The sequence below is a fragment of the Streptomyces sp. NPDC050509 genome (genome assembly GCF_044457965.1).
In the GTDB taxonomy this organism is placed as follows: Bacteria; Actinomycetota; Actinomycetes; order Streptomycetales; family Streptomycetaceae; genus Streptomyces.
The window spans coordinates 114,773-172,443 of sequence record NZ_JBITHL010000017.1; the positions used below are offsets into that span (position 1 = coordinate 114,773).

45 protein-coding genes and 1 other RNA gene (2 of these 46 running past the window's edge) are annotated in these 57,671 nt (G+C 71.3%); 21 read left to right on the plus strand and 25 right to left on the minus strand.

What is annotated here, in order from left to right; genetic code table 11:
* The 3 genes in view from ACIBJC_RS35330 to ACIBJC_RS35340 are tightly spaced (at most 35 nt apart) and all read left to right on the plus strand, a layout consistent with a single transcriptional unit that may run on beyond the window.
* Nucleotides 1–353 carry the 3' end of a ParB N-terminal domain-containing protein gene (locus tag ACIBJC_RS35330; protein ID WP_399299879.1) on the plus strand. It extends 640 nt beyond the left edge of the window, so the window shows 353 of its 993 coding nt (coding positions 641–993); its start codon lies off the left edge, out of view; it ends in the stop codon at nt 351–353.
* 35 nt (nt 354–388) lie between these two features.
* Nucleotides 389–1,489, plus strand: a complete 1,101-nt coding sequence (locus ACIBJC_RS35335) for a phenazine antibiotic biosynthesis protein (RefSeq protein ID WP_399299761.1) — start codon at nt 389–391, stop codon at nt 1,487–1,489.
* Nucleotides 1,489–2,904 (plus strand): aldehyde dehydrogenase family protein, encoded by a 1,416-nt coding sequence (locus ACIBJC_RS35340; protein WP_399299763.1) that lies wholly within the window; start codon nt 1,489–1,491, stop codon nt 2,902–2,904. The genes ACIBJC_RS35335 and ACIBJC_RS35340 overlap by 1 nt, the downstream gene beginning before the upstream one ends.
* Before the next feature lie 104 nt (nt 2,905–3,008).
* On the opposite strand, the gene phzG is transcribed toward ACIBJC_RS35340, so the two are convergent.
* From phzG to ftsE, 8 genes are all read right to left on the minus strand, one after another.
* A complete protein-coding gene (gene phzG, locus ACIBJC_RS35345; protein WP_399299766.1) occupies nt 3,009–3,647 on the minus strand; it encodes a phenazine biosynthesis FMN-dependent oxidase PhzG in 639 nt (212 codons plus the stop codon).
* A gap of 40 nt (nt 3,648–3,687) precedes the next feature.
* Nucleotides 3,688–4,011 carry a hypothetical protein gene (locus ACIBJC_RS35350; RefSeq protein ID WP_399299881.1) on the minus strand — a complete coding sequence of 108 codons (324 nt, stop codon included), beginning with the start codon at nt 4,009–4,011 and terminating at the stop codon, nt 3,688–3,690.
* A gap of 85 nt (nt 4,012–4,096) precedes the next feature.
* Nucleotides 4,097–4,585 carry a PhzA/PhzB family protein gene (locus ACIBJC_RS35355; RefSeq protein WP_399299768.1) on the minus strand — a complete coding sequence of 163 codons (489 nt, stop codon included), beginning with the start codon at nt 4,583–4,585 and terminating at the stop codon, nt 4,097–4,099.
* A gap of 215 nt (nt 4,586–4,800) precedes the next feature.
* Nucleotides 4,801–5,187, minus strand: a transfer-messenger RNA (tmRNA) gene (gene ssrA / locus ACIBJC_RS35360).
* A gap of 138 nt (nt 5,188–5,325) precedes the next feature.
* Nucleotides 5,326–5,805 carry an SsrA-binding protein SmpB gene (gene smpB, locus ACIBJC_RS35365; RefSeq protein WP_399299771.1) on the minus strand — a complete coding sequence of 160 codons (480 nt, stop codon included), beginning with the start codon at nt 5,803–5,805 and terminating at the stop codon, nt 5,326–5,328.
* 83 nt (nt 5,806–5,888) lie between these two features.
* Nucleotides 5,889–7,079 carry a S41 family peptidase gene (locus ACIBJC_RS35370; RefSeq protein WP_399299774.1) on the minus strand — a complete coding sequence of 397 codons (1,191 nt, stop codon included), beginning with the start codon at nt 7,077–7,079 and terminating at the stop codon, nt 5,889–5,891.
* 67 nt (nt 7,080–7,146) lie between these two features.
* Nucleotides 7,147–8,067 (minus strand): permease-like cell division protein FtsX, encoded by a 921-nt coding sequence (ftsX, locus tag ACIBJC_RS35375; protein WP_329826806.1) that lies wholly within the window; start codon nt 8,065–8,067, stop codon nt 7,147–7,149.
* A gap of 110 nt (nt 8,068–8,177) precedes the next feature.
* The gene (ftsE, locus tag ACIBJC_RS35380; RefSeq protein ID WP_329826805.1) at nt 8,178–8,867 is read right to left on the minus strand and encodes a cell division ATP-binding protein FtsE; all 690 of its coding nucleotides are present in this window, start codon (nt 8,865–8,867) and stop codon (nt 8,178–8,180) included.
* Nucleotides 8,868–9,182: 315 nt separating this feature from the next.
* Here ftsE and ACIBJC_RS35385 point away from each other — a divergent pair, with 315 nt between their 5' ends.
* Nucleotides 9,183–9,377 (plus strand): hypothetical protein, encoded by a 195-nt coding sequence (locus ACIBJC_RS35385; protein ID WP_384925586.1) that lies wholly within the window; start codon nt 9,183–9,185, stop codon nt 9,375–9,377.
* A gap of 121 nt (nt 9,378–9,498) precedes the next feature.
* Here ACIBJC_RS35385 and ACIBJC_RS35390 read toward each other — a convergent pair whose 3' ends face one another.
* The 4 genes from ACIBJC_RS35390 to ACIBJC_RS35405 form a co-directional block, all read right to left on the minus strand.
* Nucleotides 9,499–10,383: a hypothetical protein gene (locus tag ACIBJC_RS35390; RefSeq protein ID WP_399299779.1), complete on the minus strand. Its 885-nt coding sequence runs from the start codon at nt 10,381–10,383 to the stop codon at nt 9,499–9,501.
* A 270-nt stretch (nt 10,384–10,653) separates the two neighbouring features.
* Nucleotides 10,654–11,760, minus strand: a complete 1,107-nt coding sequence (gene prfB / locus ACIBJC_RS35395) for a peptide chain release factor 2 (RefSeq protein ID WP_384849298.1) — start codon at nt 11,758–11,760, stop codon at nt 10,654–10,656.
* 146 nt (nt 11,761–11,906) lie between these two features.
* A complete protein-coding gene (locus ACIBJC_RS35400) occupies nt 11,907–13,136 on the minus strand; it encodes a serine/threonine-protein kinase (RefSeq protein WP_399299782.1) in 1,230 nt (409 codons plus the stop codon).
* Between the two features lie 171 nt (nt 13,137–13,307).
* Nucleotides 13,308–14,948: a serine/threonine-protein kinase gene (locus tag ACIBJC_RS35405; RefSeq protein WP_399299784.1), complete on the minus strand. Its 1,641-nt coding sequence runs from the start codon at nt 14,946–14,948 to the stop codon at nt 13,308–13,310.
* Nucleotides 14,949–15,468: 520 nt separating this feature from the next.
* Here ACIBJC_RS35405 and ACIBJC_RS35410 point away from each other — a divergent pair.
* From ACIBJC_RS35410 to ACIBJC_RS35430, 5 genes are all read left to right on the plus strand, one after another.
* Nucleotides 15,469–19,206 carry an FHA domain-containing protein gene (locus tag ACIBJC_RS35410; RefSeq protein ID WP_399299787.1) on the plus strand — a complete coding sequence of 1,246 codons (3,738 nt, stop codon included), beginning with the start codon at nt 15,469–15,471 and terminating at the stop codon, nt 19,204–19,206.
* 344 nt (nt 19,207–19,550) lie between these two features.
* Nucleotides 19,551–20,858, plus strand: a complete 1,308-nt coding sequence (locus ACIBJC_RS35415; RefSeq protein WP_399299884.1) for an ABC transporter substrate-binding protein — start codon at nt 19,551–19,553, stop codon at nt 20,856–20,858.
* A 4-nt stretch (nt 20,859–20,862) separates the two neighbouring features.
* The gene (locus tag ACIBJC_RS35420) at nt 20,863–22,248 is read left to right on the plus strand and encodes a carbohydrate ABC transporter permease (protein ID WP_399299789.1); all 1,386 of its coding nucleotides are present in this window, start codon (nt 20,863–20,865) and stop codon (nt 22,246–22,248) included.
* Nucleotides 22,245–23,195 carry a carbohydrate ABC transporter permease gene (locus ACIBJC_RS35425; RefSeq protein WP_399299791.1) on the plus strand — a complete coding sequence of 317 codons (951 nt, stop codon included), beginning with the start codon at nt 22,245–22,247 and terminating at the stop codon, nt 23,193–23,195. Before ACIBJC_RS35420 ends, ACIBJC_RS35425 begins: the two co-directional genes overlap by 4 nt.
* A gap of 216 nt (nt 23,196–23,411) precedes the next feature.
* On the plus strand, nt 23,412–25,754 hold the full coding sequence (locus tag ACIBJC_RS35430; protein ID WP_399299794.1) for a CDP-glycerol glycerophosphotransferase family protein: 2,343 nt from the start codon (nt 23,412–23,414) through the stop codon (nt 25,752–25,754).
* Here ACIBJC_RS35430 and ACIBJC_RS35435 read toward each other — a convergent pair.
* On the minus strand, nt 25,744–26,379 hold the full coding sequence (locus ACIBJC_RS35435) for a TetR/AcrR family transcriptional regulator (RefSeq protein ID WP_399299797.1): 636 nt from the start codon (nt 26,377–26,379) through the stop codon (nt 25,744–25,746). The two genes, ACIBJC_RS35430 and ACIBJC_RS35435, sit on opposite strands and share 11 nt — an antisense overlap.
* A gap of 178 nt (nt 26,380–26,557) precedes the next feature.
* Here ACIBJC_RS35435 and ACIBJC_RS35440 point away from each other — a divergent pair, with 178 nt between their 5' ends.
* From ACIBJC_RS35440 to ACIBJC_RS35450, 3 genes are all read left to right on the plus strand, one after another.
* The gene (locus ACIBJC_RS35440) at nt 26,558–27,505 is read left to right on the plus strand and encodes an ABC transporter permease (protein WP_399299887.1); all 948 of its coding nucleotides are present in this window, start codon (nt 26,558–26,560) and stop codon (nt 27,503–27,505) included.
* The gene (locus tag ACIBJC_RS35445) at nt 27,498–28,310 is read left to right on the plus strand and encodes an ABC transporter ATP-binding protein (protein ID WP_399299800.1); all 813 of its coding nucleotides are present in this window, start codon (nt 27,498–27,500) and stop codon (nt 28,308–28,310) included. The genes ACIBJC_RS35440 and ACIBJC_RS35445 overlap by 8 nt, the downstream gene beginning before the upstream one ends.
* A 166-nt stretch (nt 28,311–28,476) precedes the next feature.
* Nucleotides 28,477–29,067: a TetR/AcrR family transcriptional regulator gene (locus ACIBJC_RS35450; protein WP_399299804.1), complete on the plus strand. Its 591-nt coding sequence runs from the start codon at nt 28,477–28,479 to the stop codon at nt 29,065–29,067.
* 58 nt (nt 29,068–29,125) lie between these two features.
* Here ACIBJC_RS35450 and rox read toward each other — a convergent pair whose 3' ends face one another.
* Both rox and ACIBJC_RS35460 read right to left on the minus strand, forming a co-directional pair.
* On the minus strand, nt 29,126–30,553 hold the full coding sequence (gene rox / locus ACIBJC_RS35455; protein WP_399299807.1) for a rifampin monooxygenase: 1,428 nt from the start codon (nt 30,551–30,553) through the stop codon (nt 29,126–29,128).
* A gap of 250 nt (nt 30,554–30,803) precedes the next feature.
* Nucleotides 30,804–35,822, minus strand: coding sequence for an NAD-glutamate dehydrogenase (locus ACIBJC_RS35460; protein WP_399299809.1), 5,019 nt, complete (start codon nt 35,820–35,822; stop codon nt 30,804–30,806).
* Between the two features lie 490 nt (nt 35,823–36,312).
* On the opposite strand from ACIBJC_RS35460, the gene ACIBJC_RS35465 reads away from it, so the two are divergent.
* Complete coding sequence (locus ACIBJC_RS35465; protein ID WP_399299812.1) at nt 36,313–36,906, plus strand: DJ-1/PfpI family protein; 594 nt, start codon at nt 36,313–36,315, stop codon at nt 36,904–36,906.
* 54 nt (nt 36,907–36,960) lie between these two features.
* Here the strand turns inward: ACIBJC_RS35465 and ACIBJC_RS35470 are convergent, their stop codons facing one another.
* Together ACIBJC_RS35470 and ACIBJC_RS35475 are read right to left on the minus strand one after the other, a co-directional pair.
* Entirely contained in the window at nt 36,961–37,632 is a 672-nt protein-coding gene (locus tag ACIBJC_RS35470) for an HAD family hydrolase (RefSeq protein ID WP_399299815.1), read from the minus strand.
* A 101-nt stretch (nt 37,633–37,733) separates the two neighbouring features.
* Nucleotides 37,734–38,240: a DUF6912 family protein gene (locus tag ACIBJC_RS35475; protein WP_399299818.1), complete on the minus strand. Its 507-nt coding sequence runs from the start codon at nt 38,238–38,240 to the stop codon at nt 37,734–37,736.
* Between the two features lie 278 nt (nt 38,241–38,518).
* On the opposite strand from ACIBJC_RS35475, the gene ACIBJC_RS35480 reads away from it, so the two are divergent.
* Nucleotides 38,519–38,965 (plus strand): Rv3235 family protein, encoded by a 447-nt coding sequence (locus tag ACIBJC_RS35480; protein ID WP_399299820.1) that lies wholly within the window; start codon nt 38,519–38,521, stop codon nt 38,963–38,965.
* Nucleotides 38,966–39,081: 116 nt separating this feature from the next.
* Here ACIBJC_RS35480 and secA read toward each other — a convergent pair whose 3' ends face one another.
* Nucleotides 39,082–41,910 carry a preprotein translocase subunit SecA gene (gene secA / locus ACIBJC_RS35485; protein WP_399299823.1) on the minus strand — a complete coding sequence of 943 codons (2,829 nt, stop codon included), beginning with the start codon at nt 41,908–41,910 and terminating at the stop codon, nt 39,082–39,084.
* 241 nt (nt 41,911–42,151) lie between these two features.
* On the opposite strand from secA, the gene ACIBJC_RS35490 reads away from it, so the two are divergent.
* Nucleotides 42,152–42,721, plus strand: a complete 570-nt coding sequence (locus tag ACIBJC_RS35490; RefSeq protein ID WP_399299826.1) for a GNAT family N-acetyltransferase — start codon at nt 42,152–42,154, stop codon at nt 42,719–42,721.
* Nucleotides 42,722–42,771: 50 nt separating this feature from the next.
* A complete protein-coding gene (locus tag ACIBJC_RS35495) occupies nt 42,772–43,971 on the plus strand; it encodes a winged helix-turn-helix domain-containing protein (RefSeq protein WP_399299829.1) in 1,200 nt (399 codons plus the stop codon).
* Between the two features lie 85 nt (nt 43,972–44,056).
* On the opposite strand, the gene ACIBJC_RS35500 is transcribed toward ACIBJC_RS35495, so the two are convergent.
* From ACIBJC_RS35500 to mtnA, 7 genes are all read right to left on the minus strand, one after another.
* Nucleotides 44,057–44,830, minus strand: coding sequence for a response regulator (locus ACIBJC_RS35500; protein WP_399299832.1), 774 nt, complete (start codon nt 44,828–44,830; stop codon nt 44,057–44,059).
* 266 nt (nt 44,831–45,096) lie between these two features.
* The gene (gene hpf / locus ACIBJC_RS35505; protein ID WP_399299834.1) at nt 45,097–45,789 is read right to left on the minus strand and encodes a ribosome hibernation-promoting factor, HPF/YfiA family; all 693 of its coding nucleotides are present in this window, start codon (nt 45,787–45,789) and stop codon (nt 45,097–45,099) included.
* 315 nt (nt 45,790–46,104) lie between these two features.
* On the minus strand, nt 46,105–46,827 hold the full coding sequence (locus ACIBJC_RS35510; protein ID WP_399299836.1) for a ComF family protein: 723 nt from the start codon (nt 46,825–46,827) through the stop codon (nt 46,105–46,107).
* 180 nt (nt 46,828–47,007) lie between these two features.
* A complete protein-coding gene (locus ACIBJC_RS35515) occupies nt 47,008–48,855 on the minus strand; it encodes an LpqB family beta-propeller domain-containing protein (RefSeq protein WP_399299839.1) in 1,848 nt (615 codons plus the stop codon).
* Nucleotides 48,845–50,896 carry an MtrAB system histidine kinase MtrB gene (mtrB, locus tag ACIBJC_RS35520; protein WP_399299841.1) on the minus strand — a complete coding sequence of 684 codons (2,052 nt, stop codon included), beginning with the start codon at nt 50,894–50,896 and terminating at the stop codon, nt 48,845–48,847. Before mtrB ends, ACIBJC_RS35515 begins: the two co-directional genes overlap by 11 nt.
* 1 nt (nt 50,897) lies before the next feature.
* Nucleotides 50,898–51,575, minus strand: coding sequence for a two-component system response regulator MtrA (gene mtrA, locus ACIBJC_RS35525; protein ID WP_329826349.1), 678 nt, complete (start codon nt 51,573–51,575; stop codon nt 50,898–50,900).
* Nucleotides 51,576–51,855: 280 nt separating this feature from the next.
* Nucleotides 51,856–53,004, minus strand: coding sequence for an S-methyl-5-thioribose-1-phosphate isomerase (gene mtnA / locus ACIBJC_RS35530; RefSeq protein ID WP_399299845.1), 1,149 nt, complete (start codon nt 53,002–53,004; stop codon nt 51,856–51,858).
* A 476-nt stretch (nt 53,005–53,480) separates the two neighbouring features.
* On the opposite strand from mtnA, the gene ACIBJC_RS35535 reads away from it, so the two are divergent.
* The 5 genes in view from ACIBJC_RS35535 to ACIBJC_RS35555 are tightly spaced (at most 12 nt apart) and all read left to right on the plus strand, a layout consistent with a single transcriptional unit that may run on beyond the window.
* On the plus strand, nt 53,481–54,683 hold the full coding sequence (locus ACIBJC_RS35535; protein ID WP_399299848.1) for a hypothetical protein: 1,203 nt from the start codon (nt 53,481–53,483) through the stop codon (nt 54,681–54,683).
* 4 nt (nt 54,684–54,687) lie between these two features.
* A complete protein-coding gene (locus ACIBJC_RS35540) occupies nt 54,688–55,374 on the plus strand; it encodes a DUF4129 domain-containing protein (protein WP_399299849.1) in 687 nt (228 codons plus the stop codon).
* Entirely contained in the window at nt 55,371–56,606 is a 1,236-nt protein-coding gene (locus ACIBJC_RS35545; protein ID WP_399299851.1) for a DUF4350 domain-containing protein, read from the plus strand. Before ACIBJC_RS35540 ends, ACIBJC_RS35545 begins: the two co-directional genes overlap by 4 nt.
* Nucleotides 56,603–57,604, plus strand: coding sequence for an AAA family ATPase (locus tag ACIBJC_RS35550; protein WP_399299853.1), 1,002 nt, complete (start codon nt 56,603–56,605; stop codon nt 57,602–57,604). The genes ACIBJC_RS35545 and ACIBJC_RS35550 overlap by 4 nt, the downstream gene beginning before the upstream one ends.
* 12 nt (nt 57,605–57,616) lie before the next feature.
* A protein-coding gene (locus ACIBJC_RS35555) for a DUF58 domain-containing protein (protein ID WP_399299856.1) crosses the window boundary here: on the plus strand, nt 57,617–57,671 show its 5' end (the start). The gene runs 1,256 nt beyond the window's last position; only the first 55 of its 1,311 coding nucleotides appear in the window; its start codon is at nt 57,617–57,619; the stop codon falls past the right edge of the window.

The following is a 57,671-nucleotide window of genomic DNA, read 5'->3' on the forward strand; positions in this document are numbered from 1 at the left end:
TACCGCGGGTCGCCCGTCGCGAGGCGAAGGAAACCGGCGGAAAGAAGGACAGGAAAAGCCGGAACACCCCGTCCGGCACCCTCCATCACCTGCCTCCCCAAGCGGGACGGCACGCATTGGCCATTCTGCGCAAGGACCCCTCCCTGCGGTTCACCGAGGCAGGACGTTTCATGCTCCGTCTGCTCGACGCCCAGTCGCTGTACGCCAATCGGCACGAGCAGTTGATCGACACCCTTCCGGAACACGCGTTGACCGCTCTGTCCGAAGCGGCCCGTGAATGCGCCGCCACCTGGAACGAACTCGCGGGACGACTTGAGGAGCGATCCCAGCGGCTCTCCCCCACCCCCAGGTGAGCGAAGAAATCCGCATCAGATGACAAGGAGTTACTGTGTCGCGAGTGGTCAACCCGGTTCTGGATCTACCGTTCGACGCGCGGCCCGACCCCGACGAGTTCATCCGTGCCGCGATGGAATGGCACTTCGGCCCGGACACGGGATCGCCCTATTGGCTGGAGCGCGCCAAAACCCTGGATTTCGATCCCCGCAGCGACGTCAAGAGCCACGACGACCTCAAGCTTTTCCCGAACGTCGTGAACGAGCTGCGTGAGGTACGGGTCCAGGACCTCGTCCCGCGCGGCTACGGCGGCGCCCCCGGGATCGTGGGCGTCTTCGAGAGCGGCGGCACCACGGGCGCGCCGAAACGCGTCGTGTGCCTGCGCGACTGGCTGGACCGGATGGTCGCCTGGAGCAACGCCAACCTCGACGCGCACGGATTTCCACGCGGCGCGAACTGGCTGGGGATCACCCCCACCGGACCGCACATCGTCGGCCAGTTGTTCGCCCGCTCGGCGGCCACGCACGGATCCGTGGGCCACACCGTCGATCTCGACCCGCGCTGGGTGAAGCGGCTCATCGCCGAGGGCGCGTACGAGCAGGCGGACGCCTACGCCGAACACGTCATCGACCAGGCCGCGTTCGTGCTGCGGACGCAGGACATCGGCGTCATGGCGATCACTCCCCCGCTGCTGGAGCGGCTGGCGCGCCGCGACGAACTCGTCGATCTGGTCAACCGGAAGGTACGGGCGATCAGATGGGGCGGCACCCAGATGGACGCCGACTCCCGCCATCTCTACCGCACCGAGGTCTTCCCCGAGGTCACGCTCTACGGCCACTACGGGAGCACCATGATCCTCGGCATAGCCGGCCAGCGGCTCGGGCTGACCGACGACGACCCCTGCGTCTTCGACACGTTCTCCCCGTACATCACGTTCTCGGTCGTCAACCCGGAGACCAAGCGGCTCGTCCCCTACGGGGAGCGCGGTCAGGTCGTCATGAACCATGTCAGCAAGGCGCTCTTCCTGCCCAACAACCTGGAACGCGATCTGGCCGTCCGGGTCGAACCGCTGCCGGGCCAGGTCGGTGACGCGGTCGCCGACATCGCCCCCGTCGCGCGCTTCGAGGACGAGGCCGTCATCGAAGGGGTCTACTGATGGCCGAGCCACGTACCGACACCCCCGCAGACCCGCGCACCGACGCCCCCGCAGAGCCGGTACGGCTGGACGCGCTGGGCCCGGGGGGCGCCTACCGTTCCCGTAAGCACCAGGACATCCGGGATGTGGCCGGCCGTCCGACCGCCGAACTGGGCCTGGTCCCCACGCTGTTCGTCTCCCGGGCCATGAGCGCGCTGCACAAGGCGGACCCGCTGCCCGCGGACGCCCGCATCGCGGCGATCGCCCGCGCCGGCGCCCTGTTCGCGACGGCCACCCTGGGCGGCCTGTCCGTGGCCGACTACGAGTACCGCACGAGCCGGGTCTCCGGGCTGCCGATCTCGGTGATCCGGGCGGCCACCCGCAACGCCGCGCACCGCGCCGCGCACGTGTACGACAGCGTGCAGTACGCCCGGCCCGCCGGGGCCGTCGGCGGCTGGCGCGATCCGCTCACCCGCACCGGACGGGCCGTGTGGGCCCGGCGCGGCGACGTCCTCGCCGTCCATGCCTCCGGTGTGCACCCCGGCGCCCACAGCCTGTGGCTGGAGGCGCTCGCCCTGGGCTTCCGGGTCGCCGTACGCCCCTCCCGCCGGGAGCCCTTCACCCCGCACCGGCTCATCACGGCGCTGCGGGAGGCCGGGTTCGGTCCTGACCAGGTCGTCCTGCTCCCCACCGAGCAGGAGGCCGGCGAGGCCGTACTGCGCGGCGCCGATCTGGCGTACGGGGGCGACGACATCATCCGCAGGTTCGACGACGACCCCACGATCCTGCGCCAGCAACCGGGCCGCTCCAAGATCCTGCTGACCGCCGGGGCCGACTGGCGTCGACACCTGGACATGATCGTCGACTCGGTCGCCCACCACGGCGGCACGGGCTGTGTGAACACCACGGCGGTACTGGTCGAGGGCGACCCCGCGCCCGTGGCCGAGGCCCTCGCCGAACGGCTCGCCGCGATCCCCAGCCTGCCGCCGGAGGACGACAAGGCCGTGCTCCCCGTCCAGGCACTGGCCCCCGCCCGCGCCCTGGAGCGGTACGTGCTCGCCAACGCCTCGGGGACACGCGCCTGGCTGGGGGGCTCCGGCTTCGTCGACGAACTCGGCGACGGCGGTGCGGTGCTGCGCCCCACCGTCCATCAGGTCGACCGGTCCGACGCGCCGCAGGTCTCCATCGAACTGCCCTACCCCTGTGTGTGGGTGGCGCCCTGGACCCGCGCGGAGGGCATCGCGCCGCTGGTGGACACGCTGGTCCTGACCGCGGTCACCGAGGACGAGCGGCTCATCGACGAGCTGGTGGACGAGCCGACGATCGGCAATCTCCACCTCGGCGGCCACCCCACCCACTGGACGGACATCGGTATGCCGCACGACGGGTACCTCTCCGATTTCCTCATGCGGACGAAGACCGTCATCCGGGGCTGAGAGCCGGTCGGGTGACCTCTGACGCCGACACGGCCCCGGACACGGGAAGGGGCGCCCGGCCACCTGGTGGCCGGGCGCCCCTTCCCGTTCAGCGGTACGGCGCCTCAGGGCTGGAGCCGGGAGGTCTCCCAGCCGCCGTCGACGCGCCGGTAGTGCAGCCGCCCGTGCAGACGGTCCCCGCTGCCCTGCCAGAACTCCACCTGGTCCGGCGCGAGGTGGTATCCGGCGAACGTCCCGGGCCGGGGCAGCGGCCCGCCGAGAGCGGTCAGCCGGCGGACCTCGGCGTGGAGTGTCCCGACATCGCCGAGCGGCTCGCTCTGACGCGAGGCGGAGGTCATCACCTGCGCCTCGACCGGACGGGCGCTCCACAGCGCGTCGGACTCGGCGTCGGGCAGCCGGGTGACCGGCCCGCTGAGCACGATCTGCCGGTTGAGCTCGCGCCAGTACAGCACGGCCGATCCCCAGGCGGTCACCTCCAGGTCGCGGCCCTTCCGGCTGCCCGTGTGCGTGGTGAACACGAAGCCGTCGGAGGTCACCCGGCCCAGCTGGACGATCCGGTTCGACGCGCGGCCCTGTGCGTCGGCCGTGGCCAGCGCCAGCGCACCCGGCTCCCGTACCGCGCTCTCGGCGGCGGCCGACAGCCACGCGCGGAAGAGCGGGATCGGGTCGGCCGGCGGTGTCCCGAACTCCGGCGGCAGCGGTTCGGTGGACTGCGGAAGGGTCTCCTGCGGGGTCCCGCTCATACGCGTCTCCATGGAGTGGTGCCGTTCGGAGTGGTGCCGTTCAGTTCTCAAGGGCCAGTCCCAACCCGGCCAGGGCGGGCAGGGAGTGGATGCCCTCGGTCACCGCCTCGATGTCGAACCAGGTCCGGTGGGTGGGGGGATAGCCGATCAGCTCGGCGGCGCTACGGGGGTGGGGCGGGGCCGCGGCCTCCGCCGACTCCCACAGGAGCACCGCTCCCCAGCGGTCGTTCTCCCGGTCCGCGATCCACAACTTGAGCGGCAGCCCGTGCACACCGGCCCAGGCCTCCACCGCCTCGTCCCGGAGAAAATCCCGCATCGAATCGATGGTCTGGTCGGACTGCTGGAGATCCCACCAGGCGATCATGGCTTTCACAGCGCACAAACCTCCTTCACGAACGAGCAACGGAGCACTCGCGTCACCGGTACGTCCTCAGGTAAGCGGTACGTCCTCAGGTGGGGATCCCCTCCCGCTTGATCTCCGGTACGGGGATGCTCAGGGCCCGCAACTGCTCGAACGGGTTCATGAACTCGCGGTTCTGCTTGATCTTCCCGTTCTCCAGCACGAACGAGTGAAGGAAGTGGTTCTTGTAGTGCCCCGCGGGATACCCGGGGAAAAGGATCTTCCCTTCCCCGTCGCACTCGACCCAGAACCGGTTCGGGTCCTGCGTCTCGAATATCTCGATGTTGAACCACACCCAGTCGGGAAAGCACCTCAGCGACCACACCGCGTGTTCACCCAGCCGGTCCCGGCCCCGGATGACGATGGGCTCCCCGGTGTCGGTGGTCCACAGCCCACCGCTGCCGTCCTCGGTGAAGAGCAGATGCCTGCGCAGACGGTCCTCTCCCGTGGTGTGCATGTACGTCTCGACCGTTTCCCGATTGAGCCGTCGCAGTTCGCCATCGCGGTCGAATCCCTGGTCGTTCCTGACGTCAGCCATGGATGATTCCCCTTCTGATAGCCACCGGCCGCCATCATGGCGGCGTCGGCTATACCCGCCGGGGCCCGATCCATATTTTCTCTATACCGCCGGCCAGTGATCACCCCTGGCCGGCGTGACCGCTCGCGCGGTCCGGGGCGTATGTCCGGGGCGTATGTCCGGGAACGACGAAGGCCCCACTGCCGGGGCAGTGGGGCCTTCGTCTCACATGGGAATTGTGGAGATGGCGGGAATCGAACCCGCGTCCAACGGTGCGGAACCAGGGCTTCTCCGAGTGCAGTCCGCTATGATTTTCTCGGCCCCGGAGATCACACGGACAAGTCTCCGACGGGCTCAGTCACTGTTTGATTTCCTTCTCAACCCCGTGACCGGATTCAGAAGTTTAGTTCCCTAGTTGATGCCAGGATCCGGGTCGGGAACAGCCCCGGGCTGACACTCCGCAGAGTCTTCGCTAGCTGCTAATTAGGCAGCGAGGGCGAAGGCGGAGGAATCGCGCTTGGAAGTGGCGATTATTGTTTGCGACATATGGTTAACGAGATCATTGCCGCTTCCTCGACTCGCTTCCCCTGCTTCGACATCCGCTGTCGAAACCGATCATCCCCATGTTTATTTTTCAAACGTGCGCCCTCTGTGGGGTGCACGGTCCATCGTACGTGACCAACGCGTCCGGGGGCCAGTCCATTCCCCGGCGGGGCACGGCCCGGGCACGGCCCGCAGGGCCCCGCGTGCCGACCGCCAGGTCAGGCGCGCTCGCGCCGCTTGACCGCCGAGATCGCCCGGTCCGTCTCGCGCCGGTCCTGCTTCTCGCGGAGCGTCTGGCGCTTGTCGTACTCCTTCTTGCCCTTCGCGAGCGCGATCTCGACCTTGGCCCGGCCGTCCTTGAAGTACAGGGCGAGCGGCACGATCGTGTGCCCCGTCTCCTGCGACTTCGACTCCAGCTTGTCGATCTCGGCCCGGTGCATCAGCAGCTTCCGCTTGCGGCGGGCGCTGTGGTTGGTCCAGGTCCCCTGGGTGTACTCGGGGACGTGCACATGGTGCAGCCATGCCTCGTGCCCGTCGATCTGCACGAAGCCGTCCACCAGTGAGGCACGTCCCTGGCGCAGGGACTTCACCTCGGTGCCGGTGAGCACGAGACCGCACTCATAGGTGTCGAGAATGAGGTAGTCGTGCCGCGCCTTCTTGTTCTGCGCAATGATTTTGCGCCCTTTTTCCTTAGCCATGGTCCCCCCATTTTCGCACCCCCGCGCAACTCCTTTACGCGGCGCGGATCCCGTACCCGGCGGAGTCCTCCGGCGTCCGGGTCCTACTCCGTACCGCCGAGGCCGGTCAGCACCGTCCTGGCCCGTTCCTGGGCTCCGTCGCCGACCTGGAGGTCGGGGGTGACGCCCTGACCGTCCACGCCGTGGCCGGCCGGGGTGCGGTAGTGGCCCACGGTCAGCTCGGCCACCGAGCCGTCGGGGAGCTTGCTCGGCATCTGGACGGAGCCCTTGCCGAAGGTCCGCGAGCCGACCGTGACGGACCGGCCGCGGTCCTGGAGGGCGCCCGTGACCAGCTCGGCCGCGCTCATCGTGCCGCCGTCGACCACCACGACCACGGGCCGCTCGGTGTCGCCGCCGGGGTCCGCGTACAGCGCGCGCTGCTCGCCCCGTATGTCGTACGTGGCGACCAGGCCGCCGTCGAGGAAGGCGGAGGTGGCCCGGACGGCCTCGCTGACCAGCCCGCCCGCGTTGCCCCGCAGGTCCAGCAGGACACCGGCGCCCTTCGGCGCGTCCAGGACCGCGTCCCGTACGCGCTCGCCCGTGCCCTTGGTGAACGCGCCGACCTTGATCCGCAGGGCGCCGCCCTCGATCGTGTCGACGGTCACGGACTCGGTGGTGAGCCGGGCGCGGCGCAGGCTCTCCGTCCACCGCCGGCCGTCGCGCTCCAGCCCGAGCGCCACGGGGGTGCCCACGGCGCTCTCGCCGGAGGCGCCGGCCGTGCCGGCCCCGTCGCCGCGGAGCAGCGCCATGACCTCCGTGACGGGGCGCTTGGAGACGCTGCGGCCGTCGATCTCCCGGATGAGGTCACCGGCGCCGATCCCGGCCTTCCCGGCGGGTCCGCCGGGCTGGACCCGGGTGACCTCGACCAGGCCGCCCGCCGTACGTCGGGCCCAGAGCCCCACCCCCGTGTACGCGCCGTCGAGGGACTGTCGGAACTCCTCGTACTCCCGCTTGTCGTAGACGGCGCCCCAGCGGTCCCCGCTGCGGCTGACGACCTCCTCCGCGGCGTCCGTGGCCGACTTTCCGTTGGCCATGGCGTCGGCGGCGGCCCGTGCGACCTCGTCCCGGTCGGCCGTCGAGGTGACGGGCCGGGCCGGGTCGGACGGGGCCTCACCGCTGGTGCGCGGCAGGGAGTTCGTGGCGGCGGCCGTGGCGAGCACGGTCGCGAAAACCAATGTCAGGGCCGCCCCGCGGCGTAAACCGCGGGCTCTCAGAAGCGACTCGGAACCCGACATGGCGTTGAGTCTAGGACAACGCGACCCGGCCGGACGGTGCTTGTCGTCACCACGCCAAGGGCGCTTGTCACACCCTGAGGTACTTGCGCAGCGCGATGAAAGCGGCCACGGCGGGCATCAGCAGACCGATCGCTACCACCAGCGGAAGCTTGGCGAGCACCGCGTCCCAGCCGATGAAGTTGACCAACTGCATCTTGTCGGCGAGGGCGAGGCCGTGATCGATCAGGAAGTACCGGCCGAGGAGCAGCATCACGCAGGCGACCCCGCCACCGATCAGCCCGGCGAACGCGGCCTCCATGATGAACGGCATCTGGATGTAGAAACTGGAGGCGCCGACGAGCCGCATGATCCCGGTCTCCCTGCGCCGGCTGAACGCCGATACGCGCACGGTGTTGACGATCAGCATCAACGCGATGACCAGCATCAACGCCATCACACAGAGTGCGGCGATATTCATGCCGTTCATCAGGTCGAAGAGATTCTGCAGGATGTTCCGCTGGTCCTGGACGGACTCCACCCCGTCCCGGCCGGCGAACGCGGTCGCGACCACCTGGTACTTCTCCGGGTCCTTCAGCTTCACCCGGAAGGATTCCGGCATCTGGTCCGGTGTGATGGTCGCGGCGATGGGGGTGTCGCCGTACCGCTCCTTGTAGTGCTTGTACGCCTCGTCCGACGTCTCGTAGTGAACGGTCTCGACGATGTTGTCCATCTTGGACAGATCGGCCTTGATCTGGTCCTTCTGCTGACCCGTGGCCGCGCCCTTGGCGCACTTGGGCGCGGTCGCCGCGTCGTTCTTGTTGCAGAGGAAGATGGAGACGTTGACCTTGTCGTACCAGTAGTCCTTCATCACGCTGACCTGCTCGCGCATGAGCAGCGCGCCGCCGAACAGGGCGAGCGAGAGGGCTACGGAGACGATGACCGCGAAGGTCATCGTGAGATTGCGACGGAGACCGACGCCGATCTCCGACAGGACGAACTGGGCGCGCATGGCGTCCTTTCAGCTTTCGATACTCAGTGCTCGGTGACTCGGTGAATCGGTGACCCGACGGCGCGGTGACTCGACGGTCCAGCGCCGCTCGGCGAGCGGAACGGCGGTGGTCAGTGCTGGTATCCGTAGACGCCGCGTGCCTGGTCACGCACGAGGCGGCCCTTCTCCAGCTCGATCACGCGCTTGCGCATCTGGTCGACGATGTTCTGGTCGTGGGTCGCCATCACGACAGTCGTACCGGTGCGGTTGATGCGGTCCAGCAGCTTCATGATGCCGACCGACGTCTGCGGGTCGAGGTTGCCCGTGGGCTCGTCCGCGATCAGCAGCATGGGGCGGTTGACGAAGGCGCGCGCGATCGCCACGCGCTGCTGCTCACCACCGGACAGCTCGCCGGGCATCCGGTCCTCCTTGCCGCCGAGACCGACGAGGTCGAGGACCTGGGGGACGGCCTTGCGGATCTCACCGCGCGGCTTGCCGATGACTTCCTGCGCGAACGCCACGTTCTGGGCGACGGTCTTGTTCGGCAGCAGCCGGAAGTCCTGGAAGACGGTGCCGAGTTGACGGCGCATCTGCGGCACTTTCCAGTTGGACAGGCGCGCGAGGTCCTTGCCGAGGACATGCACCATGCCGTGGCTGGTGCGCTCCTCACGCAGGAGCAGTCGGAGAAAGGTCGACTTTCCGGAGCCGGAGGAGCCGACGAGGAAGACGAACTCGCCCTTCTCGATTTCGAGGGAGACATCACGAAGGGCAGGGCGGTTCTGCTTCGGATAGGTCTTGGAGACGTTGTCGAATCGGATCACGGGTGCACCACGGTCGGCCGGGAGTAGGTGAGCGAGACCTTACGCGAACCCGACTGGCACGCGCAGTCCGCATCCGAAGTCGGACCGTCACGAGGGTCCGGGCATGACCGGTCCGGGGGTGGACGGGTACCGGCTTGGGCGATTTATCACGGATACGCAGCCGCCGCCACCGGTACGGGTCCGGCCTGAATCCGTCCGGCCGCGCCGAACCGGCCGGAAACTGGCACAGTGGGGGTGGGGAACGGTCGTGTTCCCCCGAGCGTTGAGCGGACAGACGCTGTCAGCGGCTCCGCCGCGCGGTGAGGAGGAATGCGCATGACCTACGACCGATTGGTGTGCGCCAACTGCGCGGGTCCGGTCACCGAGGGCAGATGCCGGGTGTGCCGTGCTCACCGGGAGCGCCTGGAGCAGCAGGGCCCCCTGGGGGGACTCAGCCCCGTAGCGCTGCTGACACTGGTGGTGCTGCTGCTCGCGGCGATGGCGCTCGTCGCGACCTATCAGCCCGCGTGACATCACGCACACACGCGCAGGACGAAGGGCCCGGGCTTGATGCCCGGGCCCTTCTGCCGTGATCGAGCGCTCACACCGTCAGGCGGTCACGCCGTGCCGCGGTCGGACGACCGCGTGATGATCAGACGGCGGTACGGCCACCGCCGACCAGACGCGGCAGCATCCGGAAGCCGATGCCACCCGCGATCATGGTCGCGGCGCCGATCAGCAGGAACGAGGTCTCGGCGGCGCCGGTCTCCGCCAGCTCCTCCTTGGCCTCACCCTGCTGCACCGGCTTCGAGCCGGCGTTGTCGGTCTCGGTGTTGTCCGCGCACGCGGCGCCGTCGAGGTCGACGGTGCAGGTGCCGGCGCCGTTGTCGCCGCCGGTGGCCGAGCCGCCCGTGGCGGTCGAACCGCCTGCGGTGGAGCCGCCGGTCGTCCCACCATCGGTGGAGCCGCCGTCCGTGGTGCCGCCGTCGGTGGTGCCACCATCGGTGGTCCCGCCGTCCGTGGTGCCACCGTCGGTCGTCCCACCATCGGTGGTGCCACCGTCCGTGGTGCCGCCATCGGTGGTCCCGCCGTCCGTCGTACCACCGTCGGTTGTCCCACCATCGGTGGTGCCACCGTCCGTGGTGCCGCCATCGGTGGTCCCGCCGTCCGTCGTACCACCGTCGGTCGTCCCACCATCGGTGGTGCCACCGTCGGTCGTCCCACCGTCCGTGGTGCCGCCGTCGGTCGTCCCACCATCGGTGGTCCCGCCGTCCGTCGTACCACCGTCGGTCGTGCCACCGTCCGTGGTGCCACCGTCGGTCGTGCCGCCACTGTCGACGCCACCCGGGTCGCCGCCACCGTCGGTCGCGCCCTCGGTGTCGTTGCCGATACCGAGGCCGACATCGACAATGCCCGTCTCGACGGAAACGCCGATACCGGCGGCCTGAGCGGCGCCCGCGATGGTCAGCGAGGCGCCCGCGGCGATTACCGCGCCGGCCGCCACACGCGCCACGCGGATCCGCGTCTTTTTGGTCATCTGCTTGCTACCCCCAGTAGCTCATTCGTCAGTGGTGCAGCGTCCGGGGCCGCGGCCGCTGGGGGTTCGTGATCGCCGCCCCCGGTCTCACGCGCCCCGGATATACGCGTGCCACGCGTCAGAGTTCCCGGTTTTCATATACGCGTCAAGGTCGTTGCGCGTGCGATGCCCGATATCACGGGAGTTGTCCGGCGTGCGGGGATGCAACTGTGACGTAAAAGGGAACTGCCGCCCATCAGGCGGCAGTTCCCTTGTCGACAAAGCGTGAATTTACTTGTCCTGCTGCTTGCGCCAGCGAATTCCCGCCTCCAGGAATCCGTCGATCTCCCCGTCCAGCACACCCTGCGGATTGCCGACCTCGAACTCCGTCCGCAGGTCCTTGACCATCTGGTACGGGTGCAGGACGTACGAACGCATCTGGTTGCCCCAGGAGTTGCCGCCGTCGCCCTTCAGGGCGTCCATCCTGGCCTGCTCCTCCTGGCGGCGGCGTTCCAGCAGCTTCGCCTGGAGGACATTCATCGCGCTCGCCTTGTTCTGGATCTGCGAGCGCTCGTTCTGGCAGGAGACCACGATGCCGGTCGGGATATGCGTGATCCGGACCGCGGAGTCCGTGGTGTTGACGCCCTGACCACCGGGGCCCGAAGCGCGGTACACGTCCACGCGCAGCTCGGACTCGTCGATCTCGACATGGTCGCTCGACTCCACGACCGGCAGCACCTCGACGCCCGCGAAGGACGTCTGGCGGCGGCCCTGGTTGTCGAACGGCGAGATACGGACCAGCCGGTGCGTGCCCTGCTCCACGGAGAGCGTGCCGTACGCGTACGGCGTCTTCACGACGAAGGTGGTCGACTTGATGCCGGCCTCCTCCGCGTACGACGTCTCGTAGACCTCGGTGCCGTAGCCGTGCCGCTCCGCCCAGCGCAGATACATGCGCTGAAGCTGCTCGGCGAAGTCGGCGGCATCCACGCCACCCGCCTCGGCGCGGATGTTGACCAGCGCCTCGCGCTCGTCGTACTCGCCGGACAGGAGCGTACGGACCTCCATCTCGTCCAGCGCCTTGCGCACCGACTCCAGCTCGGCCTCGGCCTCGGCACGCGCCTCCGCGTCGTCCTCGGACTCGGCCAGCTCGAACATCACTTCCAGGTCGTCGATACGCCCGCGCAGCGCCTCCGTCTTGCGGACCTCGGCCTGGAGGTGCGACAGCTTGCTGGTGATCTTCTGCGCCGCCTCGGGGTCGTCCCAGAGGGACGGGACCGCGGCCTGCTCCTCCAGCACGGCGATGTCGGCCCTCAGCCTGTCGAGGTCCAGGACGGCCTCGATCGACCCCATGGTCGAGGAGAGGGACTTCAGCTCTTCGGATACATCGACGACTGCCACGGCACCAGCCTAACGCGTAATTTTTGGGGGCTCGGTTCGCCTCCGGGGCGCCTTATGCCTGTCCGGCGGTTGAGGACGGTACGAGGACGATATCGGGAGGGGTGGGCCCGGTCACTCCGTACCCCGTGGGACTACGGGACCGGGGACTACGGGACCGGGGAGGTCGTCTGCTTCGAGTCCTGGGGGGTGTCGTCGGCGTCGCCGCCCGTGGCCAGCCAACCGCCCACGCCCAGCCCGGCGATCAACAGGACCGCCGCCGCGCCCAGGGTGATGCGGCGCTTGCGGACCGCCTCCGCCTTGTGCCGGGCGCTCCCCGGGCGGCGCTGGCCGGCGGAGCGGGGTGCGCGGGCCGTGCCGCGGGCGCCGCCCGCCAGCTCGTCGGGGGCCGGGACGCGCATGCTCGTATGGGTGTCCCGGTTGGAGTCCGGGGCCGCGCCCGGCACCAGCGGGACCGCGCCCCTGCGGCGCGGCTCCTCGGTGGCGGTGCCCGGCTCCTCGTACGGCTGCTCCGTGGGCTCCGTGTCCGGCTCGTCCACGTCCAGCGGCGGGATGCCGGCGAGGAGCGGAAGCTGCTCGCGCAGCCGCGCGGCCAGCTCCGAGGCGCGCAGCCGGGACGCCGGGGCCTTCGCCAGGCACTGGACCAGGAGCTGCCACAGCTCCTCGGGGATGCCGGGCAGCGGGACGACGGTCTCGGTGACATGACGGCGCAGTACGGCCCCGGGGTGGCCGCCGCCGAACGGTGTGAACCCGGCGAGCAGCTCGTACAGGACCGTGGCCAGGGCGTAGATGTCGACGGCGGCGCGCGGCGGCAGGCCCTCGACGATCTCGGGCGCCAGGTAGTCGGGCGTACCGATGATCTTGCTGGCCTTGGTGCGCCGGGGCGTGTCGATCAGCTTGGCGACGCCGAAGTCGGTGAGCAGCGCGGGGTGCGCGCCGCCGGGGCCGAGCGGGCCCTCCATGTCGAGCAGGATGTTCTCCGGCTTGACGTCACGGTGGACGACCCCGGCGGCGTGCGCGGCGGCGAGTCCGTCCGCGACGTCCGCGACGATCGCGACGGCCGCCTCGGGAGCGAGCCTGCGCTCGCGGTCGAGCCGGGTGCGCAGATCGGTGCCGCGGATGAGGTCCATCACGAGGGCCAGGTCGTTGCCGTCCACGACGAGGTCGTGGACGCCGACCACCCGGGGGTGGTCGAGCCCGAGCAGGGCGGTGCGCTCCTGGACGAAGCGTCCGACCAGCTCCTGGTCGGAGGCCAGGTCCTCGCGCAGCAGCTTGATGGCGACCGGGCCGTCGGGCCCCTCGCCGAGCCACACCGTGCCGGCGCTGCCCCGCCCCAGGATCTGATGGGCGGTGTACCGGCTGCCGATATTCCGTGCCAAGACTGCTCCCTCAGCGGCTGGCGTTGCCCATCAAAGTACGCGGAAGTCGGGTCGTTCCGTGCGCCGGTCGGCATCAACTCCCGCACCGAGGGAGGAAATGGGATGTTCCGAGGGGGTACGTCCCCTCGGAACACCCTCGGCTTCACCCTCGGGCTAGTGCCCCTCCCGGCACTAGCCGCTGATCCGGGAGAACCAGTCGGACACCGCGGAGATCCCGTCGCCGATCGCCGTCCAGTAGCTCTTGCCCTCGTCGATCCAGCTCTGGAGCGGGGTCAGCTCCCAGATGAGCCAGCCGGCGACGACGAGCAGGATGATCGTGAAGAGACAGCCCTTGAGGCAGCCGAGGCCCGGGATGCGCATGGGGTTCGCGCTGCGCTGCCGGGGCGGGCGCGGTTCGCGCGGCTGACGGGGCGCGGGTCGCTGGGGTTCCTGCTGGGGCGGCGGCTGCGGCGGCGCGTACCGCTGCTGCTGGGGCTGGTGTTGCTGCGGGGGCGGGGGCGGCGGCGCGTACCGCTGCTGCGGCTGCTGCTGCGGTGGGCGCTGCTGCTGGGGCGGCGGGGGCTGCTGCCGGGAGCCCTGCGGGCCCGGCGCGCCCTGAGGGCGCTGCGGGCGGCGGCGCAGCGGGTCCTGGCTGGGGTCGAGGTACTGGACCTGGGTCTGCTCGTTGCGGTCGCGGGCGGCCTGCAACTGGCCCTGCCAGGGGTGCGGGCCTTCGGGCTCCTGCGGTACGGGCGGCATCATCGCGGTCGGATCGGCGCCGCCGCCGGGGCCGCGCCCGCCGGGGCCGGTGGACGGCATGACGCTCGTGGCCGCGGCCGGGTCGTACGAGGCGGCGTTGCTCGGCAGGACCTGGGTCGGGGCAGCGTCGCCGCCGCCCGGCTGGTCGGGGACGGTCGCGGGCGACGGGTCGGGCGCGAGGAGCGCGGCGACGCCGAGCGCGGCGTCGACCTGGGCGGGCGTGGAGTGCACCCCGACCCCGGCGGCGACGGTCCGCAGGGCGCGGGCCAGGTTCTGGGCGCTGGGCCGCTGGTCCGGGTCCTTGCGCAGGCAGCGCTCGATGACCGTCCACAGCGGCTCGGGCACGGTGCTGGGGCGGCGGGGCTCCTCGCTGAGATGGCGGTGGAGCACTTCGAGGGCGGTCGCGCCGGCGAACGGCGGCTGCCCCGTGACCAGCTCGTACAGCAGGATGCCCGCGCCGTAGATGTCCACGGCGGAGGTCTGCGGACGGCCCTCGGCGGACTCCGGCGCGACATAGGCGGGCGTGCCGACGAACTCGTGGGTACGGGTGAGCCCCGGCGAGTCCGCGAGGCGCGCGATGCCGAAGTCGGTGAGCATCGGGTGCAACTGCTCGCCGTCGTTCCTCAGCAGGACGTTGGCGGGCTTGAGGTCGCGGTGGACGACGCCGTCGGCGTGGCTGGCGGCGAGCGCGTCCGCGATCTGGGCGGTCAGCAGCGACGCGGCGACCGGACTGAACGGTCCGTTCTCGCGCAGATACCGGTGCAGGTCGGGGCCTTCGACCAGGTCCATGACGAGGGCGAGGAGATCGCCCTCGACCACCAGGTCACGGGTGCGCACGATATTGGGGTGGGTCAGGCGGAGCAGGACGGAGCGCTCGCGCAGGAAGCGCATCACCACGTCCGCGTCGTTCGCCAGCTCCTCCTTGAGGACCTTGATCGCGACGGTCTCACCGGGCTGGCCGGCGACGGACGCCTCGGCCCCCGCGGTCTCTCGCTGACGGGCTCGCCAGACGGTGCCCGTGGCGCCGCGTCCGATCGGCTCATCGAGCAGGTACTTGCTGCCTACGGGCCGCACGTCATGCGCTCCCTAGCTGATCGAGGTCGTCTCGCTGGTCGTGATCATCATCGCCCGGCGTGGCCGGGCTTCCGACCCACCTTAAACCGGCCGGTCGGGTCCCCGGCCGGGCTGTGGACAACCGTCCACCGGCGCGGTCCTCCGGGCCGGTTTCCGATTCTGATCGGATTCCGATCGGGTCGGTCCGTGTCCGAGAGGAAGACGCAGGCATCGTACGGCTGGTTGCCGGACGGTGCGGCCGAGGACATCACACCCGGTCCCAACCCGCCGCGAAGAAGCGCCCAAGCAGGCACTTTTACGCCAACAGCCGACTATTCAAGATCACTTGTTGCCGGTACCCGGGCGTGTTGTCAGTGGCAGGTGCGAAGATGCCCTCAAGCACGTGACGTGTGGAGTGGGGGAATCACGCCGCCCCGTGCCGACCTGTACCGGACGACGCGTCCGTGCGTGGCGTTGGGGGGAGATCACCGGGCTTCCCCCCTCGGCCGGGCACCCCGCGCAGAAGGGACCGCTGACGGCGATGCAGATCCGGCTGACCGTCCTCGCGCCGCGTGGCGGCCATGCCGCCGGGCGCTCCTGTGACGTACTCGTCACGGCCCCGGCGGGTACGGCGCTCGCCGCCGTCGCCTCCGGCCTCGCCACGGCCGTCTCGGGCCCCGACGCCCCGGCCACCGTCGTCCTCTACGCCGGCCGCGAGCGGCTCGACGCGCAGCGGTGCCCCCTGGGCGAGCCGCCGCTGATCGACGGCGCGGTGCTCTCGCTCCAGGTCCCGGGCGAGGCGGACGTCCCGACGGAGGACGCGCCCGCCCAGCTCCATGTGGTCGCGGGCCCGGACGCGGGCGGGGTGCATCTGCTGCACGGCGGGCAGATCAGGATCGGCCGCTCCGCCGACGCCGATGTGCCGCTGGACGACCCGGACGTCTCGCGGCTGCACTGCGCGGTGACGGTCGCGGAGGACGGCGGGGTCACGGTCGCGGACCTGAACTCGACGAACGGGACGACGCTGGAGGGCGCCCGGGTGGGCGTCCGCCCGGTCCGGCTGTCCCCCGGCGCGCTGCTGCGGCTCGGCGAGTCGGCACTCCGCCTCACGGGCGGGGAGCGTACGGAGGCACTGGCGACGGCGTCGGACGGCGAGGGCCATCTGCGGATCACCCGGCCGGGCAAGGACCGCGACGACGGTACGGAAGAGGCCGGGCACCAGGCCCCTGGCGGGGCCGCGGTCGGGAGCTCCGTGCCGGGAGCGCTCCCGTACGGCACAGGCACAGGCACGGGCGACGGCGGCGGTACGGGGCCGGGCGCGGCGCCCGGCAGCACCGGCGGGGCCCCTGCCGGCCGGGGCCGCGCGTACGACCCGGGAGCGGCGCCCGCCGGGGCGTCGACCCGGATCCCCGGCCCGCAGTACGACCGGACGGCGCACGACGCGCGGTACGGCGCGGGGACGTACGACACCCACACCGGATCCCGGCCCGAGTACGGCGGCTCGCAGTACGGCAATCCGCCCGGCGCCCCGCGCGTGCCCGACCCGCGCAGCGCCGACACGCACCACGGCGGCAGGGCCCCGCTGGCCGGGGGCCCCGTCGGGTCCCCGTACGGCGCGAGGGACGACGCGCAGGACAGCGGGCAGGACAGCGGGCACAGCAGACCGGCGGCGGCCGGCCGGGACGCGGACCCGTCGGCGTACGAGGAACCCCAGTCGCACAGCAGGACACCGGGCTCGCGCCGCCAGGAGACTCCCCCGCGCGGTACGGAGCCGCCCGACCTGACCACCCGCCGGCGCGGCGGTATAGGCGCCTGGGCGCGGCGGCTCGCGGGCAGCCGCGGCGAGGAGCTGCCGGAGACCGCCCCGGGCCCCGTAGGACCCGTCACCCTCACCGGACGCGGCCCCTCCCCCGAGACCTGGCCCGATCCGGCCACGGTGCTGCTGACCGCGCTCGGCCCGGGACCCCGGCTGTGGGAGCGGGGCAGCCGGCACGCCGAGGCGCTCGCCGTCCGGCTGGGCACGGCGGACCGCCCGTCCGCCGACGGCACCCGGCAGTTGCCGCTCGTCCCGGTGACGGTCGGGCTGCGCGAGGCCGGGTCGCTCGGTCTGGCGGGCCCCAGGGAGCGGCTGACGGGGCTGGCCCGCTGGACGGTGGCCCAGCTCGCCGCGCTGCACGCGCCCGCCGATCTGGAGATCGTGCTGATCAGCGCGGACCGGGCCCGGAGCCTGGCGGAGCGCAGACAGGACTGGAGCTGGCTCGGCTGGCTCCCGCACGTCCGGCCGGCCCACGGCCAGGACTGCCGGCTGCTCCTGGCGTACGACGGGGAGCAGGCGACCGCCAGGACGGCCGAGCTGACGCGCCGCCTCGACGACGGGCCGCTGGGGCCCGGCTGGGCCTCGGCCGACCCGTGGACGATCACGGAGGCCGCCGCCCGCCACGACGGCCCGTACACGCTGGTGATCGTGGACGGCGACCCCGGTTCCGCCGCGCTGCGCGAGACGACGGCACGGCTCGCGGGCGGGGGCGCCGCCGCGGGGATCCATCTGCTCTGTCTCGCCGAGACGGAGTCCGCCGCGCCGCTCTCGCCGATCGCCGCGACCTACGAGTCGGCGTGCGCCGCCTCGCTGCCCTTCCGCGACTGCGGGGCCGTCGCCCTGCTGAGCGGCGACGTGGCCACCACGCTGCGGCTGCTGCGTACGGCGGTGGGACAGCCCGCGGGGCACGGCACGCTCGCCGTGGTGGACGCGGTCTCGCCCGCCTGGGCCGAGCGGTTCGGCCGGGCGCTGGCGCCGCTGCGCGCCGCCGGGAGCGGCCGGAGCAGGCCCGCCGCCGCGCTGCCGCGCTCGGCCAGGCTGCTGGACGAGCTGGGGCTCGCCCGCGCCACCCCGGCGTCCCTGATGGCCCGTTGGGCATCGGCCGCCGACGGCACCCGGGACTGCACGGCGGTCCTGGGCGCGGGCCCGCGCGGTCCGGTGAGCGTCGATCTGACGGAGGAGGGCCCGCATCTGCTGATCGAGGGCCCGGCGGGCAGCGGCCGTACCGAGCTGCTGCGGTCCATCGCCGCGTCCCTGGCCGCCGCGGCCCGCCCCGACCGGCTGGGGCTGCTGCTGGTCGACGGCGCCGGGGGCGAGCGCGGCGAGGGGCTCTCGGTCTGTACGGAACTGCCGCATGTGACCGAGCACCTGGTGGCGTCGGACCCGGTCAGGATGCGCCAGTTCGCGCAGGCGCTGGGCGGTGAGCTGAAGCGCCGGGCGGAGCTGCTGGGGCGGCTGGACTTCACGGAGTGGCACAGCGGCGCCCGGGACGAGGCGCGGGAGCTCCGTGAGACACGGCAGACGCGAGAGGCCCGGGATCCCCGGGAGGCGCAGCAGGCCCCCGAGCGGCTGATCAGCCAGCGCGGACCGAGCGCGGCCGAGCAGCGGACGGGTGAGCAGCGCGTAGGCGAGCAGCGTGCGGGCGAGACGCTGGGCGGCGGCACGCTCAGGCTCCGCCACCAGACCGCCCGCACCGGCCAGGCCCAGTCGCAGAACCATGGACAGGGACAAGGACAGGGGCAGGGGCAGGGACAGGCCCAGAGCCGGACCCTGGGCCGCGAACAGACCAGGGAACAGATCCGCGAACAGACCAGGGACCAGGTCAGGGATCAGGCCCGGGACCAGGTCGGAGAACAAGCGCGGGAGCAGCCCCGGGAGCACTCCCAGAACCAGGGCCGGCCACAACTCCGTGCCCACGGCGCCGAGTCCGCGTCTCTCCCCCGCCTCGTCGTGCTGGTCGACGACTACGACGCGCTGGTCGCGCCCTCCCTGGGCAGCCCGGGCCGGCCCTCCGCCGGTTCCGTCGTACGGGCCCTGGAGGCCGTCGCGCGGGACGGCGAGCGCCTCGGGGTCCATCTCGTGGCGGCTTCGGCCTGCCCCGAGCGTACGGTCGACACGGAACTGGCCCAGGGCGCGCGGCTGCGCGTCGTGCTCGACACGCCACCCGCCGCGCCCGCGCCCGACGACCCGGCGCCCGGCCGGGGCAGGCTCGGCCATCCGGACGGCCGGGTCACCCCGTTCCAGGGCGGCCGGGTCACCGGCCGCATCCCGCGTACGGCGACGCTGCGGCCGACGGTCACAGTGGTGGAGTGGGAGCGGATGGGCGATCCGCCGGCCCGCCGGCCGGTCCGTGAGCTGGGCAACGGGCCGACGGATCTGGCCCTGCTCGCGAGCGCCCTGGAGCGGGCCGCCCGCTCCGTCGACGCGGTACCTCTGGCACCTCTGACCCCAGCTCACCCCTGAATCGCACGGACCCTGCCGAAAGATCATCAGACCGCCCGCTTTCGCCTGACGGACCACGTCACGAGCCCATCACGATCGGCTCGTTCCCACCCGGCCCGGTATTGCGGCCCTCGGTAACGCGGCGTAGGACTGAGCGCACGGGACGAGAGCAGCGCCGCCACGTCATGCCGCGATGCCGGTCCCGCACGCGTAGATCCGTACGCATACGGGAGAGAAACGGGGCAGTGATGCGCACAACTCGCAGGGCATCCACGGTGCTTGGCACCGGCGTGGGTACAGGTGGCAACGGCAGGACGGTCCACGGGACCCGCCGGGCCGCCGTCGCCCTCGCCGCCGTCGGCGCCATGGCCCTCAGCGGCTGCGGTGGCGACTCCGGCGGCGACGACGGCAAGGGCTCGGGCGACAGCGCGGGCAAGCCGGCCGCCGTGACGGTCGAACTCCCCAAGCTGGACGGCGAGAAGATACAGGTCGCCGCCGTCTGGACCGGTCCGGAACAGGCCAACTTCACCAAGGTTCTCGCCGAGTTCGAGAAGCGGACCGGGGCGACGGTCACCTTCGTCCCCGCCCAGGACCCGATCGTCAACTTCCTCGGTACGAAGATCGCGGGCGGCAGCCCGCCCGATGTGGCGATGCTCCCGCAGGTCGGCGCCATCCAGCAGGCCGTGGAGAAGAAGTGGGCCAAGCCCGCGAGCCCGGAGGCCAAGGCGCAGCTCGCCAAGAACTACGGCAAGGGCTGGCAGGACCTCGGCGCGGTGGACGGCGAGCAGTACGGCGTGTACTTCAAGGCCGCCAACAAGTCGCTGATCTGGTACAACAACGCCGCGTTCGAGAACGCGGGCGCGTCGGCCCCGAAGACCTGGAAGGAGTTCCTCTCCACGGCCGAGACGATCTCCGCGTCCGGCGTCACCCCCGTCTCGGTCGGCGGCGCGGACGGCTGGACCCTCACCGACTGGTTCGAGAACATCTACCTCTCCCAGGCGGGCCCGGAGAAGTACGACCAGCTCGCCCAGCACGAGATCAAGTGGACCGATCCGTCCGTGAAGGACGCGCTCACCACGCTCGGCGAGCTCTTCGGCAAGCCGAATCTGATCGCGGGCGGCACGGACGGCGCGCTCCAGACGGAGTTCCCCGCCTCCGTCACCCAGACGTTCACCGGCGGTGACCAGCCCAAGGGCGCGATGGTCTTCGAGGGGGACTTCGTCGGCGTCAACATCGCGGAGACCGACGCGAAGATCGGTACGGACGCGAAGGTCTTCCCGTTCCCCGCGGTCGGCAGCGACTCGCCGGTGGTGACGGGCGGCGACGCGGCCGTGGCGCTGAAGGACACCAAGGGCGCGCAGGCGCTGCTGACCTTCCTGGCCTCCACGGACGCCGCGCGGATCTGGGCGGAGGCGGGCGGCTTCGTCTCGCCGAACAAGTCGCTGGACCTCGCCTCGTACCCGAACGACGTGCAGCGCGACATCGCCAAGGCGCTGATCGCGGCGGGCGACGACTTCCGCTTCGACATGTCGGACCAGATGCCGCAGTCGTTCGGCGGCACGCCCGGCAAGGGCGAGTGGAAGTCCCTCCAGGACTTCCTGAAGAACCCGAAGGACGTGGCCGGGGTCCAGCGGGAGCTGGAAGCCGCCGCGGCCAAGGCGTACAAGAGCTGACGCGGTGACGACGGCGACCTCGGGCGGCGCCACGCCGCCGCCCGCCCCCGCGTCCGGCCCGGCGGATCCGTCCCGTACGTCCCCCAAGGGGCGCGGGCCCAGGAGCGTCACCGGTACCCGCAAGCTCGTCGCGGCGGGCTTCCTGCTGCCCGCGCTGGTGCTGCTCGGCGCGCTCGTGGTGTATCCGATCTGCTTCTCGGTCTACCGGTCCTTCTTCGACAAGTCCGGCGCGAACTTCGCCGGGCTCGACAACTATGTGGAGCTGTTCACCGACGACACCATCCTGACCGCCGTCAAGAACAACGCGATCTGGGTGGTGGTCGCGCCGACCGTCGCCACCGCGCTGGGCCTGATCTTCGCCGTACTCACCGAACGGGTGCGCTGGGGAACGGCGTTCAAGCTGATCGTCTTCATGCCGATGGCGATCTCGATGCTCGCCGCGGGCATCATCTTCCGGCTGGTGTACGAGCAGGACCCGGCCCGCGGGGTCGCCAACGCGGTCTGGGTCGGGGTCCACGACACGTTCAGCGAGTCGGCGGGGTATCCCAAGGCGCATCCGCTGCCGGTGCATCCGCTGAAGGCGGGCGGCGGCGGCTCGTTCGTCACCAAGGAACCCGTCGCGGCGGGTACGGAGGTGCTGCTCCCGCTGGTCGGCGTCGCCCCGGCGAAGATGCCCTCCGACGCGCGGCCCGCGAAGGCGGCGGCTCCCGAGAACGGCCGGGTCACCGGCACAGCCTGGCTGGACTTCACCCCGGGCGGCGGCGGGAAGCCGAACGTCATCGACCCGAAGGAGCTGGGGCTCGGAAGCCTCAAGGTCGAGGCGGTCAAGGACGGCAAGGTCGTGGCCTCCGCGACCGCGGGCGCCGACGGTACGTTCAGCCTGCCGGCCGCCGCCGACGGGGCCCAGCTCCGGCTGCCCGCGGCCAACTTCAGAGAGCCGTACAACGGGGTGGAATGGCTCGGCCCCAGCCTGGTCACCCCGGCGATCATCGGCAGCTATCTGTGGATGTGGGCCGGGTTCGCGATGGTGCTGATCGCGGCGGGGCTGGCGAGCGTGCCCCGTGAACTCATGGAAGCGGCACGGGTGGACGGCGCGACCGAATGGCAGGTCTTCCGCCGGATCACCGTGCCGCTGCTGGCCCCGGTCCTCGCGGTCGTCATGGTGACGCTGATGATCAATGTGCTGAAGATCTTCGACCTGGTCTTCATCATCCCGCCGGGGTCGTCCCAGGCCGACGCGAACGTGCTGGCGCTCCAGCTCTACCGCTCGTCGTTCGGCACGGACGCGGATCTCGGGGTCGGCAGCGCCATCGCCGTACTGCTGCTCCTGCTGGTGATCCCGGTGATGCTCTTCAACGTACGGCGCATGCGAAGGGAGACGCGACGATGACCACGACGACGGCGTTGGACGCGGACCCCGGTCCTGAACCCGGCTCCGGCTCCGGTCCGGCGAAGGCGACGGAGGCGGCGCGGACGGAGCCGGCGAAGGAGTCCCTGGGCAGCCGGATAGCGGCGCACGCGGGCGGCGGGGCGGTACGGGTCTTCCTGGTCCTGGTCGGCCTGTTCTGGCTGATGCCGACGATCGGCCTGTTCATCTCCTCGCTGCGCGACTCCTCGGACATCAACGCGAGCGGCTGGTGGAAGGTGTTCACCGCGCCCGCGCAGCTCACCACCGAGAACTACACGCGGCTCCTCGACAACGACATCATCACCAACTCACTGCTCTCCACGATCATGATCACCGTCCCCTCGACGCTCCTCGTCGTGGTGATCGGCTCGCTCGCCGGGTACGCCTTCGCCTGGATGGACTTCCCGGGACGCGACTGGTGGTTCCTGGGGGTCGTGGGGCTGCTGGTGGTCCCGGTGCAGGTCGCGCTCGTCCCGGTCGCCAAGCTGTTCGGCGCCATCGGCATCTTCGAGACGACCTTCGGCGTGATCATCTTCCATGTCGCCTTCGGTCTGCCCTTCGCGATCTTCCTGCTGCGCAACTTCTTCGCGGAGATCCCGAGGGAGCTGCTGGAGGCGGCGCGGCTCGACGGGGCGGGCGAGATACGGCTCTTCACCCGGGTCGTGATGCCGCTCGGCGGGCCGGCGATCGCCTCGCTCGGCATCTTCCAGTTCCTCTGGGTCTGGAACGACATGCTGGTGGCGCTGATCTTCGCGGACTCGAAGAACCCGCCGATCACGGTCGCGCTCCAGCAGCAGGTACGGCAGTTCGGGAACAACATCGACGTACTGGCGCCCGGCGCGTTCGTCTCGATGGTGATCCCGCTGGCCGTGTTCTTCGCGTTCCAGCGGCAGTTCGTGCAGGGCGTGATGGCGGGAGCCGTCAAGTAGCGCCGCGATGACCGAGGTTGGTACGGATGGGCCGGTCGATGTCCGTGAGGACATCGGCCGGCCCTCTTCCTGCCGTCGGAGTGCGGTCGGAGTGCGGTCGCCCAACTCCCTTCCGCTGGACGCCCAACTCCCTTTCCTTGCCGGACAGATGTTCCGCCCGTCCCCCGAATGCCACGCCAGGCGTAACCAGTTGGCCGCGCGGGCCGTTCCCGGGCCATGCCCCGGTTCAGCGTCATCGTCCCCGCGCACCAGGTCCAGGCGTATCTGACGGAGTGCCTGGAGTCCGTGCTGTCCCAGGCCCACGACGACCTCGAACTCATCGCGGTGGACGACGGATCGACGGACTCCTGCGGCGCGATCATCGACGCGTTCGCCGCCCGCGACCCCCGGGTCAGCGCCGTCCGGCTGCCCGACCGGACGGGCCCGGGACCGGCCCGTAACGCCGGACTCGCGCGCGCCACCGGCGACTACGTGCTCTTCCTGGACGGCGCCGACACCCTCGTACCGGGCGCGCTCGGCTGGATCGGGGACCGGCTCAAGGAGACGGAGGGCCCCGACATCCTCGTCCACGACTACGTCCGTACGTACGACCGGACCGGCGAGGCGGTACGGAACGCCTTCGCCGCCTCGCTCGGCCAGGAGGGCTCCGCCGCGTTCCGGCTGGCCGACCGGCCGGGGCTGCTGACGTATCTGATGACCGCCGCGAACAAGGCGTACCGCAGGGAGTTCGTCACACGCGAAGGGCTCGCCTTCCCCCCGGGCTGCCACGCGGACCTCGCCTGGACCTACCCCGCGCTGATGACGGCCGGGACCATCGCCACGCTGGACCGGGTGTGCGTACGGCTGCGCCACCGTGACGAGGCGGCGGAACCGGCCAGGGCGCTGGAGGTCTTCGCCCCGTACGAGCGGGTCTTCGCCTTCGTCGCGGAGCGGCCCGCGCTGGCGCGCTGGCGGCCGGTGCTGCACCGGCGGATGCTCGACCACCTGGCGGCGCTCGGCGGACTCGTACCGCTCGCGGCGACGGACGGCCCCCTGTCCGGCGAGCTCCGGCCCGGTGGACAGCTCCCCGGCGGACCGCTGCCGCGCCGTACCCGCGCCGCGTTCTTCCGCGCGGCGCGCGCCCACCACCGCCGCTACCGCGCCCCACGCACCTCGCGCGCCTCGTCCGCCCCTTCCACCCCTTCCACCCCTTCCACCCCTTCCACCCCTTCCGTCCCGGGCGCCTCTCAAGGCGCGGCGGCGGGCGCCCCGCCCCGGCACACGCTGCTGCTCCGGCTCGGCGCGCACCGTACGTACGGTGTGCTGCGCGCCGCGCGGGCGGTACGCGGGCGCGCGACCCGGGGCGCGAGGGCGGCGCGCCGGGGCGCCCGTGCGGTCGCGCTGCGGCTGCACTACGGGATCCAGCGGCGGCTGCCGGTCCGCGCCGACCGCGCGGTCTTCGCCTCCCACGGCACGGGACACGGCACGGGGCACGGCACGGGGCGGCCTCCGGCGTACGGGTACGGCGGGGATCCCGCGGCCGTCGAGGAGACCGTCCGCGAACTCGCCCCGCGCCTGCGCACCTCCTGGATCACCGACCCCGCGCACGCGCACCTGGTCCCGACGGGCACGCGCCGGGTGTTCGCAGGGTCGTTTCAGCACTGGACCGTGCTCGCCCGCTCCCGCTACCTCGTCAGCGACGCCGGTTTCGACCCCCGGCTCGTCAAGCGGCGGGGGCAGATCCTGCTCCAGACCCACGACGGGACGCCGATCGGCTCGACCGGGCTCGATCTGCTGGACCGGCCGGCCGTCGCGGGCGCCGCGGACATCGCCCGTCTGCTCGCCGACGCGGCCCGCTGGGACTACTCCCTCTCCGCCAACCGCCACTCCACGCTGGTACGGGAGCGGACCTGCCCCTCCCCCGCCGCCACCCTGGAGTACGGCCGCCCGCGCACCGACGCCTTCCACCGGGCCACACCGGCCGACATCGCGCGGCTGCGGGAATCGCTCTCCGTCCCGGAGGGCTTCACCGCCGTCCTGTACGCGCCCGCGTACCGCGACTACCGCCGCACCCAGCGCCTCCCGTTCGACCTGGAGCGGGTGGCGCAGTCACTGGGCCCGCGCTTCGTGCTGCTGGTCCGCGCGCACCCCGGGTACGGCGCGCCGATGCCGTGTCCGCCGCACCCCCGGATCACCGACGTGTCCGGCCATCCGTCGGTCGAGACGCTCTGCCTCGCCTCCGACGTACTGCTCACGGACTACTCGTCGCTGATGGTCGACTACGCGAGCCTCGACCGGCCGATCGTGCTCCACCACGACGACCGGGAGGCGTACGAGGCGGCCAGGGGGACCTGTCTCGATCTGCGGGCCTGCCCGCCGGGCGCGATCGCCCGCACCCAGGACGAGCTGATCGACATCTTCACCTCGGACCACTGGCGCGGCTCGCGCTCCGCCGAGCTGCGGGCGGCGTTCCGGGCGCGGTTCTGTCCGTACGACGACGGGCGGGCGGCCGAGCGGGTCGTCCGCCATGTCTTCCTCAGCGCCGGATCAGCACCGGATCGGCACCGGATCAGCGGCTGAGCGCGGCGACCGCTGAGGCGGCCAGGTCGTCCAGATACCCCTGGGGCAGCGCCCCGCGGACGACGACCAGCCGCCAGTAGAGCGGTCCGACGATCAGATCCAGCGCCCGGTCGGCGTCGGCGCCCTCGGGCAGCTCACCGCGTTCGACGGCCTCCCGGACGATCACGGCCGCGATGCCCCGCTGGCCGTCCAGCAGCGCCGTCTTGATCGCGTCGGAGATCTCGGGGTGGCGGGCCGCCTCCACCAGCAGATCGGGGATGACCTGCGAGGCGACCGGGTGGCGCAGGGCGCCCGAGGTCACTTCGAGCAGGGCACGCACATCGCCGTACAGCGAACCGGTCGAGGGGGCGGGCAGCCCCTGCGCGGCGAAGGCCGAGACCAGGTCGAGGACAAGTTCCAGCTTGGACTTCCAGCGGCGGTAGACGGCGGTCTTGCCGACGCCCGCGCGCCGTGCGATGCCCTCGATGGACATCCGGGCGAACCCGACCGCGGCCAGCTCGTCGAAGACGGCGGTGCGGATGGCGTCGGTCACGTCCTCCCGGAGCACGGCGGCGCCCGCGGGCACACGGCGGGTGGCGCGAGGGTCCGTGGTGGTGCCGGGGCGCGTGCGGGGGTCCGTAGTCATCAGCACCGAGCATAGCGGCGCCCCGGCGCTCCGGCCACGTGACGACGACATGGTTGCGTTGCGACGTAATCCGAGCCTACCTTGGCGTTGCGACGATACGGCAGCGTCCCGTCGTCGGGGGTGGAGTCGACCGCCCCCGCCACCGTCGAAAGCGACACCTGTGAGCCAGAGCCGGACGATCACAGCGACACCCCCGGACACCCCTGGGGCACCTGCGGCCCCCGGGGCCCCCGCGGCCTCCGGAGCCCCCGCGCCGCAGACCGATCTCGGCGCCCTCGCCCGCCGGCACGGACTGACCGTGAGCGGCGCCCGCCCCTCGCTGCCCGACTACCTACGGCAGCTCTGGTCGCGGCGCCACTTCATCACCACGTTCGCGACGGCGCGGCTGACCGCCCAGTACAGCCAGGCCAAGCTCGGCCAGATCTGGCAGGTCATGACCCCGCTGCTCAACGCGACGGTCTACTACTTCATCTTCGGGGTGCTGCTCGACACCAAGCACGACATCCCCGACTTCATCCCGTTCCTGGTCACGGGCGTCTTCATCTGGACCTTCACCTCGAACTCGATCATGGCGGGCACCCGCGCGATCTCCGGCAACCTCGGCCTCGTACGGGCCCTGCACTTCCCGCGCGCCGCCCTGCCGATCGGACTCGCCCTCCAGCAGCTCCAGCAACTGCTGTTCTCGCTGGGCGCGCTGGTGGTGATCCTGGCCTGCTTCGGCGAGTACCCCGACCTCGGCTGGCTGCTGGCGGTGCCCGCCCTCGCGCTCCAGGCGGTGTTCAACACCGGCGTCTCGATGGTGCTGGCGCGGCTGGCAGCCAAGACCCCGGACGTCTCCCAGCTCATGCCGTTCCTGCTGCGCACCTGGATGTACGTCTCCGGCGTGATGTGGAGCGTGGACCGGGTGACGAAGGGCGAGGACGTGCCGCACGTCGTCTCGGTGGCGCTCCAGTGCAACCCGGCCGCCGTCTACATCGATCTGATGCGCTTCGCGCTCGTCGACAGCTTCACCGCCGCCCAACTGCCCCCGCACGTCTGGGCGGTCGCCCTCGGCTGGGCACTGGTCGCCGGGGTCGGCGGGTTCCTGTTCTTCTGGAAGGCCGAGGAGGAGTACGGACGTGGCTGATACGGACCCGACATCCGACACGGCGCCCGACCCGGTCCCCACCGTCGTCGTCGACGGCGTGCACATCACCTACACCGTCCACGGCACCAAGGGCGGCAAGGGCAGCGCCACCTCCGCCCTGAGCCGGATCCTCTCCCGCGGGTCCACCCCCGGCGCGCGCGAGGTGCACGCGGTCAAGGGCGTCAGCTTCGCCGCGTACAAGGGCGAGGCGATCGGCCTCATCGGCTCCAACGGCTCCGGCAAGTCGACGCTGCTCAAGGCCGTCGCGGGGCTGCTGCCGCCCAGCCGGGGCCGGGTCTTCACCCGTGGGCAGCCCTCGCTGCTCGGCGTCAACGCGGCGCTGATGAACGACCTGACCGGCGAGCGCAACGTCATCCTCGGCGGGCTGGCCATGGGCATGACGCGCGAGCAGGTGCGGGAGCGCTACGAGGACATCGTGGAGTTCTCCGGGATCAACGAGAAGGGCGACTTCATCTCGCTGCCGATGCGGACGTACTCCTCGGGCATGGGCGCCCGGCTGCGCTTCTCGATCGCCGCCGCCAAGAGCCATGACGTCCTGCTGATCGACGAGGCGCTCTCCACCGGCGACGCGCGGTTCCAGCGCCGCAGCCAGGAGCGCATCGCCGCGCTGCGCGAGGAGGCCGGCACGGTCTTCCTCGTCAGCCACAGCAACAAGTCCATCCTGGAGACCTGCGACCGCGCGCTGTGGCTGGAGTCGGGCACGCTGCGGATGGACGGGCGGGCGGAGGAGGTCGTCGCGGCGTACGAGGAGTTCACGAGCGGCAGCAGAAACAAGAAGAAGTAGAGGGCCCGGTCAGGGAGCGGCCGGGTGACGATGCGAGGCTTGGCCGCCGGGCCCCGCTCTGACATGATGGACAAACGGAACTTTGTTCCGGACGTACGGTACGGAACGACGCACGGCAGGGAACATGGTTCCGGTGGACGGGCCCGGCAGCGGAGGGAGCGGCGTGGTGAGCAACAGCGACAAGGGCGCGGAGCGCGCGGCCCCGCCCCAGCGGGCGGACGCCCGGCGCAACAAGGAGACGCTGCTCGACGCCGCCGCCGCCGTCTTCGTCACGTCCGGCGTGGAGGCGCCGGTACGCGACATCGCGGCCGAGGCCGGCGTGGGACTGGGCACGATCTACCGCCACTTCCCGACCCGCGCCGACCTCATCATCGCCGTCTACCGGCACCAGGTCGACGCCTGCGCCGAGGCCGGTCCCGCCCTGCTGGAGACCAGCGCGACGCCGCACGCCGCGCTGGGGCAGTGGATCAACCTCTTCGTCGATTTCCTGGTCACCAAACACGGGCTCGCCGCCGTACTGCAGCCCGACAACACCGGCTTCGACACGCTGCACGCCTACTTCCTCGACCGGCTCGTGCCCGTGTGCACCCACCTGCTCGACGCGGCGGCGGCTTCCGGCGAGGTCCGGTCCGACGTGACGGCCATCGAGCTCATGCGCGGCGTCGGGAACCTCTGCATCGGCGCGGACAGCGATCCCCGCTACGACGCCCGCCGGCTGGTGGAGCTGCTCATCGCGGGACTACGCCAACCCCGCTGACCCACGGCGCCCCTCGCGGGCGCTCGTCCGCCCCGACCGCGATGCTCACCGGCGGCGCTCACCCGGTGGCGGCGCCGAACCACGTCGGCATCCGGTCGAGCAGCTCCGCCTGGTCCTCACCGGCCCACGCCACATGGCCGTCCGGCCGCAGCAGCACCGCGGGCGCGTCCAGTTCCTCGCTGACGTCGACGACATGGTCGACCCGGTCCTCCCAGCCCGCCACCGACAGCCGGCCGGTCTGGTCGAGCAGCAGCCCCCGGCCGCCGTGCATCAGCCCGTAGAGGCGCCCCCGCTTCAGCTCCATGTCCCGCAGCCGCCGGCCGAGGAGTTCGTGCCCCTCGCCGAGGTCGTAGTGGACCCCGATCGCGGTGATCTTCTCGATCAGGTACCGGTTCACGTTCTCGAAGTCCATCAGCTCCGACACCAGCCGGCGCACCGACTGTGGGCCCGGCTCCGGGGAGAGCAGCAGCATCTGCGCACGGGTGTTGTCCAGTACGGCGGCGGCCACCGGGTGCCGTTCGGCGTGGTAGCTGTCCAGCAGCCCCTCCGGTGCCCAGCCGTTGACCTCGGCGGCCAGCTTCCAGCCGAGGTTGAACGCGTCCTGGACCCCGAGGTTGAGCCCCTGCCCGCCGGTCGGCGGGTGGATGTGCGCCGCGTCCCCGGCCAGCAGCACCCGGCCGCTCCGGTAGCGCTCGGCCAGCCGGGTGGCGTCGCCGAACCGGGACAGCCAGCGCGGTGAGTGCACGCCGAAGTCGGTGCCGGCGACCGCCCGCAGCCGCTCCTTGAACTCCTCCAGGGTCGGCGGGACCGCACGGTCCTCGGCCACGCCCTCAGCAGGCACGATGACGCGGTACACCCCTCCCCCGAAGGGCCCGAGGCCGAACCGCTTCTGGGTCGTACGGACCTCCGCGACGACGGCGGCGACCGTCTCCGGGTCCTCGGCCACCTCCATCTCGCCCAGCAGCGTCTCGACCCTGGACGGCTCCCCGGGGAAGCCCACGCCGAGGAGCTTGCGCACGGTGCTGCGGCCACCGTCGCAGCCGACGAGGTAGCGCGAGCGCAGCCGCGTACCGTCGGCCAGCTCGGCGGTCACCCCGTCGTCGTCCTGGCTCAGCCCGACCAGCTCGCAGCCGCGCCGGATCTCGGCGCCGAGCTCGGTGGCGTGCTCGGCCAGCAGGCGCTCGGTGAGGGGCTGCGGGATACCGAGGACGTAGGAATGCGCGCTGTCCAGCCGGCCCGGCGCGGGCTTGTCCATGGCGGCGAAGAAACCGCCGAGCGGGTACTGGCGGCCGTGCGCGAGGAACCGCTCCAGCAGACCGCGCTGGTCCATCACCTCGATGCTGCGCGCGTGCAGACCGAGCGCGCGGACGTACGCGGCCGGCTCCGCCTCCTTCTCCAGGACGAGCACGCGCACACCCTGCAACCGCAACTCGGCGGCCAGCATCAAGCCGGTCGGTCCGCCGCCGGCGATGATCACGTCGATCACTACATACCCCCATTTATTTCCACACGCTGGTGCTTCGGCTGGTGATTCTGCGGCATGACGGGGGTCTTGCCGCAAGCCCCCCGGTGCGGTATACGTTGAGAGTGGAAAGGAGTCCGTCGCCGACGTGACGTCGACTCCGTCCGCCCCTCCTGCACAAAACCTCCTGCACACAGAGCGCCAGGGGCGCCCGGCTCGTTGGTGAGCCGGGCGCCCCTGGCGCTCTGTGCTGGTCCTGTGGCCGCCCCCGCTGTCAGCGGTGCGTGCGCAGCAGCGTCCGCATCGTCCGCATCGCGACCGACAGGTTCGCCAGGTCGAACGCGTCCGAGTTCTGGATCTCGTCGAGCGTGGCGCGGGAGCGGGTCAGGATCGCGGCGTTCTTCTCCTCCCACGCCGTGAACCGCTCCTCCGGCGTCGAGCTGCCGTTGCCCACCGTCAGGACGTCCGACGTCAGCCCGGCGTGCGCCGCGTACAGGTCCTCGCGGATCGAGGCGCGGGCCATGGACTGCCAGCGGTCGGCCCGCGGCAGCTCCACGATCCGGTCCATGAGCCGGCTGATCCGCAGCCGGTCACCGAGGTCGTAGTAGACCTCGGCGACGGCCAGCGGGTCCTGCTCCGTACGGTCCGCGATGGCGACGATGTCGAGCGCCGGGAAGACGGACGAGAACCCGGCGACCCGCAGGGCCAGTTCCTCCGGGACCCCGGAATCGGTGAGCTCGGTCAGGATCGACCGGTACCACTCCAGCTCCGGGCCGCGCAGCATGGTGGAGAGCTGGGCCCAGACCTGCTCGACGCCCGCCGCGAAGAACTCGATCGTCCCCGCGATCTCCAGCGGCTGCGGCCGGTTGCCGAGCAGCCAGCGCGTGCCGCGCTCGACGAGCCGGCGCGAGTGCAGCCTGATCCGGGTCTGCACGTCCGCCGGGACCTGGTTGTCCAGCGCCTCGACGGCGTCCCACACCCCGTTCAGCCCGAAGATCTCCCGGGCCGCGGCCTGCGCCCGTACGATCTCCTCGGTCGCCGCGCCGGTCTCCTCGCGCAGCCGGTGCAGGAAGGTCGAACCGCCGGTGTTGACGGTGTCGTTGACCAGGACCGTCGTGATGATCTCGCGGCGCAGCGCGTGCGAGTCGATCTGCTCGGCGAACTGCTCGCGGAGCTGCTGCGGGAAGTACGCGTGCAGCAGCGCGCGCAGATGCGGGTCGTCCGGCAGCTCGGTGTGGATCAACTCCTCCGCCGCCGTGATCTTGGTGTAGGCGAGCAGCACGGCCAGTTCGGGCTGGGAGAGTCCCTTGCCGGAGTTGAGCAGCTCCCGGACCTGGCGGTCGGTGGGGAGGAACTCCAGCCCCCGGTCGAGATGTCCGTCGCGCACCAGCCGGCGCATGAAGCGCTGGTGGGCGTGGAGGAGGGAGGGCGCCTGGGCCTGGGCGTTGCCGAGGGCGGTGTTCTGCGCGTAGTTGTTGCGCAGGACGAGCGCGCCGACCTCGTCGGTCATCGCGGCGAGCAGCTTGTTGCGCTGCTTGACGGTCATGTCCCCTTCGGTGACCAGGCCGTTGAGGAGGATCTTGATGTTCACCTCGTGGTCGGAGGTGTCCACGCCGGCGCTGTTGTCGATGGCGTCGGTGTTGATCCTGCCGCCCTGGCCGCCGGCGCCGCGCCGGGCGAACTCGATCCGGCCGAGCTGGGTCAGTCCCAGGTTGCCGCCCTCGCCGACGACCTGGACGCGCAGGTCCTCGCCGTTGACACGGATCGCGTCGTTGGCCTTGTCGCCGACGTCCGCGTCGGTCTCGGTGGACGCCTTCACGTACGTACCGATCCCGCCGTTCCAGAGCAGGTCGACCGGGGCGTGGAGGATCGCCTTCATCAGCTCGGCGGGGGTCAGCTTGGTGACGCCCGACTCGATGCCGAGGGCGTCGCGGACGTGCGCGTTGACGGGGATCGACTTGGCGGTACGGGGGTGGATCCCGCCGCCCGGCGAGAGGAGCGCCTTGTCGTAGTCGGCCCAGGAGGAGCGCGGCAGTTCGAAGAGGCGGCGGCGCTCGGCGTAGGAGGTGGCCGCGTCGGGGTGCGGGTCGAGGAAGATGTGCCGGTGGTCGAAGGCAGCGACCAGCCGGATGTGCTCGGAGAGCAGCATGCCGTTGCCGAAGACGTCGCCGGACATGTCGCCGACGCCGACGACGGTGAAGTCCTCGCTCTGGGTGTCGTGGCCGAGCTCGCGGAAGTGCCGCTTCACGGACTCCCAGGCGCCGCGGGCCGTGATGCCCATGCCCTTGTGGTCGTAGCCCGCGCTGCCGCCGGAGGCGAAGGCGTCCCCGAGCCAGAAGTCGTAGGAGACCGCAACCTCGTTGGCGATGTCGGAGAAGCTGGCGGTGCCCTTGTCCGCGGCGACGACGAGGTAGGTGTCGTCCCCGTCGTGGCGTACGACGTCGGCGGGCGGCACGACCTCGCCGGTGACCATGTTGTCCGTGATGTCGAGCAGCGCCGAGATGAAGATCTTGTACGAGGCGATGCCCTCGGCGAGCCAGGCGTCCCGGTCGGCGGCCGGGTCGGGCAACTGCTTGGCGACGAAGCCGCCCTTGGCGCCGACCGGCACGATCACGGTGTTCTTGACCATCTGCGCCTTGACCAGGCCGAGGATCTCCGTACGGAAGTCCTCCCGCCGGTCCGACCAGCGCAGCCCGCCGCGGGCGACCTTACCGAAGCGCAGGTGGACGCCCTCGACGCGCGGGGAGTAGACCCAGATCTCGTAGGCGGGGCGGGGCGCGGGGAGGTCGGGGATGGCCTGCGGGTCGAACTTCATCGACACGTAGCTGTGCTGCCCGCCGCTGGCGCTCTGGAAGAAGTTCGTCCGCAGCGTGGCCTTGATGAGGGTGAGGAAGGAGCGCAGGATCCGGTCCTCGTCCAGGCTCGCGACCTGGTCGAGGGCGCCGTCCAGCTCCTCCAGCATGGCCTCCGTCAGCTCCGTGCCGGCGCGCTGGCGGCCGGGCGACATGCGGGCCTCGAAGAGGGAGATCAGCAGCCGGGTGGTGTGCACGTTGGAGCGGAGGGTGTCCTCCATGTAGTCCTGGCTGAAGGTCGAGCCCGACTGGCGCAGGTACTTGGCGTACGCGCGCAGCACCATCGCCTGGCGCCAGTCCAGACCGGCGCCCAGGACGAGGGAGTTGAAGCCGTCGTTCTCCGCGGCTCCGGTCCACACGGCGGCGAAGGCCTGCTGGAAGCGCTCGCGGTCGTCCTCGGTGAGGTAGTCGCCGCCGCCCGAGCCGCCCTGGGGCAGCCGCAGGCCGAAGTCGTAGATCCAGACGTGCGTACGGTCCGCGCAGCGCAGTTCGTACGGCCGCTCGTCGACGACCTCGACGCCGAGCCGCTGGAGCACCGGGAGGACGGCGGAGAGGGAGACCTGCTCGCCGGAGCGGTAGATCTTGAAGCGCCGTTCGCCGGGGCCCGCGCCGACCGGCTCGTACAGGGAGAGCGAGAAGTCCGCCTCGGCCTTGTCGAGCGCTTCCAGGTGGGCCAGGTCGGCGACCGCGGCGCGCGGGGAGTGGTCGGCCTTGTAGCCCTCGGGGAAGGCGGTGCCGTACTTGCGGAGCAGTTCGGCGGCGCGCTCCTCGCCGCACTCGGCGTTCAACGCCTCGCCGAACGCGTCGGCCCAGGAGCGGGCCGCCGCCACGAGACGGGCCTCGATCCGGTCCGTGTCGGCGTCGGTGAGCTTGGCCAGCTCCGTGCCGCGCGGGACGCGGACGACGAAGTGGAGCCGGGAGAGGATCGATTCTGTGTTCCACGCGGTGAAGTCGACGCTGGTGCCGCCGAGCTCCTCCTTGAGGATGTCGACCAACCGCAGCCGGACCCCGGTGGTGTAGCGGTCGCGCGGCAGGTAGACGAGCGCGGAGTAGTAGCGCCCGTACTCGTCCTGGCGGAGGTAGAGCCGCAGCCTGCGGCGCTCCTGGAGGTAGAGCACGCTGGTGACGATCGACCGCAGTTCGTCGACGGGCGTCTGGAACAGCTCGTCGCGCGGGTAGGTCTCCAGGATCTGGAGCAGGTCGCGGCCGTCGTGGCTGTTGGGCGAGAAGCCGGCGCCCTCCAGGACCTCGGCGACCTTGCGGCGGATCACCGGGACACGGCGTACGGACTCGGTGTACGCGGCCGAGGAGAACAGCCCCAGGAAGCGGCGCTCGCCGACGACGTTGCCCTTGTCGTCGAACTTCTTCACCCCGACGTAGTCGAGATAGCTGGGCCGGTGGACGGTGGCGCGGCTGTTGGCCTTGGTGAGGACCAGCAGCTTGTGTTCGCGCGCCTTGGCGCGGGCGTCGGCGGGCAGCCGGCTGAAGGACGGGCTGACCGGGTGGTCGTCGTCCGCGCTGTGCTGCGGGTCGGAGCGCAGCACGCCGAGCCCGGTGCCGGGGACGGCGGTCAGGGCGTCGCTGTCCGTGAGCTGATACTCGCGGTAGCCGAGGAAGGTGAAGTGGTCGGCGGCGAGCCAGCGCAGCAGCTCACGGGCCTCCTCGACCTCCTGGTCGCGCAGGTCGTCGGCGGTCGGCTCGCTGGGCAGCTCGTCGGCGATGCGCAGCGCGGCGCCGCGCATCTTCTCCCAGTCCTCGACGGTCTCGCGGACGTCGGACAGGACACGCAGCAGATCGGCGGTCATCTGCTGGAGGTCGGCGCGGTCGCTCTCGCGGTCCACCTCGACATGGATCCAGGACTCCGTGAGCGCGTCGTGGGGGCGCTCGGCGGAGGCGGCCACCCCTTCGGGAAGCACCTCGATCAGCTTGCCGGTGACATCACGGCGCACGACGATCTGCGGGTGGATCACGGCGTGGATGCCGCGACCCTGCCGGGAGAGTTCGTTGGTGACGGAGTCCACGAGGAAGGGCATGTCGTCGGTGACGACCTCGACCACGGAGTGGCTGCACGTCCAGCCGTTCTCCTCGACCGTCGGGGTGTGGACCCGCACACTGGCCGTCCCCTGGGGGCGGTTCCCGGCGAGCCGGTAGTGCGAGAGCGCGGCACCGAGGACATCGGTGGATTCACGGCCCGCGATGTCCTCGGGAGCCGTGTGCAGGTAGTAGCGCTGGAGGTACGCGAGGATCGCGGCGCGGTCGGCGCCGTCCCCGGTACCGTCTGGACCGGTACCGCCTGGCCCTGCGGCGTCGGACCCGGTGGTGGCCTCGTCCTTCCGGAGGCCGCCCCCGAGCCCCCCGGTACCCCCCAGCGGGCTGTTCTCAGCGGCCCGGGCCGCCTGTTCGAGCAGCTCGGCCTTGGCTTCGTCCAGCTTGGTCTGCATGTCCTCTGGCTCCTGTCGCGCGCCGTTGCGTGACGTAGGTGAAGGAAGCGACACAACGCCACGACGCGGGGTTTCCGGTCGAGGTCGACGTTATGCCGCGATGAGAGATGGCCGGGGCCTTATTGGCCAATTTTGGCAGTCGCCCCGTTTCCGGTGCCGCGACCGGCAGGCGATCCTGACGTGGGCAATGACCCGGGTGAGCGGCGGTCGCCCGGGCGCGGTGGCGCTCCGGGCGCAGGCCGGGGGCTTCGCTGCCCCCACGGCGTATCGCGCTGATCACGGTCACCAGGCTATCGCTCTCCACCCAGGCTCCGTCATGAGCCGCTTGTGTACAAAAGCAAGGCACCGAATTGGCCACTTCGGACAGACCCGCAGGGTGGTTCGGAGTGACACGGGCCGCCCACTCCCGCGGACGCGCGGACGGGGACGGCACGGATCGGCAGACTGGTCGACAGGTGGACAGACCGCCCCATCCTTCCCGGGAGCAGCCATGGCAGCCAAGGTCCTGATCGTCACCGGCGACGCCGCCGAGTCCCTTGAAGTCCTCTATCCGTACCAGCGCCTGCTCGAAGAGGGGTACGAGGTCCATATCGCCGCTCCGTCCCGGAAAAAGCTCCAATTCGTGGTCCATGACTTCGAGCCCGGCTTCGACACCTACACCGAGAAGCCCGGTTACACCTTCCCCGCCGACCTGGCGTTCTCGGAGGTCGACCCGACGGAGTACGCGGCCGTGGTCATCCCGGGCGGCCGGGCCCCCGAATACCTGCGCGGCGACGCGGAGCTGCGCAAGATCCTCAAGTCCTTCTTCGACGCGGACAAGCCGGTGGCGCAGATCTGCCACGGCCCGCTCCTGACGGCCGCGATCGGCGAACTCGCCGGCCGCCGGGTCACGGCCTATCCGGCCCTGGAGATCGACATGCAGACGGCGGGAGCGACGTTCCAGGACACGGAGGCGGTGGTGGACGGCACCCTGGTCTCCTCCCGCGCCTGGCCCGACCACCCGGCCTGGATGCGCGAGTTCCTGACCGTGCTGCGCGCGAAGGCCCCGGTGCACCAGGACACGTCCGCGCACGGGAACGGCTAGCGGCTCCCGGGAACGGCGCCGGCCCCTCCGCCCTGCCCGAGGCAGGGCCGGGGGTTACGCCAGGTCCCGGGCGAGCGCCACCGCTTCCTCCAGGGTGTCCACGACCGGGACGCCCACCGACTCCAGGGTGGCCCGGCTGTTGGTGCCGCCGGTGTAGAGCACGGCACGGGCTCCCACGTGCGCCGCCGCCACCGCGTCGTCGACCGCGTCGCCGATCACCACCGTACGGACTGCGGATATCTCCCCGCCCGCCCCGGCCAGCGCGGTCAGATGGCGTTCCAGGTGCAGCGCCTTGCTGCCGCCCGACGGGCCCCTGCGGCCGTCGACGCGGAGGAAGTGGCGCTCGATCCCGTATCCCCGCACCGTCGGGACCAGGTGTTCGTGCCCGTACATGCTCAGCAGTGACTGGCTGCCGCCCGCGAGCGCCCACCCCGCGAGCAGTTCCTCGACGCCGCGCGTCAGCCCGCAGGTGTCACGCCGCTCCGTGTAGTGGCGGTGGAACGTCTCGTCCATGACGATCCACTCGGCGTCGCTCGGCAGGCGCCCCATGAGCCGCTCGTAGAAGCGCGGGATGGGGACGCAGTACAGCTCCCGGTAGCGGTCGAGCGTGATCGGCGCCAGCCCTATCTCCGCGAAGGCCGCGTTGGTCGCCCCGATGACCGCGCGCATGTCGTCGAGGATCGTGCCGTTCCAGTCCCACACCAGATGCGTGTTCTGCTTCCCCATGGACAAAACCGTACCGGCCGGGTCCGACAACGCCCCCGGACACCGGTCCGGGGGCAGCCCGGACACCGCCGCGCGGGGCGGCCGGGGGCAGCCCGGGCTGGTCAGGCGATCAGGTTCGGGATCTCCTGGATTCCGAACCAGAGCAGTTCGTGGTCCTCCGCGCCGTCCACCGTGAACCGCGCGTCGTCGTCCCCGTGGTCCGCCGCGCCCAGCGCCGCCGCCGCCGCTGTCACGTCGGCGTCCGCGTCGTCGGAGTCCACGTGCACCGCCGCGGCCTTCCGCAGGGCGATCGCCGCCGCGATGCGCACCTCGCCGAGCGAGGAGGCGTCCAGCCGCATGTCGGGGTCCGACACGGCCTCCCGGTCCGGTACGTCCGCCGCGACGACCACCCGACGGCGGGCCGCGGCCGGGTCGGCGGCGATCAGCCGGAGCGAGGCGGCGGCGGCGCGGTTGAGGGCGGCGTACTCCAGCTCCTCGATGTCGTCCGAGACGTACCACTCCCGCAGCCCCGGAGTCACCGCGTACGCCGCCAGCGGCCCCGGTCCCAGCTCACCGGCCTTGTGCGCCTCTGCGAGACCGGGAAGCGTCAAGGGGACGTACACACGCATGGCATGGCCGCTTTCGTCGTCGGGAGAACACCTAAGGATACGTGGGCCGGTCCCTCTTCGGGGTGACACCTATGGGGCTCCCAGGCGTCCACCGGGAACCGTTCGTACCCGTGCCACCACGCTCCGTACCGCCCGCCGATCACCCGGATAGGTGATTTCACCGCCCGGCGCCCCGCCGACACCCCCTCCTTGCGGCGCTCCCCCAAGGACACGTAAAAGATCCCCCAACAAGTTACCGACCGGTATCGGACCGGCCGGGCAGAACGGGGGCGATCTGCGTGAACAGGGCCACTTCCTCCACTTCCACCACCGCCTTCTCCGCCGGGGCCAGGCCGCCAGGACGCCGCGATCCGCGCAGGCCCGGCGCCGTACGTCCGCAGCGGAGCCGGCACGTCCCGCCGCACGAGCTGTTCGCGGAGCGGCTGCTCGCCGTCCTCAGTGGCCACCGGCCCGTGCACTGGATGCTCGGCCAGACCGTCGGCGAGGCGTACGAACAGCTCGTCCGGCTCGCACCGGGCACCCCGCTCAGGGCCAGGGGCGTCCGCCCGGTGATCCGCACCTGCCGGTTCTCCCAGCCCAGGCCCGGGGTGGTCGAGGCGTCCGCCAGCATCGCCGCGGGCGAACAGGTCCGCGCCCTGGCCTTCCGGCTGGAGCGGAGCACCGATCTGCGCTGGCGCTGCGCGGCGGTCGAGGTCGGCGGCGAGCGCGTCACCACCGACGCGTGAACACCCGCTACAGCGGCGTGAGCACCCGCTACAGCAGCGGGCCGGGGCGCGCACCACGAGAGTGCGCGCCCCGGCCCGTACGATCGGCCGCCCGGTCCGCTGTCCGGGCCCCGGCCCTACTTCTTGCGGCGGCGTCCGCTGGGGGCGCTCTTCTGCGCCTTGCGGCGCTCGGCCCGCGTCATGCCGTCCGACGTGGAGCGCGTCGGTCCCTCCGCGCTCTGGAAGTCGCCCTCGACGATGCCGCCCTCGCCGTCCACCGTGGGCGCGGAGAAGTGCAGCCGGTCGGGCCGCTGCGGCGCGTCCAGACCCTTCGCCCGGATCTCCGGACGCGCGGTGGCCGCGGGCACCGCGTCCTCCTTCTTGGCGAGCGACGTGCGCTCGGCGGAGTCCTCCACCGGGACCTCCTCGACCTGCTGCTCGACCTGGACCTCCAGGTTGAACAGGTAGCCGACGGACTCCTCCTTGATGCCCTCCATCATGGCGTTGAACATGTCGAAGCCCTCGCGCTGGTACTCGACCAGCGGGTCCTTCTGGGCCATCGCCCGCAGGCCGATGCCCTCCTGGAGGTAGTCCATCTCGTACAGGTGCTCACGCCACTTGCGGTCCAGGACGGAGAGCACCACGCGCCGCTCCAGCTCACGCATGATGTCCGAGCCGAGCTGGTTCTCCCGCTCCTCGTACTGGGCGTAGATGTCGTCCTTGATGGACTCCGAGATGAACTCGGCGGTGATCCCGGCACGGTCGCCGGCCGCGTCCTCCAGCTCCTCGACGGTGACCTTCGTCGGGTAGAGCTGCTTGAAGGCGCCCCACAGCCGGTCCAGGTCCCACTCCTCGGCGAAGCCCTCGACGGTCTCCGCCTGGATGTACGCGTCGATCGTGTCGTCCATGAAGTGGCGCACCTGCTCCTGGAGGTCCTCGCCCTCCAGGACGCGGCGGCGCTCGCCGTAGATGACCTCGCGCTGCCGGTTCAGGACCTCGTCGTACTTCAGAACGTTCTTACGGGTCTCGAAGTTCTGCTGCTCGACCTGCGACTGCGCGGAGGCGATGGCGCGCGTCACCATCTTGTTCTCGATGGGGACGTCGTCCGGCACGTTCGCCATGGACATCACACGCTCGACCATCTGCGCCTTGAACAGCCGCATCAGGTCGTCGCCGAGCGACAGGTAGAAGCGGGACTCGCCCGGGTCGCCCTGACGGCCGGAACGGCCGCGGAGCTGGTTGTCGATACGGCGCGACTCGTGGCGCTCGGTACCCAGGACGTAGAGCCCGCCCAGGTCCTTGACCTCCTCGAACTCCGCCTTGACGGCCTGCTCGGCCTTCTCCAGCGCGGCGGGCAGCGCCGCCGCCCACTCCTCGACGTGCTCGACGGGGTCCAGGCCGCGCTGGCGCAGCTCCGCCTCCGCCAGGTCGTCGGGGTTGCCGCCGAGCTTGATGTCCGTACCGCGGCCGGCCATGTTCGTCGCGACGGTGACGGCGCCCTTGCGGCCCGCCTGGGCGACGATCGTGGCCTCACGGTCGTTCTGCTTCGCGTTCAGCACCTCGTGCTGCACACCGCGCTTGCTGAGCTGCTGCGAGAGGTACTCGGACTTCTCGACGGAGGTCGTGCCGACCAGGACCGGCTGGCCCTTCTCGTGCTTCTCCGCGATGTCGTCCACGACCGCCGCGAACTTGGCGACCTCGGTGCGGTAGATCAGGTCGGACTGGTCCATGCGGACCATCGGCCGGTTCGTCGGGATCGGCACGACGCCCAGCTTGTAGATCTGGTGGAACTCGGCGGCCTCGGTCATGGCCGTACCGGTCATGCCGGAGAGCTTGCCGTAGAGGCGGAAGAAGTTCTGCAGGGTGATGGTGGCGAGGGTCTGGTTCTCGTCCTTGATGTCCACCCCTTCCTTCGCCTCGATCGCCTGGTGCATGCCCTCGTTGTAGCGGCGGCCGGCGAGGATACGGCCGGTGTGCTCGTCGACGATCATGACTTCGCCGTCCATGACGACGTAGTCCTTGTCGTTCTTGAACAGCTCCTTGGCCTTGATGGCGTTGTTCAGATAACCGACGAGCGGGGTGTTCACCGACTCGTACAGGTTGTCGATACCGAGCCAGTCCTCGACCTTGGCGACACCGGGCTCGTGGATCGCGACCGTGCGCTTCTTCTCGTCGACCTCGTAGTCGCCGGTCTCCTCGATGCCCTTGAGCGGATTGCCCGCCTCACCCTTGGTGAGCCGCTTGACCAGCTTGGCGAAGTCGCCGTACCACTTCGTGGCCTGGTCGGCGGGGCCGGAGATGATCAGCGGCGTACGGGCCTCGTCGACCAGGATGGAGTCGACCTCGTCGACGACGGCGAAGTTGTGGCCACGCTGGACCAGCTCCTCCTGGGACCACGCCATGTTGTCGCGCAGGTAGTCGAAGCCGAACTCGTTGTTCGTGCCGTACGTGATGTCGCACGCGTACTGCTCACGGCGCTGCGCGGGCGACATGTTCGCCATGATGCAGCCGACCTTGAGGCCCAGGAAGTTGTGGACGCGGCCCATCAGCTCGGAGTCGCGCTCGGCCAGGTAGTCGTTCACCGTGATCAGGTGGACGCCCTTGCCGGACAGCGCGTTGAGGTACGCGGGCAGCGTGCCGACGAGGGTCTTGCCCTCACCGGTCTTCATCTCGGCGACAAAGCCGAGGTGCAGCGCGGCGCCACCCATGAGCTGTACGTCGTAGTGGCGCTGGCCGAGGACGCGCTTGGCCGCCTCGCGGACGGTCGCGAACGCCTCGGGGAGCAGGTCGTCCAGGCTCTCGCCATCGGCGTACCGCTCTTTGTACTCGGCGGTGAGCGCCCTCAACTCGGCGTCGGAGAGGCTGACGAAGTCCTCTTCGATAGAGTTGACCTGGTCCGCGATGCGGTGCAGTTTGCGCAGGATCTTGCCTTCGCCTGCACGCATGAGCTTGTTGAAGACGGACACTGAGGCTGGTCTCCTTGCCGGTCGGGCCTGGCACGTGGGTCGGAATCGGACACGGGCGCGGGCACGGCAGGCGGGCCCCACCGCAACGGCCATCGTAAGCGAGGACTCGGCCGCGCCGGGAGGGCCGCCGTCACGCGGGTCTGCCGCCACCCTCATATATGAACGCGCGGAACCCGTGGAAGGTGCCGGTACGGCCCGAAAAGCATTCGTCCCGCATCGCCCCGCTCAGCAGAATCCGTCCATGGAACCCGTCACCCTCACCACCGAGCGCCTGCTGCTGCGCGCCCTCACGCCCGACGACGCCGACGCCGTGCACGCGATCTGCCAGGACCCCGGCATACAGCGCTGGATCGCCGTCCCCACGCCGTACGAACGCGGACACGCCGAGCACTTCGTCGAGCGGCTGGTCGCGGACGGCTGGCGCTCCGGGATCAACTGCACCTTCGGTGTCCTGCCCCTCGGCGGCGGCCCCCTCCTGGGCGCCGTCAACGTGCATCGCCAGACGGGCACGTGGGAGATCGGCTACTGGACGGCGAAGGAGCACCGCGGGCGCGGCCACACGGTGGAAGCGGTGGGGGCCGTGGCCCGCTGGGCCTTCACGGCGCTGGGCGCGGAGCGGCTGGAGTGGCGCGCCGAGGTCGGCAACGAGGGGTCGCGGGCCGTCGCGGAGAAGGCCGGTTTCGTGGTGGAGGGCGTGCTCCGCGCCGCCCTGCTCCACCGGGACACCCTGCGGGACACCTGGATCGGCTCACTCCTCCCCTCGGACCTGGGGCTGCCCGGCGCCCACCCGTACCTGCCCGCGCGGAGCTGACCCACGGCCTCCCGGACCCGTTGTCGGTGCGGCCGTCTATCGTGCGGACCATGACGACTGCGCCGCCCGCCACCATCGAACTCTCCGCCGACGAGGCCCGCCGTATCGCGCTGCGTGCCCAGGGGTTCCTCGGCGCCCCGGACCGGCGCGGCGGCGTGCGGGGGGTGCTGCGGCATCTCGGCGCCGTCCAGCTCGACACGATCTCGGTGCTCGCCCGGTCGCACGAGCTGATCCCGTACGCGCGACTGGGCGCGGTGGGCCGCAGAACGGTCGAGGACGCCTACTGGACGCCCCCGTCCGACGGCGTGTCGCCGGCCGAGCCGCACGCCTTCGAGTACTGGTCCCACGCGGCCTGTGTGCTGCCCATCGAGGAGTGGCCGCACTTCGCCTTCCGCCGCCGCGCGTACCGCGCCCGCCCGCACTGGTACCACGAGCTGGCGGACGGGACGTACGACGCGGTGATCAAGCAGTTGCGCGCGGAGGGCCCGCTGACCGCCACGGAGCTGGGCGGCGCCAAGAACGGCGGGCTGTGGTGGGACTGGTCCGAGGCGAAGGTGGCCGTCGAGCGCGCGCTGATGTACGGGGAGGTCGTGTGCACGGGGCGGCGGAGCTGGAAGCGGGTGTACGACCTCGCGGAGCGCGCCGTGCCCGGTGCCCTCCTCCATGACGACCTGGACGACACGGAGTGCCTGCGCCGCCTCGTGACGCTCGCCGGCCGGTCGCTCGGGGTGGGGACGCGCGCCGACATCGCGGACTACCACCGGATCAAGGGCGAGCAGGTCGACGCGGTGATCGCGGACTCGGGGCTGGTGCCGGTGAGCGTCGAGGGCTGGGCGAAGCCCGCGTGGGCGGACCCGGCGGCGCTGGCGACCGCCCCGCGCGGCCGGCACCGTACGACGCTGCTGTCGCCGTTCGACTCCCTCATCTGGGAGCGGGCCCGCACCGAGCGGATCTTCGGCTTCACCCACCGGCTGGAGGCGTACGTCCCCAAGCAGAAGCGGGTGTATGGCTACTTCGCGATGCCGCTGCTCTCCGGCGGCCGGCTGCTGGGCCGGGTCGACCCCGCGCGCGAGGGAAACACGCTGGTGGCCAAGCACGTGTCCCTGGACACCCCGAAGGGCGTGTCCCCGATGGCGTCGGCGCTGCGGGAGGCCGCGGAGTGGGTCGGCTGCTCGGACGTACGGGTGGAGCGCGTCGACCCGCCCGAGCTGCGCGGCCCGCTGGCCGGGGCGCTCACCGCGGCGGAGTGACGCGGGAGCGCGCGGCGAGCCGGGCACGCGCACGGAAGCAGACGCGGGGGGGGGCGTGAAGCGGACGCGGGAGGGTTGGGCGTGGTCAGCGGATTTCGAGGATCTTCTCGCGCATCGCGTAGACCACGGCCTCCATCCGGGAGTGGAGCTGCAGCTTCTCCAGGATGTTGCGGACGTGGTTCTTCACGGTGTTCTCGGAGATGAACAGCTCCTTGGCGATGTCCCGGTTGTTCATCCCCGTGGCCACCAGCTTCAGGACCTCCAGCTCGCGCTCGGTCAGCCGCGGCGCGGGCACGAGCCGGCGTTCGTCGGTGCGCTGGATCATCGACTTGAACTCGGTGAGCAGCTTGGACGCCATGGACGGGCTGATCTGCGACTGGCCGTCAGCCACGGCGCGGATCGCCGTGGCGACCTCGTCGGTGGAGATCTCCTTCAGGAGATAGCCGGTGGCGCCCGCCTTGATCGCGTCGTAGAGGTCGGCCTCCTCGTCGCTGATCGTCAGCATGATGATCTTGGCGCTGGGTGCCACCTCCTTGATGGAGGTGCACGCCTCGATACCGCCGCGCTTGGGCATCCTGACGTCCATCAGCACGATGTCCGGCAGCAGGTCCGCGGCCTTGTCGACGGCCTCGGCCCCGTCGCCCGCCTCACCGACGACCTGGATGTCCTCCTCCTGCGCGAGAACGATCTCCAGCCCGCGCCGGAAGAGCGCGTGGTCGTCCACGACGAGGACCCGAATCGGTTCCGGGCGCGAGCCGCCCCGCTCCGCGTCCGCGTCCGTGTCGGACCCGGACCCGGCGCCGCCGACCACGCCACCGGCCCCACCGGCGTGATGCACCGGTCCGAAGCTGTCCGCCATCGTTCCTCCCCCTGAAGGCCGGGGCCCGCATTCATGGAGCCGGCCAACCGCAGTTCGCAGACCACTTGTTGGCTTGCGGCTCCATGATTTCATGCCCGGGCCGCCGAGGGGTCGTCCTCAGGACGCACCGTGGTGTCCCCAAGGGCTCTACGAGCGCTCGGGGACACCGACGGGCGTGGGATTCCGGCCTCTTTTCCGGCTGGATTCCGGCGGTCCGGCCGGTGTGTCAGCCGTTTCCGGCCGGTGTCAGCCGCTCTCAGGCGCTCTCAGCCGCCGAGAGCGCCACCCGCACCGTCCGGCTCCGAGCCGGCCAGCGGGTCCGTCCTGAGATGAATGACGCCGTAGTCGTAGGCGTGGCGCCGGTAGACGACGCTGGGCTCCTTGGTGTCGGAATCGACGAAGAGATAGAAGTCGTGACCGACCAGCTCCATCTCGTAGAGCGCCTGGTCGAGCGTCATCGGTGCGGCGACATGGGTCTTCTCGCGGACCACCAGGGGGCCTTCGCCCTGCACCTCAAGGGTGCCGATCATGGTGGTGGGTACGGCCGTCTCGCGGGCCTCTTCCGCCGCGGTCTCGCCGTTCGCGTTCAACTGGGCCACGCCGGGGACGACATCGACGACCTCCGCGGCCGACAACCGGCCGTTTCCCCGCCGGTTGTGGCGCTTGTCGTGCTGCTTGCGCAGCCGCGCCTCCAGTTTGCCGGTGGCCAGGTCGAGCGCCGCGTACGGATCGGCCGCCGCCGCCTCGGCACGGATCACGGGGCCCCGCGAATGAAGGGTGATCTCCACCCGGTCACTGCGGTCGGCCTGCCGCGGATTGGGCTCCTTGGACACCTCGACATCGAGGCTGATCACCTTGGCGTCGAGCTTCTGGATCTTCTCCAGCTTCAGCTTCTCCGCCACGTGCTTGCGGAACCGCTCGGGCACCTCTGTCTTGCGGCCCTTGACGACGATGTCCACGCAGAACTCCGTTCCCGGATCACTCCGCCTCGCTGCGGAGTCACTCCTTGTTGCACCAGGCCCCGGTGGTCACCGGAGCCTCGGACTTGGCGACTTTCACCTCCTCCTCCCCCAGCGACGAGATCCCCACTCCCCTGAATTTCCGGGGGTCTGAAAAGCGCCGGAGCACACCAGTGCATTCAATGAGTCGCGGCTCGCGCCATTCCTCATAACCGAACATAGACCCCCCGGACGGGTGTCGGCACCCGCTACCGGCATGTACCTCTGTTCAGCTCTTTTCCTGCCCTGTTCACCTGCAACGATGCACGGTCCCCATCAGTTCCGGTTTATTTCGAAAGACAGGGGCGGAGCGGCGACGACGGCAGCACTCACCTGTACGAATCCGGGAATGCCTGGACCCATGGCGGCACGCAGTGCCCTCGCCCCTTCAGCGAGCGAGGCACCGGTCGTCATGAGATCGTCCACCAACACCACCCGGCCGCCTTCCAGCAGCCGGGTACCCCCGATGGCGACCTCCAATGCCCCCGAAAGGTTCGCCTGTCTCTGCCGGGCACCGAGGGCCGCCTGATCGGCCACCGGGCGGCGCTGGCGCAGCAGCGGCAGGACCCGGCACTCGCGCCCGGTACGCCGCAGCTCTCCGGCGGCGGCCAGCGCCAGCCTGCGGCCCGCGTCGTGCCCCCGCGCCCCGACCGCGCGCAGGGTGGACGGCACCGGCACGAGGAGCAGCGGCCCCACGCCCGTACCGGGCGGCGCGGCGGCCCGTACAGCGCCCGCCAGGGCGCGTCCCAGCGGCGCGGCGAGGCCCAGGGCCCCGCGCTCCTTGTGCGCCAGCAGAACGGCCCGTACGGCGTCCTCGTACGGAGCCGCCGCGTGAACGGCCGGCAGCCCCGGCGGCTCCGGCACCGGCCGCACCCGGCACGGCCACGTCCCGTACAGCGCCCGGCCGCACGCCTCGCACAAAGGTGTCCTGGGGCTCCCGCATCCGCCACAGGCGACCGGCAGCACCAGGCCGGTGATCTCCCGCCACCACGCCCGCATGGGACACACTGTGCCAACCTCCGAGGCACCGGGCCACCCCTGTGGACAACTCCGTCGGGCAAAGCCCGTAACCAGCCGTTTCCACGTCCCGGCGGTCTGCGACCACCGGCTGATTCCAGGCCACACCTCAGGGCGGCGCCGTCACCGGACGGCGCCGCCTTCAAGTGCGGCCGTCGGACGTCAGCCCGGGTAGACGGGCGACGAGCCCACTTCGACCATCGTCTGCCAGTTCGCGCCCGTCGGCAGCCGTACGATCCCGGCGTCCTCCGAGTCGGCCACCACGGGCTGCTGGTCGTCGTCCGCCGCGGCGATCGCCGTCACCTGGTTCAGCCCGGGCAGCACGCTCGACGCCGAGGTCGATCCGTCGGTCTGCATGTAGCGGACCTGCTGCACGCCCCCCTGCTCCTTGCCGACCACCACGAGTCTGCTCGGACCGGCCCAGGAGACCGCCGTGACGGTCTCCAGTTGCGGGGCGGCCGACTGGAGTTCCACCACGGACACCACCGGTTCGGCCGCGGAGCCGTGCCGCTCCACCCGCCCGATCTGGAGCGTGGTCCTGCCGTCCTTCGCCAGCAGCAGCGCGACCCGCACCCCGTCCGCCGACACCCGCAGCCCCTCGATGCGCGCACCGTCCAGACCGTCGACCGTGACCGTGCGCGGCTCGCCCTCTCCGTCCGCGAACCGCAGCAGACGCGGGTTCGCCGGGTCCCGGTCGGCGACCCACAGATCGCCGCGCCCGTCCCAGCTCGGCGCCGACAGCCGTTCCTTCTCGTCCGGTCCCTTGCTGGTCACCAGCGGATCGCCCGGCTCGCTGTCCGCGAGGATCGACGACACGTACAGCGCCTTGGCGTCCTTCGTGACGCCCGCCGCGTGCTTCTCGTCGCGCGCCACGGCGACCCAGCCCAGCTTCAGATCGCCCTTGCCCAGCGGCCCGATGACCTGCGACCGGTCCACGCTCTCGCCGCCGCCCGCCTGGAGCAGCGAGAGGCGTCCCCGGTCGTCCACGTAGTACGGGTTGTCGGGCCGGCCGGTGGTGCGGTCCGGCGCGAACTCCTCGGCCTGGTCGCCGCTGAGCACACAGAGCGAGGAGCCGTCGGCCAGCAGCTCGACCTGTCCCACCGGCGTGGCGGTGAGGTCCCGCAGGGTGAACAGGAGCTGCGCGGCCATCTTCCGGCACTGTGCGCGCCCCGCCTTGGACGCCTTCTCGTTGAGCGGCACCTTCAGCGCGTTGCGGTCGTCGAACTCCAGTGACGTGGTGCCCTTCTGGAGTGCGGTGCCGCTGGGGAACGGGGAGTCGACGACCGGTTTCAGCCAGTTCGTCGGCCCGTCGAGCAGCACCCTGACCGCCTGGGTGACCGGATCCATCCGGCTCGTGGGGTCTATGCGCTGACGGATGTAGACCGGGTCGGCCACCAGCCAGTTCTCGCCGGAGGCGAAGTAGTACTTGTTCACGGACCGGTAATTGCGCTGGAAGTCCGACTCGCCGAGGACGAGCCCCTGCGGCAGATCATCGATCCGCCACTCCTTGGTGCCCCCGATGTTCTGCCGCACCAGGTGGATGGTGCCGTTGTACGCCGTGGGATCGAGCGGCTGATAGGCGTGCGAGGAGTCCACGTCGGCTATCCGGTCGCCGTACAGCGGATACGTCAGACCGCCGCTGTCCGAGCCGGACGCCTCCTTCGGGACCGCGGGGTCCGGCGCGGCGCGCAGCACCGTCGTACCGGCGCCCGGCTGCCAGTAGCGGGACGCTTCCGGCGTCAGATACTTCCTGGCCATCGCGAAATCGGGATCGTCACTGGTCATGGCCTCCAGGAAGCCGTCGACGATCTCGGCGGGACCCGCCTTCTCGCGCGGCGGTACGGCGTACACCCGCACCTGGGACTCACCGGCCGGCGACGCCTTGACCGGCTCCACCTCCCCGCTGTCCGGGATCGATGCGCACCCGGCCAGCAGCAGGGCGAGAACCCCCAGCACGACCGGCGTCCGCACCGCCCTCCCCAGCCCGACCCTCTGGCGGTCAGCGCCCACGTACCGTGTCCTCCCGCTGCGGATCCGACGGTGCGGATTCTTCTGATGGAGTGCCCGCCTCGGGGGCCCGCTCCCCGGCGGGCCGCGCCACCACCCGGGCGCCACTGCCCGGCAGGGCCGTGGGATCCACCGTGGCGGCCGTACGGGGCAGCGCGGGCGGTCCCGCTGCCGCCTGGAGCGGGGAGCGGTCCACGCGCGGCTGTGCCGGCACGCTCGCCAGCCGGTGCGCGCTCTCCTTCAGCTCCTGGGACCCGGCGCTCTCCCGGTTGCGCCGGGAGTCCTCGGGCTCCAGCGGTATGGGGGAGCCGCGCAGCGCCTCGTCGGCCGTACGCGGCAGTGTCAGCCGGAACTGGGAGCCCCCGCCGGGTTCGCCCCACGCCTGGAGCCAACCGCCGTGCAGCCGGGCGTCCTCGACGGCGATCGACAGCCCGAGCCCGGTGCCGCCCGTCGTGCGGGCGCGCGCCGGGTCGGCCCGCCAGAAGCGGTTGAACACCCGGGTGGCCTCGCCCGGCTTGAGCCCCACCCCGTAGTCGCGTACGGCGACCGCGACGGCACCGCCCGCCACACCGAGCCGTACGACGACATCCCGGCCCTCACCGTGCTCGACGGCGTTGACGACCAGATTGCGCAGCACCCGCTCCACCCGGCGGGCATCGGCCTCGGCGACCACGGGCTGCTCGTCCCCGAGGACCTGGATCCGGCTGCCCTTGCGCTCGGCCAGCGGCTCGGCGCCGCCGATCACCCGGCGCACGACCTCGCGTAGATCTATCGGCTCGGCCTCCAGGGCCGCCGCGCCGGCGTCGAAGCGGCTGATCTCCAGCAGGTCCGCGAGCAGCGACTCGAAGCGGTCGAGCTGGTCCCCGAGCAGTTCGGCGGAGCGCGCCGTCACCGGATCGAAGTCGGCGCGCGCCTCGTGGATGACGTCGGCGGCCATCCGTACGGTCGTCAGCGGGGTGCGCAGCTCGTGCGAGACGTCGGAGACGAAGCGCCGCTGCATCCGGGAGAGCTCCTCCAACTGCTGGATCTTGAGCTGGAGATTCTGCGCCATCTTGTTGAAGGCTTCACCGAGCCGGGCGATGTCGTCCTCGCCGGTGACCTTCATACGTTCCTGGAGGCGGCCGGTGGAGAGCCGCTCGGCGATTCCCGCGGCCATACGTACGGGTGTCACGACCTGCCGCACCACCAGCCAGGCGATGGCGCCCAGCAGGACCACCACGAAGAGCCCGGCCGTGGCGAGCGTGCCCTTGACCAGGTTGAGCGACTGCTCCTCCTGCGTCAGCGGGAAGAGGTAGTACAGCTCGTACGCGTTGCCGTTGGCGTCGTTCAGCCGCTTGCCGACGATCAGCCCCGGCTCCGGATCCCGGTCCTCGGTGGCCCGGGTGTACCGGATCTGCGCGTAGCTCTGGTACGGCCCGGTGCCCTGCGCGACCGCGGTCCGCAGATTGACGGGAACGCTGGAGAAGTCGACCCCGCCGGAGACCCGGGGCGCCCGGCTGGTGGACGCCGCGTCCTGCCCGTCGGGGCTCAGCGCGACCACGTTGAAGGCCCCGGGGCCGCCACTGGCGAGCTGCTCGACCAGGTCGGACCGCCAGTTGACGGAGTTCCTCCCCGACCGGCCGCTCTCCCCGTCGCCGTCCCGGCCGCCGAGCGCGGCCGGGGAGTCGGCCTTCTCCTTGGCCACGGTGAAACCGCCGGCCGCCTGGCTCTGCGCGGCCTTCTCCTTGGCTTCGAGCAGGCCGTTGCGCACCTGACCGATGACCACGAAACCGAGCAGCAGCACCACGCCCAGCGACATCAGCAGCGTCGCCGCGACGACCCGGAGCTGGATGTTGCGCCGCCACAGCCGCACGGCGGGCAGCAGCGGACGCCGCACCCACCGCACGAGCAGCCGCAGCACAGGACCGCCCGGCGAACCGTCCTGGAGCAGCCGGCCGCTCTGGAACAGCCGGGTCACCCCCGAGAAGGCACGCCCGGGCCCGGCAGCCCGCCCCGCACGGACTCCCGGCTCACCGGGCTTCGGAGCAGCGCTGCCGCCGGACATGTCAGCTCGGCCCTGCCTTGTAACCGACACCACGGACGGTCACCACGATCTCCGGGCGCTCGGGGTCCTGCTCGACCTTGGAACGCAGCCGCTGGACATGCACATTGACCAGTCGGGTGTCCGCGGCGTGCCGGTAACCCCACACCTGCTCAAGAAGCACCTCACGGGTGAACACCTGCCACGGCTTACGGGCCAGCGCGACCAGCAGATCGAACTCCAGCGGCGTCAGGGCGATCGACTGCCCGTCCCGCTTCACTGAGTGACCCGCCACATCGATGACCAGGTCACCTATGGTCAACTGCTCCGGCGCCGGCTCCTCCGACCTGCGCAGCCGCGCCCTGATCCGGGCCACCAGCTCCTTGGGCTTGAACGGCTTGACGATGTAGTCGTCGGCGCCGGACTCCAGCCCCACCACCACATCGACCGTGTCGCTCTTGGCCGTGAGCATGACGATGGGCACCCCGGACTCGGCCCTGATGAGCCGGCACACCTCGATGCCGTCCCGACCGGGCAGCATGAGGTCCAGCAGCACCAGGTCCGGCTTGGCCTCCCGGAAGGCCGCGAGTGCCTTGTCACCGTCCGCTACGAACGACGGCTCGAAACCTTCACCCCGCAGCACAATCCCGAGCATCTCGGCCAGTGCGGTGTCGTCATCGACGACAAGGACGCGTCCCTTCATATCGACATCATCCCATTTTCATTTCCGTTGCGTAGACACGCGTGATCTGTCTCACTGACCGGCGACGACGTGCGCCGATGGCCGTGTGTGACCGTCGCTGTCCGTCGACGTTGATGTCAAGCACTGATGTCAAACCCGCTGCGGTGGATCCGAGCCCTTGGCCGACCGCCACGGCACTCCCACCCGCATCCCGCCTCCCGTCGTCCCACACGGTAGTGGAGCGCACGACCGTTCCGGACGGCCCGACCGCACCATGAACACCTGCGGGACGGCCGCCGGTTCAGCCGATCCCCGCCCGGCGCGCCCCGGCACACAACTCCGCGATTCCGCCCCCGGTCACCGGGGACAGCGCACCGCACTCGGTGACGATCGCCGTCACCAGTTCCGGCGGAGTGACGTCGAAGGCCGGGTTGTACGCCTGCGTCCCCAGCGGCGCCACCGGCGTCCCGCCCCCGGGCTCCACCCCCGCCACCGCGACCTGCGGCGCTGTGAACTCCGTCACCTCCTGGCCCGGTCGTTGCTCCACCTCTATCGACGCCCCGTCCGTGGTGTCCAGGTCGATGGTCGTGGTGGGGGCGACCACGATGAACGGCACATGGTGGTACTTGGCGAGCACGGCGAGCGGATAGCTCCCCACCTTGTTCGCCACCGAGCCGTCGGCGGCGATCCGGTCCGCCCCGATCAGGACGGCGTCCACCTCCCCCGCCGCGAAGAGCGAACCCGCCGCGTTGTCCGTCAGCAAGGTGTACGCCATCCCGTTGCGCGCCGCCTCGTACGCCGTCAGCCGCGCACCCTGGAGCAGCGGACGCGTCTCGTCCACCCACAGGCGCCGCAGCCGGCCGGCGCGGTGCGCCGCCCTGGCCACCGCGAACGCGGTGCCCTCCCCACCCGAGACGAGCGCCCCGGTGTTGCAGTGGGTCAGGATCCGATGGCCGCCTCCCGGCAGCAGTTCGTCGAGGAATGTGAGCCCGAACGCCGCCATCTCCGCGCTGGCCTGGGCATCTTCCCGGTGGAGCCGCTTCGCCTCGGTGAGCGCGGCAGCCGCCGCCCCCTTCGGATCCGCCCCTCGGTCGGCCGCCGCACGGTACGCGTCACGGGCCCGGTACACCCCGTACCCAAGGTTCACCGCGGTGGGCCGCGCCCCCGCCAACTGCTCCGCCGCGTCCTCGACGTCGTAACCACGCGCCGCGGCCAGCGCCACCCCGTAGGCGCCCGCGATCCCCAGCAGCGGTGCGCCCCGGACCGCCAGCGTCCTGATCGCCACCACCAGAGCGGGCACATCCGTACAGACCAGCTCAGCCTCCTCGACCGGAAGTCGCGTCTGGTCAAGGAGGACCAGTACGGGCCCTTCGGGCGGCTCGTCCCAACGGAGGGAGGGGAGCATCGGCGGCTCCGCGCCGACCGACGTGTGTGCGTACTGATCAGCCATCCGCTCAGTCTGCCCGCTGCGGCACGGACAATGAAGGCGAGAACAGAGCCGATAAGGAGATACAGCCCCCGGTCCGTCCCGGCGCGCCGCGTGGCACGATGGCTGCCAGGCCCTGTTTCCCGGATCTCCGTGGGCCCGGAACCCCAGGCACGGCACTTCGCCACCGATCCACGGAGATCCGGGAAACAGGACCCAGGTCGTGTCCGACGGATCTTCACAGGCCCGCGACGCCCCGCACCGCATCCCGCAGGGGTGCCGATGTCGTCCCTGTACCTCCGGTCCATCGACGACGCCGGTCCGCCATCCCTCGGCGCACGCCACCGGCGGCGACTCCCGCCGCCGGTGCGGCGGACGGGGTCCGGGCCGCGAAGCTCCACCGGACGCGACCTGGCCCGCCGCCCCGCTCCGCGGACGGGCACCGTCGAAGCGCCGGCTCCCCGAGCCGGCCTCTCAACCAATCCACGAGGTGGACGACCGTGAACGACACTCCGGGCTGGGCCTCGCCCGGATCCGCCCCGTCCGACGGCCAGGACGCCACTGTGCCCCGGCCAGCAGAGCCCGCCGACGACACCGGCTCCGCCTCGAAGTGGTCCACGTCCCAGCCACCGGCCGGACAGTGGTCCCCGCCGAGCGCGCCCGGGACCGGCCCCAACGCCCCCGGACCCGCGCGAGGCTGGGGCGGACCGCCCCCGGGCGGGCCCGGTCCCGGCTGGGGCAAGCCGCCGGCCGCCAAGCCGGGGGTCATCCCGCTCCGCCCGCTGAGTGTCGGTGAGATCCTCGACGGCGCCGTCTCGACCCTGCGCGTCCACTGGCGCACGGTGCTGAGCGTCAGCCTCGCCGTCTCCGTGGTCTCCCAGATCGGCGACATCCTCCTCCGGCGCTATCTGCTGCCCGAGCCGGTCGCGCTCGATCCGAACGCGACGCCGTCGGAACTCCTCAGCCAGACCGCCGACTCGGCTCAATCGCAGCTCGCCGCCGACGCCCCCTCGCTCGCCATCCTGGTGATCTGCACGCTCTTCACCACCGCGATACTCACCGTGGTGATCAGCCGCTCCGTGCTGGGCCGTCCCGTCACCCTCGCGGACGCCTGGAACGAGGCCCGCCCCCGCCTGCTCAGGCTGCTCGGATTCACCCTGCTGCTGCCGTTGATGAGCGCCGCCGTGCTGACCGTCGGCATGCTGCCCGGCCTGCTGATCGGGTCCACGGCCGGGGTCGCGCTCTCCCTGCTCGGCGCGGTGGCGGCCTTCGTCGTCGTCATCTGGCTGATGGTCCGCTTCAGCCTCACCTCCCCCGCGCTCATGCTGGAACGCCAGGGAGTCATCCCGTCGATGCGCCGCTCCGCCAAGCTCGTGGCGGGCGCCTGGTGGCGCACCTTCGGCATCCTGGCCCTCACCCTGCTGCTGTCCATGGTGCTCTCGCTGCTCATCGCCATCCCGTTCGCGATCATCGGTACGGCGGTGGGCGGCGACGGCCTCACCGGCTGGCCCTTCCTCATCGTCACCGGCATCGGTTCCGTGATCGCCTCCACCATCACGTACCCGATCTCCGCCGGCGTCACCGTCCTTCTCTACGTGGACCAGCGCATCCGGCGCGAGGCTCTCGACCTCGAACTCGCACGCGCCGCGGGCGTACCGGGCTACGGCACCGAACAGCCGGGCCACGGCCCCTCCGGGAGCTGATGCGGTGTCCGTCCTGGGGGGAACGACGACACGGCCGCTGATACGCGCGAGCGGCGACCTGCCGGTGGACACCTCCCGCGTCCCCGCCCGTGAGGCGGCGGAGCGGGAGCTGTCCGAGCCGATGTACCACGAGAACGATCCCAACCTCCTGGAACGTGCCCTCGATCGCATCGCGGAGTGGATCGGCAAGCTCTTCGAGGGCGCGTCCGGCGCCGCCCCCGGCGGCCCGCTCGGACTCGTCGTGATCGCCCTGATCGTCGTGGCGCTCTGCGCCGCCCTGTGGTGGCGGCTGGGCACCCCCCGGCGCCTGTCGGCCGCCACGGGCACCCTCTTCGACGACGGCCCCCGCAGCGCCGCACAGCACCGCACCACGGCCGAGGCGCACGCCGCGGCCCACCGCTGGACGGAGGCGGTCCAGGAGCGGATGCGTGCCATCGTCCGCTCCCTGGAGGAACGGGCCCTGCTCGACCCCCGCCCCGGCCGCACCGCCGACGAAGCGGCCTCCGAAGCGGGGCGCGCACTCCCCGGCCACGCGGACCGACTGCGCACGGCCGCCAGGGAGTTCGACGACGTCACGTACGGGGGCCGCACCGCCGACGAGCGGACATATCTGCGACTGCGTGAACTCGACACCGACCTCGAACGAGCGAAGCCGCACCTGAGCACCGTGGCCGGAGGAACAACCGAGTGACCTCCCCCCTCAGCCCCACCTCGCTCGCCCCGAGCGCCCGCCAGGTCTGGACACGAGGCCGCGGACTCCTCCTCGCCCTTCTCGTCCTGCTGACGGCCGGGATCGCGATGGCCGCCCTGCGCTCCGGCGAACAGCACGGACGTCTCGACCCGCGCTCCGCGGACCGGTTCGGCAGCCGCGCCACCGCCGAACTCCTCAGGGACCACGGGGTCTCCGTCACCGTCCGCACCACCCTGCGCGCGGCCACGGCCGAAGCCGGCCCCGACACCACCCTGCTGGTCACCAACCCCGACCTGCTGACATCCACGCAGCAGCACACCCTGCGCGCCCGGACGGCCCCCGCGGGCGGTCGTACCGTCCTGCTCGGCGCGGGCCCGCCGTCCCTCGGCACTCTGGCGCCCGGAGTCCGTACGAACACCCCCGTACCGGTCTCGGCCCACGCCCCCCGGTGCTCGCTGCCCGCCGCCGTCCGCGCGGGCACCGTCGACATCGGCGGCGAGCGCTACGAGACGGACACGCCCGGGGCCGACTCCTGCTACCCGAGCCACGGCGCACCGACCCTCCTCCGAATCCCGGACACGAGGACCGGCTCCGCCGGCACGTCGGCCACCGACGCCGCATCCGGTGACACCGTGCTGCTCGGCTCCCCCGACATCCTGTACAACGACCGCCTCGACCAGCAGGGCAACGCGTCGCTGGCCCTTCAACTCCTCGGCTCCCGGCCTCATCTCGTCTGGTACCTCCCTTCACTCAGTGATGACTACGCCTCCGGTGCCGACGGTGGCGAGGACAACGCCGGCAGTACATTCCTCGAACTGATCCCTTCCGGCTGGCTCTGGGGCACCTCCCAGCTCTTCCTGGCCGCGCTGCTCGCCGCCGTCTGGCGCGCCCGCCGGCTGGGGCCACTCGTGACGGAACGGCTCCCTGTGGCCATCCGCGCCTCCGAGTCCACCGAGGGACGCGCAGGCCTCTACCGCAAGGCGAACGCACGGGACCACGCCGCATCAGCCCTGCGCGCGGCCACCCGTGACCGCCTCGCCCCGCTCGTCGGCGTTCCTCCCACCAAGGCACACAAGCCCGACTCCCTGATCCCCGCGGTCTCCGCCCGTCTGCCGGACTCGGACCACGACCTGGCCGCCCTCCTCTTCGGTCCGGCCCCGACCGGGGACGCCGCTCTCATCCGCCTGGCGGACCAACTCGACGCCCTCGAAAGAGAGGTACGCACCTCATGAGTGCCCCGACCGAACAGAACGCCGGGACCCCCGGACCTGCCGGGAACACGGGCAGCGCCCGCGCGGCCCTGGAAGCCCTACGCGCCGAGATAGCGAAGGCAGTGGTCGGCCAGGACCCCGCCGTCACCGGGCTTGTCGTAGCCCTGCTCTGCCGCGGCCACGTCCTCCTCGAAGGAGTCCCCGGGGTAGCCAAGACCCTGCTCGTACGGGCACTCGCCGCCTCCCTCGAACTCGACACCAAACGCGTTCAGTTCACCCCCGACCTGATGCCGAGCGACATCACCGGCTCACTCGTCTACGACTCCCGCACCTCGGAGTTCTCCTTCCAGCCCGGCCCGGTCTTCACCCATCTGCTGCTGGCCGACGAGATCAACCGCACCCCGCCCAAGACCCAGTCGTCCCTCCTGGAGGCCATGGAGGAGCGCCAGGTCACCGTCGACGGCGTCGCGCGCCCCCTGCCCGACCCGTTCCTGGTCGCCGCGACCCAGAACCCGGTCGAGTACGAGGGCACTTACGCCCTTCCCGAAGCCCAGCTCGACCGATTCCTGCTCAAGCTGGCGGTGCCGCTGCCCTCCCGTGACGACGAGATCAATGTGCTGACCCGCCATGCGGAAGGTTTCGATCCGCGCGATCTCCAGGCCGCGGGGGTACGGCCCGTCGCCGGACCTGCCGACCTGCAAGCGGCGCGCGAAGCGGTCGCCAAGACCTCTGTCTCACCCGAGATCGCGGGCTATGTCGTCGATATCTGCCGTACCACGCGTGAATCCCCCTCGCTGTCCCTCGGCGTCTCCCCACGAGGAGCCACCGCCCTGCTCTCCACGGCCCGTGCCTGGGCCTGGCTGACCGGCCGCGACTACGTCATCCCCGACGACGTCAAAGCCCTGGCTCTTCCCACCCTGCGCCATCGCGTCCAACTCCGGCCCGAAGCAGAGATGGAGGGAGTCACTGCCGACTCCGTCATTACCGCGATCCTCGCCCATGTCCCCGTACCCCGATGAGGCTGTGAAACCGTGGCCCTCACCGGACGGAGCGCTCTCCTCGCGGCTCTTGGCTCGCTCCCCATCG

Excerpts from the sequence above, each read along its gene's own strand:
- ACIBJC_RS35340 (WP_399299763.1), top strand. The coding sequence starts at position 1,489 with ATGGCCGAGCCACGTACCGACACCCCCGCAGACCCGCGCACCGACGCC.
- phzG (WP_399299766.1), bottom strand. The coding sequence starts at position 3,647 with ATGAGCGGGACCCCGCAGGAGACCCTTCCGCAGTCCACCGAACCGCTG.
- ACIBJC_RS35350 (WP_399299881.1), bottom strand. The coding sequence starts at position 4,011 with ATGATCGCCTGGTGGGATCTCCAGCAGTCCGACCAGACCATCGATTCG.
- ACIBJC_RS35355 (WP_399299768.1), bottom strand. The coding sequence starts at position 4,585 with ATGGCTGACGTCAGGAACGACCAGGGATTCGACCGCGATGGCGAACTG.
- smpB (WP_399299771.1), bottom strand. The coding sequence starts at position 5,805 with ATGGCTAAGGAAAAAGGGCGCAAAATCATTGCGCAGAACAAGAAGGCG.
- ACIBJC_RS35370 (WP_399299774.1), bottom strand. The coding sequence starts at position 7,079 with ATGTCGGGTTCCGAGTCGCTTCTGAGAGCCCGCGGTTTACGCCGCGGG.
- ftsX (WP_329826806.1), bottom strand. The coding sequence starts at position 8,067 with ATGCGCGCCCAGTTCGTCCTGTCGGAGATCGGCGTCGGTCTCCGTCGC.
- ACIBJC_RS35385 (WP_384925586.1), top strand. The coding sequence starts at position 9,183 with ATGACCTACGACCGATTGGTGTGCGCCAACTGCGCGGGTCCGGTCACC.
- ACIBJC_RS35390 (WP_399299779.1), bottom strand. The coding sequence starts at position 10,383 with ATGACCAAAAAGACGCGGATCCGCGTGGCGCGTGTGGCGGCCGGCGCG.
- ACIBJC_RS35410 (WP_399299787.1), top strand. The coding sequence starts at position 15,469 with ATGCAGATCCGGCTGACCGTCCTCGCGCCGCGTGGCGGCCATGCCGCC.
- ACIBJC_RS35415 (WP_399299884.1), top strand. The coding sequence starts at position 19,551 with ATGGCCCTCAGCGGCTGCGGTGGCGACTCCGGCGGCGACGACGGCAAG.
- ACIBJC_RS35425 (WP_399299791.1), top strand. The coding sequence starts at position 22,245 with ATGACCACGACGACGGCGTTGGACGCGGACCCCGGTCCTGAACCCGGC.
- ACIBJC_RS35430 (WP_399299794.1), top strand. The coding sequence starts at position 23,412 with ATGCCCCGGTTCAGCGTCATCGTCCCCGCGCACCAGGTCCAGGCGTAT.
- ACIBJC_RS35435 (WP_399299797.1), bottom strand. The coding sequence starts at position 26,379 with ATGACTACGGACCCCCGCACGCGCCCCGGCACCACCACGGACCCTCGC.
- ACIBJC_RS35460 (WP_399299809.1), bottom strand. The coding sequence starts at position 35,822 with ATGCAGACCAAGCTGGACGAAGCCAAGGCCGAGCTGCTCGAACAGGCG.
- ACIBJC_RS35465 (WP_399299812.1), top strand. The coding sequence starts at position 36,313 with ATGGCAGCCAAGGTCCTGATCGTCACCGGCGACGCCGCCGAGTCCCTT.
- ACIBJC_RS35470 (WP_399299815.1), bottom strand. The coding sequence starts at position 37,632 with ATGGGGAAGCAGAACACGCATCTGGTGTGGGACTGGAACGGCACGATC.
- ACIBJC_RS35475 (WP_399299818.1), bottom strand. The coding sequence starts at position 38,240 with ATGCGTGTGTACGTCCCCTTGACGCTTCCCGGTCTCGCAGAGGCGCAC.
- ACIBJC_RS35490 (WP_399299826.1), top strand. The coding sequence starts at position 42,152 with ATGGAACCCGTCACCCTCACCACCGAGCGCCTGCTGCTGCGCGCCCTC.
- ACIBJC_RS35495 (WP_399299829.1), top strand. The coding sequence starts at position 42,772 with ATGACGACTGCGCCGCCCGCCACCATCGAACTCTCCGCCGACGAGGCC.
- ACIBJC_RS35500 (WP_399299832.1), bottom strand. The coding sequence starts at position 44,830 with ATGGCGGACAGCTTCGGACCGGTGCATCACGCCGGTGGGGCCGGTGGC.
- ACIBJC_RS35510 (WP_399299836.1), bottom strand. The coding sequence starts at position 46,827 with ATGCGGGCGTGGTGGCGGGAGATCACCGGCCTGGTGCTGCCGGTCGCC.
- mtrB (WP_399299841.1), bottom strand. The coding sequence starts at position 50,896 with ATGTCCGGCGGCAGCGCTGCTCCGAAGCCCGGTGAGCCGGGAGTCCGT.
- mtrA (WP_329826349.1), bottom strand. The coding sequence starts at position 51,575 with ATGAAGGGACGCGTCCTTGTCGTCGATGACGACACCGCACTGGCCGAG.
- mtnA (WP_399299845.1), bottom strand. The coding sequence starts at position 53,004 with ATGGCTGATCAGTACGCACACACGTCGGTCGGCGCGGAGCCGCCGATG.
- ACIBJC_RS35550 (WP_399299853.1), top strand. The coding sequence starts at position 56,603 with ATGAGTGCCCCGACCGAACAGAACGCCGGGACCCCCGGACCTGCCGGG.